The 57,671-nt window shown below is 55.6% G+C and carries 51 protein-coding genes (2 of these 51 cut by a window edge); 26 read left to right on the forward strand and 25 right to left on the reverse strand.

Going from position 1 to position 57,671, the window contains the following annotated elements; genetic code table 11:
- The 3 genes in view from HCH_RS30040 to HCH_RS30050 are tightly spaced (at most 24 nt apart) and all read left to right on the forward strand, a layout consistent with a single transcriptional unit that may run on beyond the window.
- Positions 1 to 330 carry the 3' portion of a HAMP domain-containing sensor histidine kinase gene (locus HCH_RS30040; RefSeq protein WP_011400344.1) on the forward strand. 1,110 nt of this gene lie to the left of the window's left edge, so 330 of the gene's 1,440 nt are visible here — the last part of the coding sequence; its start codon lies beyond the left edge, outside the window; the stop codon is at positions 328 to 330.
- Positions 331 to 345: 15 nt separating this feature from the next.
- Complete coding sequence (locus HCH_RS30045) at positions 346 to 963, forward strand: hypothetical protein (protein ID WP_011400345.1); 618 nt, start codon at positions 346 to 348, stop codon at positions 961 to 963.
- Between the two features lie 24 nt (positions 964 to 987).
- Positions 988 to 2,328, forward strand: coding sequence for a sigma 54-interacting transcriptional regulator (locus HCH_RS30050; protein ID WP_011400346.1), 1,341 nt, complete (start codon positions 988 to 990; stop codon positions 2,326 to 2,328).
- 134 nt (positions 2,329 to 2,462) lie between these two features.
- Here HCH_RS30050 and HCH_RS30055 read toward each other — a convergent pair whose 3' ends face one another.
- The 3 genes from HCH_RS30055 to HCH_RS30065 all read right to left on the reverse strand — a co-directional run bounded on the left by HCH_RS30055 (position 2,463) and on the right by HCH_RS30065 (position 4,872).
- A complete protein-coding gene (locus HCH_RS30055) occupies positions 2,463 to 2,729 on the reverse strand; it encodes a hypothetical protein (RefSeq protein WP_011400347.1) in 267 nt (88 codons plus the stop codon).
- A gap of 364 nt (positions 2,730 to 3,093) precedes the next feature.
- Positions 3,094 to 4,203, reverse strand: a complete 1,110-nt coding sequence (locus HCH_RS30060; protein WP_041600083.1) for a PQQ-dependent sugar dehydrogenase — start codon at positions 4,201 to 4,203, stop codon at positions 3,094 to 3,096.
- A 123-nt stretch (positions 4,204 to 4,326) separates the two neighbouring features.
- Entirely contained in the window at positions 4,327 to 4,872 is a 546-nt protein-coding gene (locus tag HCH_RS30065; RefSeq protein ID WP_011400349.1) for a hypothetical protein, read from the reverse strand.
- A 149-nt stretch (positions 4,873 to 5,021) separates the two neighbouring features.
- On the opposite strand from HCH_RS30065, the gene HCH_RS30070 reads away from it, so the two are divergent.
- On the forward strand, positions 5,022 to 5,609 hold the full coding sequence (locus HCH_RS30070) for a GNAT family N-acetyltransferase (protein WP_011400350.1): 588 nt from the start codon (positions 5,022 to 5,024) through the stop codon (positions 5,607 to 5,609).
- Positions 5,610 to 5,616: 7 nt separating this feature from the next.
- On the opposite strand, the gene HCH_RS30075 is transcribed toward HCH_RS30070, so the two are convergent.
- Positions 5,617 to 6,483 (reverse strand): DMT family transporter, encoded by an 867-nt coding sequence (locus tag HCH_RS30075; RefSeq protein WP_011400351.1) that lies wholly within the window; start codon positions 6,481 to 6,483, stop codon positions 5,617 to 5,619.
- Between the two features lie 98 nt (positions 6,484 to 6,581).
- On the opposite strand from HCH_RS30075, the gene HCH_RS30080 reads away from it, so the two are divergent.
- Together HCH_RS30080 and HCH_RS30085 are read left to right on the forward strand one after the other, a co-directional pair.
- Entirely contained in the window at positions 6,582 to 7,100 is a 519-nt protein-coding gene (locus HCH_RS30080; protein WP_011400352.1) for a MarR family winged helix-turn-helix transcriptional regulator, read from the forward strand.
- A 351-nt stretch (positions 7,101 to 7,451) separates the two neighbouring features.
- The gene (locus tag HCH_RS30085) at positions 7,452 to 8,327 is read left to right on the forward strand and encodes a substrate-binding periplasmic protein (protein WP_011400353.1); all 876 of its coding nucleotides are present in this window, start codon (positions 7,452 to 7,454) and stop codon (positions 8,325 to 8,327) included.
- Between the two features lie 30 nt (positions 8,328 to 8,357).
- On the opposite strand, the gene HCH_RS30090 is transcribed toward HCH_RS30085, so the two are convergent.
- The 4 genes from HCH_RS30090 to HCH_RS32830 all read right to left on the reverse strand — a co-directional run bounded on the left by HCH_RS30090 (position 8,358) and on the right by HCH_RS32830 (position 11,902).
- Positions 8,358 to 9,110: a helix-turn-helix transcriptional regulator gene (locus HCH_RS30090; RefSeq protein WP_011400354.1), complete on the reverse strand. Its 753-nt coding sequence runs from the start codon at positions 9,108 to 9,110 to the stop codon at positions 8,358 to 8,360.
- A 147-nt stretch (positions 9,111 to 9,257) separates the two neighbouring features.
- Complete coding sequence (locus HCH_RS30095; protein WP_011400355.1) at positions 9,258 to 10,118, reverse strand: hypothetical protein; 861 nt, start codon at positions 10,116 to 10,118, stop codon at positions 9,258 to 9,260.
- A 156-nt stretch (positions 10,119 to 10,274) separates the two neighbouring features.
- Positions 10,275 to 11,315: a metalloprotease gene (locus HCH_RS34520; RefSeq protein WP_011400356.1), complete on the reverse strand. Its 1,041-nt coding sequence runs from the start codon at positions 11,313 to 11,315 to the stop codon at positions 10,275 to 10,277.
- Positions 11,316 to 11,641: 326 nt separating this feature from the next.
- Positions 11,642 to 11,902: a hypothetical protein gene (locus HCH_RS32830; protein ID WP_158305003.1), complete on the reverse strand. Its 261-nt coding sequence runs from the start codon at positions 11,900 to 11,902 to the stop codon at positions 11,642 to 11,644.
- 104 nt (positions 11,903 to 12,006) lie between these two features.
- On the opposite strand from HCH_RS32830, the gene HCH_RS30115 reads away from it, so the two are divergent.
- The 4 genes from HCH_RS30115 to HCH_RS32835 all read left to right on the forward strand — a co-directional run bounded on the left by HCH_RS30115 (position 12,007) and on the right by HCH_RS32835 (position 14,947).
- Positions 12,007 to 12,996, forward strand: coding sequence for a hypothetical protein (locus tag HCH_RS30115; protein ID WP_011400358.1), 990 nt, complete (start codon positions 12,007 to 12,009; stop codon positions 12,994 to 12,996).
- A 19-nt stretch (positions 12,997 to 13,015) separates the two neighbouring features.
- The gene (locus HCH_RS30120) at positions 13,016 to 13,840 is read left to right on the forward strand and encodes a formylglycine-generating enzyme family protein (protein ID WP_011400359.1); all 825 of its coding nucleotides are present in this window, start codon (positions 13,016 to 13,018) and stop codon (positions 13,838 to 13,840) included.
- A 33-nt stretch (positions 13,841 to 13,873) separates the two neighbouring features.
- A complete protein-coding gene (locus tag HCH_RS30125) occupies positions 13,874 to 14,185 on the forward strand; it encodes a hypothetical protein (RefSeq protein ID WP_011400360.1) in 312 nt (103 codons plus the stop codon).
- A gap of 138 nt (positions 14,186 to 14,323) precedes the next feature.
- Entirely contained in the window at positions 14,324 to 14,947 is a 624-nt protein-coding gene (locus tag HCH_RS32835) for a DUF2799 domain-containing protein (protein ID WP_011400361.1), read from the forward strand.
- A 103-nt stretch (positions 14,948 to 15,050) separates the two neighbouring features.
- On the opposite strand, the gene HCH_RS32840 is transcribed toward HCH_RS32835, so the two are convergent.
- From HCH_RS32840 to HCH_RS30150, 4 genes are all read right to left on the reverse strand, one after another.
- Complete coding sequence (locus HCH_RS32840; RefSeq protein WP_011400362.1) at positions 15,051 to 16,232, reverse strand: HupE/UreJ family protein; 1,182 nt, start codon at positions 16,230 to 16,232, stop codon at positions 15,051 to 15,053.
- Positions 16,233 to 16,312: 80 nt separating this feature from the next.
- Positions 16,313 to 16,876, reverse strand: coding sequence for a cohesin domain-containing protein (locus tag HCH_RS30140; protein WP_011400363.1), 564 nt, complete (start codon positions 16,874 to 16,876; stop codon positions 16,313 to 16,315).
- A 56-nt stretch (positions 16,877 to 16,932) separates the two neighbouring features.
- On the reverse strand, positions 16,933 to 19,590 hold the full coding sequence (locus HCH_RS30145; RefSeq protein WP_011400364.1) for a fibronectin type III domain-containing protein: 2,658 nt from the start codon (positions 19,588 to 19,590) through the stop codon (positions 16,933 to 16,935).
- 193 nt (positions 19,591 to 19,783) lie between these two features.
- Positions 19,784 to 21,904: a winged helix-turn-helix domain-containing protein gene (locus tag HCH_RS30150; protein ID WP_011400365.1), complete on the reverse strand. Its 2,121-nt coding sequence runs from the start codon at positions 21,902 to 21,904 to the stop codon at positions 19,784 to 19,786.
- Positions 21,905 to 22,260: 356 nt separating this feature from the next.
- Between HCH_RS30150 and HCH_RS30155 the strand changes: the two genes are divergently transcribed.
- Positions 22,261 to 23,067, forward strand: coding sequence for a hypothetical protein (locus tag HCH_RS30155; RefSeq protein ID WP_011400367.1), 807 nt, complete (start codon positions 22,261 to 22,263; stop codon positions 23,065 to 23,067).
- A gap of 92 nt (positions 23,068 to 23,159) precedes the next feature.
- Positions 23,160 to 24,785: a PKD domain-containing protein gene (locus tag HCH_RS30160; protein ID WP_011400368.1), complete on the forward strand. Its 1,626-nt coding sequence runs from the start codon at positions 23,160 to 23,162 to the stop codon at positions 24,783 to 24,785.
- Between the two features lie 676 nt (positions 24,786 to 25,461).
- On the opposite strand, the gene HCH_RS30165 is transcribed toward HCH_RS30160, so the two are convergent.
- On the reverse strand, positions 25,462 to 25,749 hold the full coding sequence (locus HCH_RS30165; RefSeq protein WP_011400369.1) for a GIY-YIG nuclease family protein: 288 nt from the start codon (positions 25,747 to 25,749) through the stop codon (positions 25,462 to 25,464).
- A 424-nt stretch (positions 25,750 to 26,173) separates the two neighbouring features.
- Here HCH_RS30165 and HCH_RS30170 point away from each other — a divergent pair, with 424 nt between their 5' ends.
- From HCH_RS30170 to HCH_RS30180, 3 genes are all read left to right on the forward strand, one after another.
- Entirely contained in the window at positions 26,174 to 27,244 is a 1,071-nt protein-coding gene (locus HCH_RS30170) for a polyamine ABC transporter substrate-binding protein (RefSeq protein WP_011400370.1), read from the forward strand.
- 3 nt (positions 27,245 to 27,247) lie between these two features.
- Positions 27,248 to 29,746, forward strand: a complete 2,499-nt coding sequence (locus tag HCH_RS32845; RefSeq protein WP_011400371.1) for a bifunctional diguanylate cyclase/phosphodiesterase — start codon at positions 27,248 to 27,250, stop codon at positions 29,744 to 29,746.
- A 73-nt stretch (positions 29,747 to 29,819) separates the two neighbouring features.
- Complete coding sequence (locus tag HCH_RS30180; RefSeq protein ID WP_011400372.1) at positions 29,820 to 30,803, forward strand: calcium/sodium antiporter; 984 nt, start codon at positions 29,820 to 29,822, stop codon at positions 30,801 to 30,803.
- On the opposite strand, the gene HCH_RS30185 is transcribed toward HCH_RS30180, so the two are convergent.
- Positions 30,752 to 31,654, reverse strand: coding sequence for a metallophosphoesterase family protein (locus tag HCH_RS30185; protein ID WP_011400373.1), 903 nt, complete (start codon positions 31,652 to 31,654; stop codon positions 30,752 to 30,754). The two genes, HCH_RS30180 and HCH_RS30185, sit on opposite strands and share 52 nt — an antisense overlap.
- 11 nt (positions 31,655 to 31,665) lie before the next feature.
- The gene (locus HCH_RS30190; RefSeq protein ID WP_011400374.1) at positions 31,666 to 33,069 is read right to left on the reverse strand and encodes a sodium:solute symporter family transporter; all 1,404 of its coding nucleotides are present in this window, start codon (positions 33,067 to 33,069) and stop codon (positions 31,666 to 31,668) included.
- Between the two features lie 494 nt (positions 33,070 to 33,563).
- Here HCH_RS30190 and HCH_RS30195 point away from each other — a divergent pair, with 494 nt between their 5' ends.
- Complete coding sequence (locus HCH_RS30195) at positions 33,564 to 34,166, forward strand: hypothetical protein (RefSeq protein WP_011400375.1); 603 nt, start codon at positions 33,564 to 33,566, stop codon at positions 34,164 to 34,166.
- Positions 34,167 to 34,401: 235 nt separating this feature from the next.
- On the opposite strand, the gene HCH_RS30200 is transcribed toward HCH_RS30195, so the two are convergent.
- From HCH_RS30200 to HCH_RS30210, 3 genes are read right to left on the reverse strand one after another with little or no spacing between them, the layout of a single operon-like run.
- Complete coding sequence (locus HCH_RS30200; protein WP_011400376.1) at positions 34,402 to 35,298, reverse strand: mechanosensitive ion channel family protein; 897 nt, start codon at positions 35,296 to 35,298, stop codon at positions 34,402 to 34,404.
- Entirely contained in the window at positions 35,291 to 38,239 is a 2,949-nt protein-coding gene (locus HCH_RS30205) for a hypothetical protein (RefSeq protein ID WP_041599028.1), read from the reverse strand. Before HCH_RS30205 ends, HCH_RS30200 begins: the two co-directional genes overlap by 8 nt.
- 42 nt (positions 38,240 to 38,281) lie before the next feature.
- Complete coding sequence (locus HCH_RS30210) at positions 38,282 to 38,935, reverse strand: glutathione S-transferase family protein (RefSeq protein ID WP_011400378.1); 654 nt, start codon at positions 38,933 to 38,935, stop codon at positions 38,282 to 38,284.
- A 367-nt stretch (positions 38,936 to 39,302) separates the two neighbouring features.
- On the opposite strand from HCH_RS30210, the gene HCH_RS30215 reads away from it, so the two are divergent.
- From HCH_RS30215 to HCH_RS30225, 3 genes are all read left to right on the forward strand, one after another.
- A complete protein-coding gene (locus HCH_RS30215; RefSeq protein ID WP_011400379.1) occupies positions 39,303 to 39,809 on the forward strand; it encodes a hypothetical protein in 507 nt (168 codons plus the stop codon).
- 34 nt (positions 39,810 to 39,843) lie between these two features.
- The gene (locus tag HCH_RS30220) at positions 39,844 to 41,643 is read left to right on the forward strand and encodes an ATP-binding response regulator (protein WP_011400380.1); all 1,800 of its coding nucleotides are present in this window, start codon (positions 39,844 to 39,846) and stop codon (positions 41,641 to 41,643) included.
- Positions 41,644 to 41,925: 282 nt separating this feature from the next.
- Positions 41,926 to 42,726, forward strand: a complete 801-nt coding sequence (locus HCH_RS30225; RefSeq protein ID WP_148212693.1) for a class I SAM-dependent methyltransferase — start codon at positions 41,926 to 41,928, stop codon at positions 42,724 to 42,726.
- A gap of 41 nt (positions 42,727 to 42,767) precedes the next feature.
- Here HCH_RS30225 and HCH_RS30230 read toward each other — a convergent pair whose 3' ends face one another.
- Positions 42,768 to 43,820, reverse strand: a complete 1,053-nt coding sequence (locus HCH_RS30230) for a PLP-dependent cysteine synthase family protein (RefSeq protein WP_011400382.1) — start codon at positions 43,818 to 43,820, stop codon at positions 42,768 to 42,770.
- Between the two features lie 520 nt (positions 43,821 to 44,340).
- Here HCH_RS30230 and HCH_RS30235 point away from each other — a divergent pair.
- On the forward strand, positions 44,341 to 45,402 hold the full coding sequence (locus tag HCH_RS30235) for a hypothetical protein (RefSeq protein ID WP_011400383.1): 1,062 nt from the start codon (positions 44,341 to 44,343) through the stop codon (positions 45,400 to 45,402).
- A gap of 108 nt (positions 45,403 to 45,510) precedes the next feature.
- Here the strand turns inward: HCH_RS30235 and oadA are convergent, their stop codons facing one another.
- From oadA to HCH_RS30260, 5 genes are all read right to left on the reverse strand, one after another.
- The gene (gene oadA / locus HCH_RS30240) at positions 45,511 to 47,307 is read right to left on the reverse strand and encodes a sodium-extruding oxaloacetate decarboxylase subunit alpha (RefSeq protein ID WP_011400384.1); all 1,797 of its coding nucleotides are present in this window, start codon (positions 47,305 to 47,307) and stop codon (positions 45,511 to 45,513) included.
- Positions 47,308 to 47,322: 15 nt separating this feature from the next.
- Positions 47,323 to 48,738, reverse strand: a complete 1,416-nt coding sequence (locus HCH_RS30245) for an acetyl-CoA carboxylase biotin carboxylase subunit (protein WP_420794883.1) — start codon at positions 48,736 to 48,738, stop codon at positions 47,323 to 47,325.
- A gap of 202 nt (positions 48,739 to 48,940) precedes the next feature.
- Entirely contained in the window at positions 48,941 to 49,822 is an 882-nt protein-coding gene (locus HCH_RS30250; protein WP_011400386.1) for an ABC transporter ATP-binding protein, read from the reverse strand.
- Between the two features lie 40 nt (positions 49,823 to 49,862).
- Positions 49,863 to 50,879, reverse strand: coding sequence for an ABC transporter permease (locus HCH_RS30255; RefSeq protein WP_011400387.1), 1,017 nt, complete (start codon positions 50,877 to 50,879; stop codon positions 49,863 to 49,865).
- Between the two features lie 48 nt (positions 50,880 to 50,927).
- On the reverse strand, positions 50,928 to 52,289 hold the full coding sequence (locus HCH_RS30260; RefSeq protein ID WP_011400388.1) for a CmpA/NrtA family ABC transporter substrate-binding protein: 1,362 nt from the start codon (positions 52,287 to 52,289) through the stop codon (positions 50,928 to 50,930).
- A 327-nt stretch (positions 52,290 to 52,616) separates the two neighbouring features.
- On the opposite strand from HCH_RS30260, the gene HCH_RS30265 reads away from it, so the two are divergent.
- A complete protein-coding gene (locus HCH_RS30265) occupies positions 52,617 to 53,729 on the forward strand; it encodes an ABC transporter substrate-binding protein (protein ID WP_011400389.1) in 1,113 nt (370 codons plus the stop codon).
- 12 nt (positions 53,730 to 53,741) lie between these two features.
- On the opposite strand, the gene HCH_RS30270 is transcribed toward HCH_RS30265, so the two are convergent.
- On the reverse strand, positions 53,742 to 54,923 hold the full coding sequence (locus tag HCH_RS30270) for a hypothetical protein (RefSeq protein ID WP_011400390.1): 1,182 nt from the start codon (positions 54,921 to 54,923) through the stop codon (positions 53,742 to 53,744).
- A 273-nt stretch (positions 54,924 to 55,196) separates the two neighbouring features.
- Here HCH_RS30270 and HCH_RS30275 point away from each other — a divergent pair, with 273 nt between their 5' ends.
- The 5 genes from HCH_RS30275 to HCH_RS30295 all read left to right on the forward strand — a co-directional run.
- Positions 55,197 to 55,580 carry an isoaspartyl peptidase/L-asparaginase gene (locus tag HCH_RS30275; RefSeq protein WP_011400392.1) on the forward strand — a complete coding sequence of 128 codons (384 nt, stop codon included), beginning with the start codon at positions 55,197 to 55,199 and terminating at the stop codon, positions 55,578 to 55,580.
- Between the two features lie 283 nt (positions 55,581 to 55,863).
- The gene (locus HCH_RS35315) at positions 55,864 to 56,145 is read left to right on the forward strand and encodes an addiction module antidote protein (RefSeq protein ID WP_049781164.1); all 282 of its coding nucleotides are present in this window, start codon (positions 55,864 to 55,866) and stop codon (positions 56,143 to 56,145) included.
- Positions 56,142 to 57,101, forward strand: coding sequence for an ABC-three component system protein (locus HCH_RS30285; RefSeq protein WP_011400393.1), 960 nt, complete (start codon positions 56,142 to 56,144; stop codon positions 57,099 to 57,101). The genes HCH_RS35315 and HCH_RS30285 overlap by 4 nt, the downstream gene beginning before the upstream one ends.
- Before the next feature lie 37 nt (positions 57,102 to 57,138).
- Positions 57,139 to 57,333 (forward strand): ABC-three component system middle component 8, encoded by a 195-nt coding sequence (locus HCH_RS35125; protein ID WP_337998596.1) that lies wholly within the window; start codon positions 57,139 to 57,141, stop codon positions 57,331 to 57,333.
- A protein-coding gene (locus tag HCH_RS30295; protein ID WP_011400395.1) for a DUF2326 domain-containing protein crosses the window boundary here: on the forward strand, positions 57,320 to 57,671 show its 5' portion. The gene runs 1,445 nt beyond the window's last position; the window shows 352 of its 1,797 coding nt (coding positions 1-352); it begins with the start codon at positions 57,320 to 57,322; its stop codon lies off the right edge, out of view. Before HCH_RS35125 ends, HCH_RS30295 begins: the two co-directional genes overlap by 14 nt.

The raw sequence follows: 57,671 nt of genomic DNA on the forward strand, positions 1-57,671 counted from the left end.
GCATTGGACAACCTGATTTCCAACGCCATCGCCTATGGCGCCAGTGAGGGCCGCATCTGGCTGGAGTGGAATATAGAAGACGATCACTTTATATTGCGCGTCACCAACACGGGCGCGCCGATCCCGGAAGCAGAACGCAGCCGCATTTTCGAACCTTTTTACCAGGGTTCGGTCAAACGCAGCGGCGCAGTAAAAGGATCGGGCATCGGTTTGTCTGTGGCGCGCGAATGCGTACAGACTCAGGGAGGCGAGCTCAAGCTGCTGACCACGACTGGACAGTTGGTCAGTTTCGCCATTTATCTGCCGCGGACAGTCGTCAGCGCAATATAGGAATATTCACTACTTATGAAACGCTACTTTTACCTCTTACCATTGAGCTTATCGCTGTCGGCCTGTGTCCAGTGGCCGATGGGCTGGGAGCGTGGGGTCAACGATGATAATCGCCCCGCCAGCCAACCCGGAATCCAGCAGTCAGAGATTGCCGATGCGCCGGTTCAAGAGACGCATGCGTTAGTAGCGGAGCCGCAGGCAGCAAGCCCCGAGTATAACTGGCTGGATTACTATCTCACCGGAGAGCGTTTAAGCCAGGAAGAGCGTTCAGCCAGACTGTTGGCCCTGGAGAGCCTGCTGGCGATTCCTCAGGACAGCATTCCCGTCTGGAAAGTACACCTGCAACGCGCCACCTTGCTCGCCGCCTTGCCTAGCGGCCCCGATAATTGGCGTAAAGCCATGTTGCTTATCGACACCATTCCGGAGTCGGAAGACGGTGTTCCCGGCGACTACGTGCGTTGGCTGAAGTCCGAGTTGAAGTTCCGTCTCGACGGCATTTCTTCCAGCAGTCAGTTAAGAAGGGAAAACGCACGTCTCGAACGTCAGGTCGATCAACTGCGCAAGAAGATTGAGGCGCTGACCAACATCGAGCAGAATCTCACGGAGAAGAAAGAGACGCAGGACCAATATTAACTCAGACAAGAATCAGTCGAGCCTATGAAAAATCCCGCCAAACCAAGAATCCTGTTAGTTGACGACGATAGCAGTCTGCTGCGTTTGCTATCGATCCGACTGGAGTCTGCGGGCTATGACGTGTATGCGGTTGAATCCGCCACGGAAGCGCTGAAGCAACTGCAGCAAAATAAATTCAATCTACTGATCACAGATCTGCGCATGGATGAAATCGACGGCATCGGCCTGTTCGAACGCGTGCAGGCCATCAACGCCAGCCTGCCAGTGATAATCATCACCGCGCACGGCACCATCCCCGAGGCGGTCTCCGCCACGCAAAAAGGGGTGTTCGGTTTTCTGCCCAAACCGATAGAAAAGGAACAGCTGCTCAACACCATTGAAGCGGCGCTGTCGCAAACGCAGCATCACATGTCCGAATCCTGGTGCGAAGAAATCATCAGCACCAGCAGCCGCATGCAGCAGTTGCTTGGCCAAGCCAAAATGGCGGCGCAAACCAACGTCAACATCCTCATTACCGGTCCCAGCGGCACTGGTAAAGAGTTGCTGGCCAGAGCGGTTCACAAGGCCAGCCCCCGCGCCAACAAACCCTTTGTCACCATCAACTGCGGCGCCTTGCCGGAACAGTTATTGGAATCAGAATTATTCGGCCACACCAAGGGCGCTTTCACTGGCGCTGTCAAAGATTATCCCGGGCTATTCCGGTCCGCCTCAGGAGGTACGCTGTTTCTGGATGAGATCGGCGACATGCCGCTGTCTCTTCAAGTGAAACTGTTGCGCGCCATTCAGGAAAAACAGATTCGCTCTCTGGGTTCCGTGGAAAACGAGGCGGTGGATGTGCGCATCTTATCGGCGACGCATCGTGACCTGGAAAAAGCCATGGAGGAGAACGAGTTCCGCGAGGACCTGTACTATCGTCTGAATGTGGTCAATTTCGCGCTCCCTCCCCTGGAAGAGCGTGCGGAAGATATTCCCGCCCTGGTGAAGCACATCCTGTCCACACGCAAAGATCAACGTAACGGATTCGTGAAAGGCATTGCCCCGGAAGCCATGGCGTTGCTTTGCGAAGCGAAATGGCCCGGTAACATACGCCAGTTGGTGAATGTTGTGGAACAGACGATTGCGCTGACCACCAATCCCATCATCAGCGCAGCGATGGTTAAACAGGCGCTGGCCAATCGTGCGCCGGAACTGCCTTCTTTCAACGAAGCGCGGGCGACCTTCGAGCGTGGTTATCTCACCAAAGTGCTGTCAATTACGGAAGGAAGCGTCAGTCAGGCGGCCAGGCTGGCCCAGAGGAACAGAACGGATTTCTACAAACTATTGGCTAAGTATGAAATAGACCCGGCCGCCTTCAAGAACAGCTAATTCCGCCGAACTGGAATGCTGCGAAGGGGCCGGCAACTCATCTAGAGTTCAAAACGACATCAACAGGGCTAGGAAGACAGTTCTTTAGGTAATAAAGAACATGTCGCCGGCGCGTAAAGCGCCGGCTGGGTCAATTACTGACCAGCTGCAGTAGCTTCGCCAGTGTACAGGACGAACTCGTCCTTGCTTACAGCGCCGTCTTGGTCAGCGTCTGCTTTAGCGAAGCTTTGCGCCAGACCAGCGTCTGCTGCAGCTTCTTCTTGGGAGATTGAACCATTTTTGTCAGCATCTAATGCGACAAACTCGGCTTCAGATTCCATCATGTCTGTAGTCTGGGTATCTTCAGCCAGAACAGGGCCAGCCAGAACAGATGCTAATGCAAAGGCAACAATCTTCTTCATAGTAAACTTTCCTCTTTCACTTTATGTGGTATATCACGCTCTCTCTCCGGAGTGCGCTTTTCATTGGCGGTGAATTGAAGCCTTCGGCCTGTTTGCCGCGATAATTCGCATCCAGCGATCCGACGTCGGCCACTTCAGCTTCCCCTCGAAGAGGTAAGTAACAATATCGGCGCCAACTCATAAAAATTCTTTATTTTCAATAAGATATAATGGCAGGCTCGCCTAAGGCGGGATTTTGGGTGCGCAGAAGAAGGGGTTTCCGTCTCCGATCGGCGACAGTGTGATTTGCAAGTAAAAATAACTATTTAAATATCAAATAGTTACATGTCTGCTATCAGCGACAAAGCCTGCTTGCAGAAGCGGTCTAATCAGCCGGTGACAGCCTTAGCAACTCCGCGTTGCTCCCGTCAGTCAACACATATACGGCGCCATCAGGCCCAACTCTGACGTCCCGGATACGCGACTTACGCTCCTGCAGAAAGCGTTCTTCCTTTTGCGCCCGCGCTTCGTTCATCTCCACCCTGGCCAGCAGCTGAAACTTGAGCGCGCCGACCAGCAGATCCCCACGCCATTGAGGAAACATATCTCCCCGATAAACCGCCATGCCTGACGGCGCTATAGACGGGTCCCAATACCAGACAGGCTTTTCCACACCGGGCGCTTCCGTTTGTTCAGAAATGGTTCCTCCCCAGTATTCCTTACCGTAGGTGACCAATGGCCAACCGTAATTTTTACCGGCTTGTACCAGATTGACTTCATCTCCGCCTTTAGGGCCATGCTCATGCAGCCATAAACGTTGACTGACCGAGTCGTATGTCAGGCCCTGGGGATTACGGTGGCCATAGGAGAATATTTCCGGCAATGCGTCAGCACGATTCAAAAAGGGATTTCCCGGCGCCGCAGCGCCATCCTCGGTCAAGCACAGAACTTTGCCGGCATGGGACTGTAAATTTTGCGCATTGCGACGATCTCCCCGGTCGCCGATCGTCATATAAAGAAGTCCCTGGTCATCAAACGCCATCCGCGATCCAAAATGCTGGCCTTCGCCGCTCACGGCGCGAGCGCTGAGCAAAATCTTGGTTCCCGCCAAGGTATCGCCCTCCAATCGCCCACGAGCCAGAGCAGTGGTATAGCCATTCTGTTTTTTCTGGGTGAAGGTCAAATATATCCAATGGTTACTTTCGAAGTCAGGGTGCAACATCACGTCCAACAAGCCGCCCTGCCCGTGAACAACGGATTCCGGCGCTCCCTTCACCACCGTGAACCTTTGCTTTTCTAGGTTTATACGTAACAGATCACCGGTTTTCTGGGTGACAAGCAAACCGCCATCGGGGAGAAACGCCATACTCCATGGCTGATCCAGATACTGCAACACCGTCTCGACCTTGAACTTATCGCCGCCTTCAGCGCTTTGCGTCGTCAATAAAGCAACTAACATCAGGCCGCGAAGGGCTCTGGAAACAATTTCTTTCATTCCATCCTCAATGTCTGAACCGGGCTCAATAAAATCGGGCTCAATAAAATAAAGGCGGGAAACCCTGCTTCCCGCCTGTGTATGATGGCGGCGCAACATCCGCCGCCACGCCAATGAAGGGCGTCAAACGATATGGACTTTGCCGTCTTCCGACGTAAACGGATTGATGATGGTTGAATCTTCGCCTTGCTCGACAGCATCTGGATGTTGCTGAGCCAACAGTGTTTTTACGACTGTCTCGTCTTCTTTCGGCACGTCAATCATCAACAGATGCATGCCATTCTCGATGGCGTCATGGAAACGACGGATTTTGTAATTCTCCATGTTGACGCCCGCCATACCGCCAATCCAAGTGCCGGCCAGCACGCAGAACACCAACAGCGCGATCCACACCGCAGGAGGAGCCAAGTTGCCCAATTCACTGAAAATCATAGCAGTAATGACAAAACTGCCGCCCAACAGGCCGCCGCACAGCAAACCTCTTTCCATAGAGTGAATGAGATCAAGCTTATGCAGCACATTGGCGGAATGAAGACGCCTGCGGGTCAAACCCGCCTCATCCTTGCTGAGGATGTGGAAATGCCAGTCGGTTACACCATGCTCATGCAGACTGTCAGACACTCTTTCTGCGCTTTGTAAAGTTGGCGTCAGGTAATAAAGCCTTTTCATCGAAGACCTCCTTCGCTGAAAAAATTTATACTCAGTATTAGTGTACGCCGTTTAACCAGCCTAGGATTAGATTAACTGGGAATATACTTGCGGCGCTTGCAACCAATTAGAATAAAAGCAGGCGTCCAACCATCATAAGAGGCATAGCTATGGCAAAAATTACCCGTGTCGCCGGAGCCGCTATTCACCCCTGGCTGGACGAACTCGCCAAACTGCGCATCAAGATATTTCGGGAATTCCCCTATCTTTACGATGGCGATATGGAATACGAGAGAAATTACTTGGCCAACTATGCCGAGTCCGCCAACAGCTTGTTTGTGCTGGCGCAGGAGGGAAACAAGGTAATCGGCGTATCGACCGGGCTGCCGTTGAGCGATGCCGATGAAGAATTCCAGCAACCTTTTCGAGACCGCCGAATCTCGCCAGGGAACGTGTTTTATTTCGGAGAATCCGTGCTGGAGAAAGCGTTTCGCGGACAGGGACTGGGGCATTGTTTTTTCGATGAGCGAGAATCTTTCGCCAAAGAGCTTGGCTACAGCATCACCGCGTTTTGCACTGTGGTCCGCCCACTCGATCACCCTCTGCGCCCACCGGGCTACCGCCCGATGGATCTGTTCTGGGTAAAACGGGGCTATATCAAATATCCCAATATGGTCACCCAATACTCCTGGAAGGACATCGGGGACAGCGCAGCCACCTCTAAATCCATGATCTTCTGGCTGCGCCCGGGAGCCTGACGCCGGCTCAAGAAGCCTGTTGCGCCATCTTCGGCTGAGTTTTGGCCCTGGCGAATTGCGCCAGCGTTACACTGAGCAGCACCATGGCGATACCTGCATATTGCGCGGGCGTAAACCATTCTTCCAGCACCAGACGCCCGCTGATCACTGCGCTGACCGGACTTAGCAGCGCCAGGAAGCTCAAGGCGCTTACAGGCAAGCGACGCATGGCGATAAACCAGGCGAGATAGCCCAGAGCGGTATTCACCAGATCCACCCACAACAAGCCCAGCATCGCTTCGCGGTTCAACGCTGGCATGGGGCCTTCCAATAGAAACGCCAGAGGCAGCAGCAGCATGCCGCCCAGAAACAACTGTAATCCGGTAAACGCCAGGATGCCTTTGGGCGGGGACCATTTTTTCGCCAGAAACGTGCCCACAGTCAGGCTGACCACGGCGCCAAACGAAGCTGCGACGCCAACGGGATCAATTTGGGAAGAAGGCTGAAATATCACCACTCCCACGCCAATCAAGCCGCCGAAAGCACACAGCAATTGAATGGGGTTCGGCGCCTGTCGCTGCCACCACCATAAAAACAGAAGCGTAGTCAGCGGCGTCAGCGCCATCAAAGTTCCCGCTACGCCGCTTGGCAGCCGAAGCGCCGCAGTGAACAGGAAAAAGAAAAATACGCTGATGTTCAGCGCGCCTAAAATGACGCTGCGACGCATGTCCATATGACGCAGGGATTTAAGATCCAGGCACATCAATAACAATCCGGCGGGCAAGGCCCTCAATACAGAGACCCATAAGGGGCCGAGATCTTGCAACCAGGCCTGAGTGACGACATATGTGGTGCCCCATACGGCCGGGGCGAGCACGCCAAGCAACCAATACACAACAATTCCTTCAAGTTTTCTGTTTACGCTCGTTTTTAACGTGATATCTTTATGTGGAGATATTCCTCTTTAACTAGCTTAACGTCAAGTATCTTTATATGAAGAAAAATAATCAGAACGATCAAAAAGACCATGTTGACGCTATTCTGCGGCAGTGGAAAACCGAAAAACCGGACCTGCAGGCCCAACCTATGGGCATATTCGGGCGCTTGCACCGGATACACGCATTCACCCACCAGACGATCAAGGAAACCCTCGCGGGCTACGGGCTCTCGATTGACGAGTTCGATGTGCTCGCCACATTACGTCGCTCCGGCGCGCCCTATCGCCTCACGCCCACACAACTCTATACAGCGGCGATGCTTTCCTCCGGCGCCATGACCAATCGTCTGGACAAGCTGGAACGTAAACAACTGATACAACGCCAGCCCGATGAAAATGACCGCCGCAGCGTCATCGTCGCGCTCACGGATGAGGGAATGGAGCTCATCGACAAGGCCGTGGAAAGTCATGTGGAAACAGAATGGGAGCTTCTCAAGCAGCTGGAAGGGGAAGATCAAGAGCAGTTGGCCGACCTGCTGCGCAAATGGCTGGTCACCATCGAAAACAAACAATAGCCCTGTCCCGCAAGGCGCAGCTCACTCGGGTTGCGTCGCATTTATTAATCAGGCAGTCAAATAGCTTCCTTCTATTTGTCTGCAACGACAAGGCCTGCACATGTCAGGCCCTGTCTCCCGCGGCTAGCCGCCGCGCAGGCGCATCCATGCGCCTGGCTATTAACATGCCAATATCATTGCCATATTAATAATTTCAACGTTCTCAATGTCGCCACAAAATAAAACAAATTTTCCCTTTTGTTTGACTTTAGAAATATTTATTCTAAATTAATGGTCAAATAATAATCTGATCTGCAAGATACTACTCACTTCCTTACCCAATAAAATAAAAAGTCCATTGGGAGCGCTATTATGCACAAGCTCGCTTACGCCCTGTCTGTGACGATGTTAACCATCGCCTCAGCCCTATCGTCTCCACACGCCGTCGCCACGGATGTGTACGTTCACCCTAAAATAGATTTACGGTTCCACGATGTGCTGGAACTGCTGAAGTCCGCCCTGGAGGCCACCACGGAAGAATATGGTCCTTATGAATTGCACGCCACCAAGGCGGATCTGATCGAATCCAGAACCCTGTCGGAAACGGAGAAAAACCGGCTGGTCAACATTGCCTGGAGCTCCACCAGTATTGAAAAGGAAGCACGCCTGCGTCCCATACGCATTCCGTTACGCAAAGGCATACTTGGTTATCGCATCAGTCTGGTGACGGACAAAGGCCAGAAGAAACTGCGTGACGTAGAAACACTGGATGCGCTAAGGGCTCTGAAAGTCGGCCAGGGCGAAGACTGGGGAGACGTCGCCGTTTACAAACACAACAGGGTAAAAGTGCTTGGCGTGTTTCAATACAATGATTTATTTACCAAATTGGCGCGCAACCGTTACGACCTGTTTCCCAGGGGCATCAACGAAGCCTTTGACGAACTGGCGGCCCATCAGAAAGATTATCCAAACCTGAAAATAGAAGAAGACATTCTGCTGTACTACCCCTGGCCCTATTACTTCTTTATGTCAAAGGACAACGAGCGTCTGGCGCAAAGAGTGGAGGATGGCCTCAACAAATTAATCGCCGACGGCAGTTTCGACAAAATATTCCAGCGTCGCTTTGGCGACGACATCGCCCGCGCCCATATCAAGCAACGCCGCATCATCTATCTCGATAATCCCATGTTGCCTGCCGACACGCCGCTGCAAAGAAAAGAACTTTGGTTCAAACCGGAAGACGCATGACCCAGGGCGACAGGGATGTCCTTGTTATTCCTACCGATTCAGGAAACGCCGTTTATAATCCCCAGGCGACATACCGAACACCTGCTTAAACACAGCGCAGAAGGTGCTGACGCTTTGATACCCCACCCCAAAAGCCGCACTGCTGACGGACTCATTCGCCGCCAACAACTCCAGCGCGCGCAAAAGCTTGGCGTGTTGCGTCCATTGACTGAGCGACGCGCCGGTTTCCTGCATGAACTTACGGGTCAGCGTCCGCCGACTAAAACCATATTCCAACGCCAGCGCATCCAGACCAGGATTGCTTTCAGGGGCGCGCCACAGTGAATTCGCCATACGCAGCAGACGCGGGTCATGAGGCATCGGCAGTCGTTGCCGTAAAGGCGTCGCCTCCCTCGCCTCCCATAAAAACACCTGTAGCAGGTGCTCATGCCGCTCCAGCCAGTCTGATTCAGGACAAAGTTCAATCAACCTGAGCAGGGTCGCCTCCAACAAACGATGAGGCTCCAGGGCCACAGGCTCTTTTGGCAATACGAAGGTCAGGTCCTCCCGGAGATGAAGCAACACCCCTCTAACCGTTGATAATGGTCGGGCGTCATGCTGGCATCCTGGGGGAATCCAGGTCAGCTGTCGTGGCGCGGTCAGCCAGTGAAAACGATCGCTGCGACAGAAAATCGCGCCCTGCTCCAGCCAATACAACTGCCCTTCGGAACGGGCATGTAGATCGCGGGATTGATCCGCCCCGATATCCAAACGCAACACTTTCAACGGCGAAGATACAGTCATAATGGTTGAGCCGCGACCTGTTCTGATTCATACATAAAAAACACCTACCTCTTTAACAAGCCAACGACCTACTCCAGCGACTCAGCCCTGCAACGCATGAACAGACGGGCGGTTCTTTCCCTATGCCTCAGAACCAGCCTTAAACTGTCATCCCGCCGCAGTCCCTTCGCCGAAAAGAGACTCGCCGCCCAGTTCCTGATTACGATCCTTAAGCTGTTTCTCGTACAGCTTGGCCATCAAATCCGCCTGTGCTTTTTGAGCATCCGATAACGTCTGGTATTTGTCTGTGCTGCGGAACCAGTCGACGCTCAGCTGATCTCCCAGCTTTTCCGCCACCAGATTCCAAGCGTAGGCTTCAACCATTCGGTCCTCTGAAAAGTAAGCTTCCGACAGAATCGCCGCAGCGTGCTTGTGCCCTCTTTTCAGGGCTTCGCCAAAATAGCTTTTCGCCAGCGCGGGGTAATTTACATTTTTACGGAAATCAGGGTGTCTGGGATTGTCTTTAATGAAGTACAGATAACGCTCTCCCAAGTGCACCATGGCGTTGGTGTCGCCCTGCGTCGCCAGGGATTCCAGGGTAGTAAGATTATAACTGTGCAGCTCTGGAGGAATGAGATATCCCATGTCTTCAAGCCATTGCTTGGGATAGCGTTCCTCCAGGCTCATTTCCGCCGCCGCGTTTTCCGCATCGGCCTTATCGTCCCCTTTATCCGCTTTTTTCGCGTTGTTATCCGCGCCGGACTGCGCTGTCGTCGCGCCATTCGCCACTGACGGGCTAAATGCGGTTGCATCCATCGCCACATCAGTGAGTGTGTCTTGGTCCATCGTCGCCGCTGTATCTGCGGCCGCGGATTGTCCCGCCGCGTTTTTGTCAACCTCAGATCGGGCCACAGCTCCAGTCTCCGCCGTCAGCCAGCCCTGGGTTAAAGCGCTGTCGGTGGCGAGCACCGCTGCGCCGACGGCCAGCATGCCGCCGCTCAGGGCGAATAAGGCTTTCTTCCTAATCATTGCTCCTCTCCATCACCTGTTGTCAGGTTGCGATTGGTTAGGTTCACGCATGGTCCCGGGCCATCAGTCCGGCGGCCCCAAGCCCAGGGCCGTCGGACTGGCGTCCGGGTAAACTTTGCGTCTCAGCATGCCCGGCTCAAGGCCGGGCTGATTCCCTCAGTGATCGAAGCGTCCACAGATCCAGGGCGGGCAGCCGGGAATACCCCCGGTGTTTCCACCACCGCACAGCCAGGGCGGACAAGGAAGCGTGCCGCCGTCTCCGCCGCACAACCATTCTGGACAGGGAACGCCGGGATCATCACCACCATCGCCGCACAACCAGGGTGGACAGTCGCCGCCATCATCTCCACCGTCGTCACCGCCATCGCAGATCCAGGGTGGGCAGTCTCCGTCATCGCCGCCGTCGTCACCACCATCATCGCCACCATCGTCACCGCCATCGCAGATCCAGGGTGGGCAGTCTCCGTCATCGCCGCCGTCGTCACCACCGTCATCGCCACCATCGTCACCGCCATCGCAGATCCAGGGTGGGCAGTCTCCGTCATCGCCGCCGTCGTCACCACCGTCATCGCCATCATCGTCACCGCCGTCGCAGATCCAGGGTGGGCAATCACCATCATCGCCACCGTCGTCTCCGCCAGGATCGCCGCTTATCGCAAAGCAGCCTTCCTCACGCTTCTGATAGCCTTCACGGGTATAACTTTCACGCTGTTGCGGAGTACCGTGCTCGCCATAATCAGCCGCATCGCGTGCAGAACGCACCGCGTTTTCAATGAAAGAGGCGTAACCTAAATCCGTCTCGGCGTACTTATCAAAGTTACCGGCGAAACAATCCGCCTGTAGTTCCATGTAAGGGGCCTGTAAGCGAATATTCTTGGTGAACTGAATGGTGTGTCCCCATTCATGCGCGAGGATAGACTTAGCCACATACTGCCCGAACTGACTCTCCTGGCCGCTCATGAAACGAGTGCCCACGCTGATGCGATTGGGAGAGCAGGCTACTGCGCTGGGGCTGGGTTCGCCGCACGCCTGTTGGTCGACGTAAATTTGGGACTGAACATGACGGCCGTATAAGCCTCTGATCTCTTCACCGCTATCCCGCAGATATTGTTCGTCCACATCCGCCATGACGCCGGCTGCCGGAGACAGCAGCAACAAGGCGGCGCAAAACTTAAGGAAACGATTTCTCCTTATCATTTAAAACCTCGACGTTAATTTAACCTGAGATACCGAGCGTTCCACTTCCCATGGCGGCGCATCAGGCTTGGCCGGTCCCACTGACTTCCCGGGAACGGCGATGCAGCTCACAGAGGACAACTAAAACACGGATCAATCCGCGCCTACACACATTCAACTGTTGGATTCGGGAAGATGTTTACAGCTTGGTTTAAGACTGCCGTTAAGCTGCAAGGTAATCGTAGAAAGGGCGCAACCCCATGTAAATCATGACATTTTCATAATCCAGGGATAGACCGGAGAGTGGAATTGGTGGAAAATTGGCCTACGTCCACAGGCTTCGCCGGTTATATTTTTCGTTTATAAAACCTTTTGTCCACCGCCATAACGGGAAAGCTTTGCGGAAGATCTGCGGGGGAAATTTCAGTAAATCTGTCTTTCTCGTAGAAGCGGTGAGCAGCGAGAAATTGCAGCGTAGTCCCCAGAAAAATTTCTTGGACTTTTTTCTCTTCGCACCATTGCAGCAGCAGCGCCGGATATTTCAGGCAACATTCGCCATGATGTCCCGAAACCTTAATAAAAACAGACCAATATTGACGGGTTTTCACACCTCTTAACGCTTTCAGTTTGTTTGTCATTAAACCCGATATACATCGCAGGCTCCCCCTAACGTCTGCGGCTTTAGTTCATGCAAGAACGCAAGGAGTTTTTTATGGGCGCTGCAAACCTGACGACTTCTATTTTCGTTGACTCCACCGAAAGTAAGGTCAGACGCTATTTTCCAGACTCTAAACTCGCTCAACTCTATCTGGCGCTAGACGCTTCGGAAGAGTTCTACGGCGCCGGCGTCACCTTCATCGCACTGCGTCCCGTTACCTTTGTCGCCGGTAGCGATCCATTGAATCCGCCTCCCCTGTTTGACGTCAGAGTACTGCGCCAAAGCTGTCGCGCTGACGGCAAAACCGTCTACATCCGGGAAGTTCAGATTCCACCCAAAGCCAGTAAGGAAGAGGTCGTGGCGACGGCCAAGTCCAGCCTCGGCAAAGAGCTCACCAACGCAGGTCTGAGCTGCACCGGCGCAGCCATCGGCTGGATACTGGTGGTTGGAGAAGCCGGCGGCGGCACAGTGTCCGCAGGCGCAGCCTGGGCGGCCATGCCACTGACCATGGCCGCCACCAGCGCCGCCACTTTCCAGTGCGGAGTCGCCATCGGGCGCACAACCAACGTGGTGCGCGGCAACGCTCACTACAATGAGTGGCTGGATGAATCCCCGGAGTTCGGCGCTCTCATGATCGCACTGGACGTCATTCAGATCGCCGACGTCGTCAAAACCTTGGGTAATCAGGCCATCCTCTATCGCTTCCTGTCCAACAAGGGCATTGGCAGCGGCAACCTCTTAAAGATGTATCAACAACTGCCTCGCGCCAGCAGAAAACGTCTGGCGGAAGAACTGCTGAAGTTTGACCATCCCGAGTTGATGAAGAGCCGCAAGCTGCTCAAGGAAATTCTCAGCGGAGCCAGAATGCTCGACGATGGCAGTAAGGCAGTGAAAGTGTACACACAGACCCAGGTGCAGATCCTCATGCGCACCAAGTTCCTGGAACTGCTGGGCTCCGGCATCACGATAAACGGAAGCAGCGCCGGCGCGATGACCGCAGCGCAAGGCGGCATCGGCTTCATTATTGGTTTCGGCCAGAAATAATCAGACAGGAAGGCAAACGATGCGCGCAATCACTTTGACCGGTTGCGCCCTGCTTGCGTTAACGGCGGGGTGCTCCCAGATGACCGCGAAAAACGCACCATCCAGGCTGCAGGATTCTCTGAGGGACGGCGGCGCAGCCCCGCGTATGGTCATCGTACCAGCGGGCGTCGGCGTAGTCGGCGACCAACCCCATGGCGTCTCCACCGACGAGGGACCGCGTCATGAAGTCGTGGCGCAACGCCCCTACGCTATCAGCGCCACCGAGGTCAGATTCGCGGACTACGACCGCTTCGCCCAGGCCACTCAGCGTAACTTACCCTCGGATGAAGGCTGGGGCCGCGGCGATCAGCCCGTCATCAACGTCAGCTGGGATGACGCCGTCGCCTATACGCGCTGGTTGAGCGAACAAAGCGGACACAGCTACCGCCTGCCCAGCGAGGCGGAGTGGGAATACGCCGCTCGCGGCGGAACGCAAACCCATTACTGGTGGGGCGACGATTACGTCCAGGGCGTAGACCATTGCGACAAAGACCTGGGCGACTGTCCTGCGGGAACCGCCCTGTTCCATCCGGGACCCGTCGGACGCTTCAGCGCCAATCCCTATGGCTTGTTCGATGTCTCCAGCAATGTGGCGGAATGGACACTGGACTGTTATCACGAGAGTCACGCAGGCGCGGGAGATAGTTTGGCGCCGAGAATGGACGGCGACTGTAGCGCCAAGGTGGTGAAAGGCGGAACCTGGATGAACGCCAGCCCTTATGTGCAACCCTCCATCAGAGCCGGCGTCGGGCCGGAAGAGCGAGTCAGAACTATCGGTTTCCGGGTCTTACGAGAAATCCCCTGACCGGAGCGATAACCTCTAAACAGGAGCGCAATCATGAAAACCACCTGCCCCCACTGCAAAAGAGCGTTTTCAGCCAGACAGTTTATTCAGACACACCGCAGCGGAGTGAATGTGGAGCGTAAGTGTCCGAATTGCGGCTGCTGGTTCCGCCTGACCTCGCAAATGGCATGGCTGCATATCGCCGGTTTACTGGGCCTGCTGATTCCCAGTCTGGCGAACCTCGCGCTTGGTCCCGGGCCTCACCAGATTCCCTTGGCGTTGGCCTCCTTTCTGGGCGGATGCGTGGCGCTCGGCGCTATGCTGTATGGAAAAATGGTGGTGGTCAGACGCCGCGACAACCATTGACGTCGCCGACTGCTCACAGTTCGTTACAGTCATTGACAGCAACACTGCCGATTATCAACTAAAATTATCTCTAACCTCAGGGTTGCATGACTTGCTGTCAGCGACCGCCTTGTTTTTCAGAAGTTTGGGATCCAACAAATGGTCAGACGCATTATTGTCGTAGCTGCGCTGCTGAATCTTTCCGCATGCGCCACCATGAACGAAAACGAATGCCGCAACGCAGACTGGCGCGTCATCGGCTATGAAGACGGCGTAGCCGGCCGCTCAGCCACTTACCTCTCGCAGCATAGAGAGGCCTGCTCGGATCATAATGTCTCGCCTGATCTGGACGCTTATCGCGCCGGTTTTGACGACGGCGCCCGCAATTACTGCAAGCCACAGAATGGTTTTGACCTGGGCCGCGGCGGCGACGCCTACAAAGGCCAATGCCCGCCTGATCTGGAGCCGGTATTTATGCGCGCCGTTGAAAGCGGACAATTCGTCCGTTATATGGAGAAAGAAATTAAAGACGCAGAAGGCAAACGCAACACCGCCGAGAAAGATCTGGATAAGAACCGCGATAAAATTGACGCCATTGAGGACGAATTGGTCAATGGTTCCGGCGACGCACAGAAACGCCGAGACTTACTGAAGCAAATGCGCGAGCTGGAAAACCGCAGAGACGACCTCAATTACGAGCTGCGTCACCTGGATGCGAAGATACGGGAATACCGAAGCGTGATCGACAGTATTATTGTCGAACAACCCTGGATGAAGCCCTAAACCATTAACGGAGGGTTATCAACAGGTTCAAGCGAGGAAGGGCGTCACTGCGACGCCCTTTTTTACTACCGCGCCCCGTCTAACACAGGGGCAGTCAACCGATCTAAATCCGCTGCGCCAGCCAGATCAATCCCACCAGGCTGGTCAACAACGAGGAGACGCCGCCGAGCTTCAGACCATGACGCCACTTAAACATAACGTAGGCGGGTATCAGCAGTAATGCGATGATCGCCACCTGACCGATCTCCACTCCCAGATTGAACATCAGTAACCGGCCCCAGACGCCTTCTCCAGAGCTCAGTTCCCGCAATAGATAGCTGAAGCCGACGCCGTGGATCAGCCCGAAACAGAAAATCACCCACCAGCGATTGCGGTATACCCTGTTCAAATCCACATCCGCGCGATTTTGCCGCACCAGGTAATACAGATTCTCCAGCCCCAGGAAAACAATGGTAAGGGCTATCAGAGGTTCCGTCACGGTGGGTGGTATGGAGATAACGTCAAACGCGGAAAGCGCCAGGGTAATTGAATGCGCCAAGGTGAAAGACGTCGCCCACAGCAGTATGCGTCCCAGCGATGCGGGCACCAGTAGCAGGCATATCAGGAACAGAATATGATCCGCGCCCTGCCAGATATGCTCCATGCCCACCCATAGAAACGCAGGATCGATGACGCCGCTTTGCGCCGCGCTGGACGTATCCAAACCCCCTGGCTCATCCGCCAGCGGGTTCTCCCAACCCTCCACCGCCAAGCGGCTATGAGGGTCCAGGGCTAGAAATTCGGCTGTCAGTCGAGAGCTCCATTCCTGCAGCAGCTTCGCCACTGGGAGATCCAGCGTTTGGCGATCAAAGGTAAACCGCATGCGCATGCGGTTGTCCGCCATGAACACCCGCACATAGTTCTGATGGCCGCGCCATTGCTCGTTGAACAGCTGATATCGGATGCTGACGGCGTCCATTCCCTGCGGGCACTGATAGGTCAGCGTGTATTGATAGGACTCAATGTCCGGCAGCGCTGTCGCCTGACGCTCTTCCAGAAAACAGGCCCGTTTATCTGCAGAGACGGACCACCCGGCGGCGACTTGCGCCAGATAAGCCTCCGGAGCCTCTACCCGCATGTCCACATTAGGCTCAAGCTCCAGCAGATTATCGCTGGGCAGCGTGTAGATAAGCTTGACCCCGGGCTCGGCGATCTGAATGGAGGTATCGGTGAACCCACTTAAATGAGCGAACGCCATCATGGATGACGCCCACAGACTGACTGAGATTATTATTTTCCTTAGCATAGTTAACGCCTACGGCTGGTTTCCTTCAGTATTCAGGCTCCGCCGCCGCGACTACGGCGACAGAGGCCATGATTTCCCTGTTAGCGGACGCCGGCGGCTTTCCTTCTCACCAGCAGTCCCAAACCTCCCAACGCCAACATCCACATTGAAGCAGGCTGCGGCACGGAGTAGATGCGCATATCCTTACGCGCATCGATCACATCGCTTCCCGACACATACAACAGCCCCAGATCTGGATTCGCAGCGCTGTCGCCAAACAGACTCAGTTGAGACAGTCCTGCTGCGACGGCGCTGAAGCTCAAGCGCGCCAGTAGCAGGCCGGCGCCGCTGTCGTCCGTCACACCGGGAAATGCGGACCCCGCCACATCGATCCCGGGAAACAGCGCGGAATCATCATCCCAAGGGGCTCCCATTGTACTGTCGATTAGCTGAAGCACACCGGCGTCATAGCCAAGATTAAAGCCAAACGCCAATAGCTCATCGCCTTCGAACAGGCCGTCAAACGGCTTCTCCAGGATCACGTCCACATAGAACGCATCACCCACCACAATATGGTCCGTCGACGCCTGAAATGAAATGTATGAGGCCCGCGCGGAAGCCGACAGAGCAAGCAGAATCACAGCGAAAAAATGCAACAACTTCATGGAATACTCCTGACTACTGAATAGTAATAGCTATCGAAACCAGAGGAACGGGGAGTTCAGCCCCCGCTCTTATACATCGCGTACCACAACCGATAGTCCTGACGACCGATGCAGCCATCGCCGTCATAATCCGCATCCGCCTGATACCCAGCGTCGCCATTGCATTTTCCGAACATGCTCCGCAGCAGATCCCGGTCGGCGCCATCCGCCACGCCATCGCCGTTCAGATCTCCCGCCACCGCCGCTTCGCCGACACTGAACGTCACCCGATTGGAGACTTCGGTGTAGGAGTCGTTGGTGTACATGGCCATAAAATACGCGCCGTCAGGTAAATTTTCGGTAAAGGTGACGCTGCCGGTGGCGGCCCCGTCAAAATACAGATAGGCCACTAGCTCACTGCCTGTCTGGCCCGGCGCCGCGCCCTTCTCGAAAATGCCGAGGTAATCCTTGGCGATTCCCGGTCCGCCGCTGAAATTGGCGACAATGTCCTCACCGGACTCAAAGTGGGTTTTCAACAGGCTCAGTTCAGCGATGCGATCGCCGACCGAGAAGTGAACTCGATTGGATATTTCGGTATAACCGTCGTTGATGAAAAATGCGGCGAAGTAATAGCCCTTGGCCAGACCGGAAAAGTCCAGGGTTCCTGCGGTCTCCGGCGCATATTTCCATACGCTGGAGGACTGCTGGCCGGGAACTTCGCCCACGCGATATACGCCAATCCAGTCCTTGGCGCCAGCGCTGGAGCCGGTCCAACTGACTGTCGCGATCTCTCCTTCGTCGTATTCCGTGTCCGCCATGGACAGCTCCGCCACCGGACCGATGTAGAAATAGGCGCGCTCCGCTATTTCCGAATAGCCGTCATTTTCGAAGAAGCCTACAAAGTATTCGCCATCAGCGAGGCCGCTGAAGGTCAGGCTGCCGGTCGGGCCGTCCACGTAGTACCACTTGGTGGCGCGAACAGCGCCGGGTATCTGGCCTTTCTTATACACGCCCACCCAGTCTTTGGCGTTGCCGTAACCGTTCTGATGATGCGCCACCACATCTTCGCCGCTGCGATATTTATCCTTGCTGACGCTAAGGCCCGGTTCGCCGTCGGTGCTACCGGAAATGGTGAAGGCTTTGGCTTCGGACCAGTCCGACCAGAGGATATTTTTATCGCGATGACGCACGCGGATGTAGTAATCGCCATTGGGCAGGCCATTGGCGGGAATTTCCCAGGCCAGAATATCCACCCCGGCGTGAATATCCACCGGCTCATATTCCGGCGCGCCGGTATCCCCGAAGATGTTCTCAAAATCACGGATTTTGTCGACTTTCAGGTCGTTGAACCCTGCGTCGGCGGCAATCTGAAACTGAGTGCTGTTCATCTCTTCCGGCTCACCGCTGCTGAAGGAGGAACTGTGAAACACGAACGGAAGACTGACGGGCCCTTTCACTTCGGTGTCAATGCTCGGCTGATACGGCTTCTGCAAATCCAGTTTGCGGTGGAAGGAATCGATAAGCCGGCTGTTGTAGTGGAAACCTTTGGTTTTATATAGCAACGGATGCGCTTCCGCATAGGTTTCCACGGTCATTTCCCGCGCCGGCAGATCGAGGTCGATGATTTGCCAGGCCCAGTTGGCGATGGTTTTCTGCACGTCGTCGAAGTCTTTCTCCGTGGACTGTCCCCAGTACTGATCCCAGGCAGTGCCCCCGGAAATCATGTGGTAGGACGGCCAATCCCGGGTCTGTCCGCGGGCGTACAGGTGATGGTGGCCGCCAATGTTGAGCACATGCTTTTGCGAGCTGGACAGAATCGCCATCCAGGCGTCGCGCAAGGGATGAGAAATGTCGCCGATATACTGCTCCGCCTGATAGGGGTGGTGAATGATGCTGATGATCCAGTCCACACTGGCGTCCGCGTCCGCCGCGGCGACAACCTGAGTCAACCAGTTCTGCTGCACCGCGTCGGTTTTCATGCTGTTCATGTGAATCACCACCAGCCGGCCCACCTGATAGGCGTAGTAGCTTTCGTTGGCGGCGCCGGAAATGCCCTGATAGCTCAGGCCGTCATAGAAAAAATGAGCCTGGTAGTTGTTGAGGTCGCCGTCATAGTAGTACTCATGGTTACCCACGGTGGTCATGATAGGCACGTTCGGGGAAATCGCCGCCGATTGGGCGAAATGCAGATTGGCGTAGTGGTCCAGCGTACCGACATCCACCTGGTCGCCATCATTGAGAATCAGGTTAACGGCCTCTTCAATCGGCTCAGCGTATTTGTTTTCCAGTTTGGCTTTCGCCGCCTTCACCAGTTGTTCATAGCGGTTTTCATTGCGAATCTGGTGATCGCCCATGACCAGAATGCGGTAGTGGCCGGAGCCGTCCCCGCGCGCAGGCTGGGTTTTAAAGCGATACACCGCCGATGTTTCCGCGCCGGTTTTCACCCGATAGTAATACAGCGTATCCGCTTGCAGCCCCTGTAATTGCACGCCGTGGTATTGATAGTCCGAACTTAGCGACTGCACGCCGCCGCTGACGCTTTGATCCAGACGATCCGCCGCCACGCCGTATTCGACCCGGGATTCAGAGCCGGACGTCGTTTTCCAGGAAACCCAGATCGATGACTCCGTCGGACTTTGCAAATAAGGTTTGATTTCCGCAGACGCCGCTGCGGCGAGCAGCGACAATAGAAACGCCAGGCATGCCGCAGCAAACCTGTGATAACTGGGTTGCATGTTTCCCTCCCCCTCGTTGCCAGGATTTTCAGGCGACTTCCGCTTCACCTCCGGGACAGTGTAGTCGCTGGAAGGGAATCAGCCTGTATTTTCGGAATTTGGTATTTTGAAATGAAAAATCCCGGCTATTAGAGAGGGAGCGCGTTTCAACTTAAGGTCAGTTAAGTGACGCTTGTGCGACAGTTTTATGAATTCAAAACGGCTCGACCACGCTGGTTCTGACCAGCTCTCCAGAATCGGATTGGGCGATGACCTGTTCCGGCAGGTCGAGACTGCGACGCTGCAACGCTTCCATCAGGCTGCCGCACAGGGCTTCGCTTTTGCGACGGCACAAGCGCATACTGCGGGACGCAACAAACTGTAGATCCGGCTGCACGAAATAACGATTCAAACGCAGATAGTCGTCCAAAAACAGATTGAAGGTGTCTATGTAACGGGTCTCATCCAGCCAACCGGGTTCCTTGCGTAACAGCAGGGTCTGGTACTCATGCTCCACCACCGCCGTAGCAAAGGTGTTTTTTGCTTTCAGTCCCAACATGCGATTGAGTTTAATGTCCGCCATCAGTTCATCCAGGCTGCTTTCTCGCGCCAGCGTTTCCGATTTAACCCGCATCTCCACCGCTTTCATTTCCTGCAGCAGATAATAGGGCGGGGTGATCTGGTGGGAGGCGATAATCTCCATCGCCTGCGCGATAGCGCTCTCCGCCAGGGACCATTTTTCCCTGTACAGATTGGCTTTCGCCAGCCACATTAACGCCTCCAGGTTCTCCGGATCGCCGGCGCCTTTCACTGCGCCAATCACGGTAGAGGCTTTGACGAAATAACCCGCCGCCAACTCCGGTTGATTCATGAACATGTACTGCTCGCCCAGATAGCGATAGGTTTGACCCACTTGGTAGTGATTCTCGGGGTACAGCTTCTGACGGATCGCGAGGGCTTTCAGCATATAGCGCTCCCCGGACTCCAGATCGCCGCCCCAGGTGGCGAGGGTGCGGCTGAGTTCCGCGTAGGCTGCTGCGGTTTTCTCATCCAGCTCCCCCAGATTGGCCTGATAGATATCCAGCGCGCGACGACTGATCTCAACCTTGCGCGCACTGTCGGTAACGAACCAGTTCAGCAGCCAGAGCGCATCGCCGGTCTCGGTGGCGTCCGCACCCAGACTCTCGGAAAACAGAGCCATCGCCGCCTCTGCGTTTTGTTTCCCCGACGCCAAGGCTTTGGGGCGGTCGCAGTATGGATAGATACATTCCAGTTGCGCCATCGCCATCCAGTAATAGCCGTGCGCCAGCAACTCTTTATCCGCTTCGCGCGCCGTACGGATGAGGTCCAGGGTATAGCGCGCCGTATCATACGCCGCCTGCCTTTCATTCATCGCCACCAGGGTTTCCACCAGAGCGAACTTTATGCGAATGACCTCTTCCGCATCCTGGCCGTGAATCTCTTCGCCCATTCTGACGCTCTGATCCAGCACCATACGCGCGTCGGCGTAATGCCCGCCAGCCAGATAACAGGCGGCGAGAAAACGCAACTGACGCAGGCGTTCCGCCGGAGACAGCTTACGTTGGTCGATACGTGGGCGTTCTTCGTCGAGCATCGCTTTCAGCGCGCTTTCATGGCGACTGCCCGTGGTCTTGTAGCGCGCCAGCATATCCAACATGAAGCGGTTCATTTGCGCGGAGTCGTTCTGGAGTTGCAGATTATCCTCTTGCGCCTGCCGCAACGCCTGTTTTTGCGTCATCCCCCAGATCAGCAGAAATAGAAAGAATCCGCCGACGGCCAGACGCTTAAGATCCAATCGGGAATACCATGACGCTGTCGGAATCGTTGCGACTGGCGCAGGCGAAACCGTAACGTCAGACGGCGCTTGCTCCGCCTCCGCGCTGGCGGGCGGGGTCATCGTCTCTGGCTCAGGCGGATCGGGGCGCACCAGCGCCACTGCGGCTTTCAGTCGGTAACCGCGCTTGGGCGCAGTGGCGATATAGTCGCGGGATTTATCTTCAAAGATATGGCGAAGCTCGAAAATGCTCCGCTTCAGGACATTCTCACCAACAAAGCGCCCTTCCCAGACCTGGTCGAAAAACTCTTCCGTCGTCACTACCCGATCATGGTGACGAATCAACAGGGCGAGTACATCGCAGGTTTTGGCGCGCACCTGATGAACCAGACCGTCGGCCCGGGCGATAGTCTGATTGCGAGGGTTGAATAACCAGACGCCGGCGATGTTGTATTCTTCCATGGCGTCGTCAAAGTCAGCTTTACCGCGGTTATTCAGAACAGGAGAAGCGACTTCCGAGTCTATCCCTTTGCCGTCCATTATCCGTTTCCTTGTTATTCCTTTTCTTAGCTGAGGTCGACTGGTTAATTATCTGCGGACAGCCGTCGTCATGATTTGGCGTCAGTCATTGTTTGGAGTAGTAGAGCCTCTTTCCAACGCCGTGGTTGGAACGCGCCATTCTATCAGTATTTTTTGCGCTACCGCTTACATCTTTTAGCTATCGCTGACGCTCCCCTCCCTGCGGCGCGCCGTAAATTCAATAAAAATTTCAGGTTTTTTCCTTGCCTTTACAAAACTTTTTCAGGTTTTCACAACGCCGAATCATTAGTTTGAGCAGGCCTCTCAAGGCGCAGATACAACAACTATTTTTACGGCATATAGGAAAAGGAAACTTCATGAAAAAGTTAACTTTAGGCGTCCTCTGCGGCGCCGCGCTACTGGGCTCCATGGCGGGAACTGCAGCAGCGGATACTCGCGGCGTGCTCTTATTCGACAAAACCGGTTCCATGTCTTCTCCACGCTGGGACGGCGCCAGCCGCTGTGAGTTCGGCAAGACATTGATGGTCTCCAAGGCCGCGTCTTTCGTCAGCAGATTTAATGGCGATTACCTGGATATCCGCGTGTTCGACGGCCGCGGTTCGCTGCGCTCCATCAGCGGCGGCTATCAGCATGTGGCGTCGGTGCTTCCGGTTGGCAGCACGCAATGGAACACCTTCCTCAATAAACTTCGCTCCGACCTGAGCGGCGTATCCTGCTCCGGCAACACCGCCCTGGGGGACGCGCTTTGTGAAAGCGCCGACTCTCTGCGCAGCCTCTACGCTGACGGCGACAAGCTGATGATGACCATCGTCACCGACGCAGGCGAGAACGCGTCCGGCGCATGCGGCGGCGCCAATTATGTGGACAACAAGGTGAAGCCGAAAATCCTGGCCAACCCGGTCATCCAGTTCGACGTGGATATTCTTGTCAGCGGCAACGTGGGACTGCGTGCGGCGAGAGCCGACAAAGACCTGGTAGAACTGGGCGACCTGGAAGAGATGCTGACGGTGTCGGATTTGGAGCGCAGCTCCCTGGCGCGCACCATGCCTTCTGACGAAATCAGTCAGTTGAAGGCGCTGGCGGTGCAGAGCGGCGGTACGGCGAAAACTATCGCCGACAAGGACACTTGCAACGGTGAATGCGATCCAGACGGTCCCTGGTGAGCAACGGCGCTAGCGCCAGTCACCTAGACATTTAGTCATCATCCCGCATGGGCGCGGCCTTGTCGCGCCCGTACTTCCCAAAGGAATTCAATATGTCCGCATACCGATCTCTGGCCGGCTTATGCAAAAAGCTTGCGGTCGCCGGCTTTGCATTGTGTTTCCTGATCTCCGGCGCGGCGAACGCTGAGACGAGCATCAACGAAACCGTTTTGATATCCGGCGACGGATTCGAACTCAAACAGATCACCACTACCGACGATCAGGGCCTGTCCCGCAACGTCGAACTCTACTACATCCACAGCCGCGTCGGCGTTGAAAACGCATACCTGTACGGCGGCTTACCACTGGCGGAGAAAGAAGAACTGGAGCAGGAAATCCGCGAAGATAACGGTAACTGGCTTACCGCCAACCGCACCGGAGAAGACCGCCCTTTCGCGGACACCTTCGACGCCTGGATCATCGACCGCCGCGGCGCCAACCTGACCTCCCAGGCGGAAGCGCAGCTCTATATGGATGAGTTCGGCCTGCAGCCGGACACAGACGACAGCCCTCTGGGCGCGCGCTCCTCACGTCTGCTGGGGTGCGGCGGCTGGAAGGATAAGAGCAAGTCCTTCGATAAGAGCATCGACAAGACGTTCAGCCATAACAAACGTTTTGGTCAGGACAACGCCTACATTGATTTCGCCGGCAATATGAATGTGGACGCCGATGTGCGCCTGGAGCTGCACTACAAGTACAAACGCAAGTTCTGCATCCCCTATAAGTTCAAAGTGCGCCATGTCGTGGCCAAGTCCAACTATGACGTCTCCGGCGAGTTCAGCCTGACCGGCGTGGCCAAGCATGACTTCGGCAACCTAAACTGGGAGATCGCCGAGCCCAAGCTGATGGAAACCGTGTTTTTCGTCGGCCCGGTTCCCGTCCTGGTAAAGCTGAAGCTGCCTATCGAAGTGGGCACTGGCAATATTCAGGTGCAAGCCACCGGCAAGATCGCCGCCGTCAAACCCATCCGCTACAAGGGTGATTTTGACTACACCTGCACTACCCATGCCTGCACCAAGAACAGCGCGCACCACCAGAATCTGAGCGGCGACCTGCGCAACAGTCTGGGTGCGGAAATCAGCGCCAAGGTCAACCTGGAGCCCTACTTGCAGGTAGCGGCGAAGGGCATCGTTTATGGCGAATGGTTCCTGTACGCGCAGATCGGCGCCAAGCCGTCCTTCCCCATTGAGCTGTTTGGCTACTATGGCAACCTCTGTGGCGATGGCGACAACAACGGTGTTCGTGAGACGGTCAACGCCGCCCTGGGCACAGTGGATTTTCGCTTCGGCCTGACCGGAGAAGCCAAGGTATTCGGCATCTACATTCTCCGGCCGCAATACTGGCAGATCTGGCGCACCGGGCTGGTTTTCTTCGACTTCCTGAAACCCTATAGCACCGCCCTATCCCCGGAACTGCGTCCCGCCTATGACGCCGCCGTTCCGACCAAGGTGAATCTACCGGTCTCCATCCGTAGCTGCGTGGGAGACATCGTCTCCAGACATCCCCGCGACTACACCGTAGACTGGGGCGACGGAACCCGCGTAGCGCTCAATAACCTGGGCTCACAGCAAACCGTATCCCACAACTACAGCGTCAACGGCTACTACGTCATCCGCGTCACCCAGAAAGGCGGCGCTTATACGGAAGTACCTGTGATTATTGACGATGATGAATGGTGAGACGGGCGCTGAATAACTCGTCCCTCTCGTAAAAAACTCCGCCAGACTCTCCAACACAGCGCTGGCGGAGTTCTTTTAATGAAACGCTCTGGGAAGTCCTTCGACGAGCTCAGGACGAACGGTGGATACTGTATCGCATGGCTCAGTGAGGTCCTTCGACAAGCTCAGGACGAGCGGGGATGCTGGAGTGAACAGAGTAATATTGGGTAAAGTCTGGAGGTGCGGAGTAAACTCCAAATATCCTGACGCGCTCCTTTTGAAGACCCCAATCCCTTTCGTCATAGCAATACACTGTGGAGCTCTAATGATGCACCGCTCGTCCTGAGCCTGTCGAAGGACCTTCCAGAGCGTCACACAAACAAACCACCTCCCAAACTCCCCGACACACCCCGCTCGTCCTGAGCTCGTCGAAGGACCTTCCAGAGCGTCGCACAAACAAACCATCGCCTCCCAAACTCCCAGTCACACCCCGTTCGTCCTGAGCCTGTCGAAGGACCTCCCAGAGCGTCGCACAAACAAACCACCTCCCAAACTCCCCGACACACCCCGCTCGTCCTGAGCTCGTCGAAGGACCTTCTAGAGCGTCGCACAAACAAACCATCGCCTCCCAAACTCCCAGTCACACCCCGTTCGTCCTGAGCTCGTCGAAGGACCTCCCAGAGCGTCTCCACCAACACTACCTACCCCTGGACTTGGACAAACGCACCACTGCCTCCCAATCACCGTTAATCAACGCTTCCTTCTTCGCCCGACTCCATCCCTTGATCTGTCTTTCCGAGGCCAAGGCTTCTTCACGCGTCGCAAACATTTGAGAATAAACCAGCGTCAAAGGTCTACGGTTAAACGTATAGCAATCAGGAAACACGCCCTCATTATGTTGATAAATACGCCCTTCAAGATTATCTGTGTGTCCGGTGTAGTAACTGTTATCCGCACACTTCAGGATGTAGGTGAAAAAACTCAACCTCAAACTCCTTTTTGATATTTATCGCTCTAGGAAGTCCTTCGACAGGCTCAGGACGAACGGTGGATCATTAGGGCGCCAGCAAGTATTACTAATAGAATGGGAGGAGTTCTAGGGGGAAGCGCTGCACGAAAAGGAGCTCAGCCTGATATTCAATAATCGCCCAAACCGCCATATTTTTTATTCAAGTAATCAAAGTAGAAGTCCATCATGAGCCTTTAGACTCAATACGCCCCCCAAAACAGCCTATCTTACTGATTTGTCGATACCTGTCAGCCTTGACTCTCAGTAGTTCGCATGAAAATACCTCGCCCGCCAACGCCATCTTCACGGACTCATCTATACTCACTATAACCAAGAAAAACACCAGCGCCCGCCATTCCCGGGTTTACGGCGGAGCTGACGGGGACTTTCAGGAATCAGCATGCGTCTTTTCACGCCCTTGTTAAGAGGCGGCCTCGCGCTCACTTTATGCCTCGTGTTATCAGGCATTGCGGCCAGTGCGACGGCTGTTGCGGAGGATACTTTGGTGATTCTCACCTGGGAAGATTATATGGACCCCAAGGTGATTGAAGTTTTTGAGGCCAAATACAACACCAAAGTGCGGCAGGTCTATTATGAAGACGATGACGAACGCGACCTGATTATGGCTAACACCGGGGGCGCCGGGTTCGACCTGCTGATCTTCGATGAACTAATGCGCGAGCCTTACCACGCCCGGGGCTGGCTGGAAACTTTTCGCAAGTCCGATCTGCCCAATCTGAAACACGTGCGCTATCCCCTGAAGAAGAAAGATCTACCCGAAGAGCTGCAAACCGCTCCTTACGCCTGGGGCAGCATCGGCATTATTTACCGCAAGGATCTGGCGCCGCGGCCGCCGACCTCATGGATGGACCTGTTTCGCCCGGTGGAGGCGCTAAAGGGAAAAATACTGGTGATCAACACCGCCTCGACAGCGTTCAGTATGGCGTTGAAGTCATTAGGGTATTCGGTCAATTCCATCGACGAGGCCGAGCTGGACGCCGCCGCGGATCTGCTGCGCAAACAGCGGCCCTACGTGCGCGCCTATCGCAACCCGCTTGCAGGTGAAGGCATGGACTTGTTCAGCGGCGAAGTATGGCTGGCGATGGCGTATAACGGCGACGCCTTGAACCTGATGCAGCGCAACGCCAATATCGACTTCGTATACCCCATGGAGGGCAGCGGCTTATGGCTGGACTCCATCGCTGTGCTGACCAAATCGAACAGTAAGGATCTCGCGTTGCAGTTCATCAATTTTATTCACGATCCGGCCATCAACGCCCGCAACACTCAAAGCATCTTTTTCGCCACCGCCAACATTACGGCGGAGCAGCAACTGCCCAAAAGCTTTTTGAATAATCCCGTGATTTATCCCTCCGCCAAGAGCCTGACGCGCTTTGAGCAATTAGAGCGAATCCCCGCCTCGAGCATGCGGAGAGTGATCTCAGATTTCGTCACCATCACGTCTCAATAACGCATGCTCAGACTCAAAACCCGAATTACATTGATGCTGCTGCCATTGATCATGTTGCCATTGATCGTCGCAGGATTGTTGCTGTATCACCGCCAGTCAGAAAACTTTCTGGAGCAGGTTAATGATCAACTGGTGGGCCAGCTGAATGTGGCCCAGGCGAACCTGCAGCGCCGAATCGACGTCGCGCAGGGCAATCTGCGCCTGATATCTAAATCAAACTTGATTCGTCAGTACTTCATGACTGATGACGAGGAGCAACGGTTCTTCCTGTTTTATCGCCCGGTGCTGGAGCTGTTTCGCTCTTACCAGGAGATTTTTCCCGAATACATCGACATGCGGGTTCTGGACGCTAACGGCAAACCACAAACCAGCCTCCCTCAGCCAGCCTACAAAGACAACGCCGACGCGATAACCCAAGCCTGGATCAACACAGACAAAGGACAGCCTGAAAAAGAAAAGACCTGCGTTATCCGCGCCGTCTCAGGCGCGCCTCTGCTTCTGGTGGGCGCCTCCATTTCCCTTTCTACCTTCACGGACTGGAGAACCATCGATGAGAGCGATCGGGCCGGCAGTCTGGTGATCGCCAGCCGCCTTGACGATATCGCCAAAAGCATTTACGCCGCCCATATTGGCAAACACGGCCATGTGATGCTGGTTGACGCCGCCGGAAACCCTTACTTTCACGAAAGTGAGGAGCACTCCTCAAGCCATCGCGAAGTGTTCGAGCATCTTCCTCCTCCCTCCGAAAATCGCGAAGCCATCGTGATCGGCGAACCCGGCAATTACTATTTGACCCTGCAACGGGAAGTTCTACCCGACCTGCGCATCGTGGGCGTCTGGCCTATGAGCGAATTGAAAGAAAACGCGTTTTATCTGGCCAATCAGGCCGCCTGGCTGACCCTGGTGTTGATCCTCGTCACCAGCGCGCTGATATTCAGCGTGGTGCACGGCCAATTGATCAAACCGATTTCGCGGGTCACTCAGTTAGCCCACCTGCTGGGAGAAAGCCATGCGGAAACGCCGCCGGAAGCCGCCCGGGACTTTCAATCCACATTGCGACGACGGGATGAAATCGGCGAGTTGGCCAGAGCCTTTAAAAGCATGGACGGCAATCTGCGCGCCACCGCATCAAAATTGACGTTTATCGCATACCACGACAGTCTGACCGGACTCGCCAATCGACATACTTTCGGCGCTTTCCTGCATCGCGCCATCGCGGAAGCGGCGCGCCATCACTTTCGGCTCGGCCTGCTGTACATAGACATCGACGGCTTCAAGGACGTCAATGACTCCCTCGGCCACGAAGCCGGCGATCTGGTGCTGAAGGAAATATCCCAACGCCTGCATAACGTATTGCGCGCCGAAGATATGGTGGCGGATATGTCGGCGCAGTATGAAGCCATGGAGGCGACCAAAATGTCGCGCATCGGCGGCGACGAGTTCGCCATCGTGGTCAACCATCTGCACTCCCCCATGGATATCTCACACATCGTGAAAAGACTGCTGGACGCCATGCAGGCGCCATTTCAGATCGAGTCTCACAGCTTTTTGCTGGGCGCTTCCGTGGGCATCGCCGTGTACCCGGAAGATGGCAAAGACGCCCATGAATTATTGAAGTGCGCCGACATCGCCATGTATCACTCCAAACGTCAGGGCCGCAATGGTTTCGAGTATTTCGACACGAAAATGAATCATATGGCGGTGGAGCGCCATCAGATTATCAGCGATATTCGCAGCGCCCTGCAGAAAGGTCAGTTCGAGCTTTATTACCAGCCGCAGGTTTCCGCGCTGGCCGGTAATGTGATGGGCTGCGAAGCGCTGCTGCGCTGGCGTCATCCCGAGCGCGGCTTTGTGTCGCCAGTGGAATTTATCCCCATTGCGGAGGAAACCGGCCAGATCATTGAGATTGGCCGCTGGGTGCTGGAAGAGGCCTGTCGTCAGTGCAGAGAGTGGCAGGCCCAAGGTCTGGATGAGATCCGTATGTCGGTCAACATCTCCGCGGTGCAGTTCAGCAGCTCCACCGATATCGTCGCTGTCACCCGGGAGGCGTTGGCCCATAGCGGCCTGCCTCCGGACTGTCTGGATCTGGAGATCACCGAGACCGCCATGATGCAGTCCGACAAGGTCGGCGTGGATAAGTTGAACGCCTTGAAAAATTTGGGCGTAAGTATTTCCATGGATGACTTCGGCACCGGCTACTCCTCTCTCGCGTCTCTGCGCGACCTGCCGATCGACCAGCTCAAAATCGATAAATCCTTCGTCGATAAAATCAATCACGACAGCCAGGGGCGGGCGATCATCAAAGCGATTCTGGCGCTGGCCAAAGAGCTCAGCATTGAGGTGGTGGCCGAAGGCGTGGAGGAGCGCACGCAGCTGGATTTTCTCAGTCTGCATCGTTGCGATCTGATCCAGGGCTACTATGTCGCCAAGCCTCTGCCGGCGGACGGCATGCGTGATTTTCTGCGACAACACACCCAGGTAGAGTCGAGCTGGCGCCCCTGACCCCTCCCCTTGGGCTGACGCTAAGTATCTGATAGATTACGGCCCTCAACGTTAACGCCGCATTGAGGAGCCTATGCTGATCGCCGCAGCCGCTATTTTCGTCGGGTTAATCGTCCTGCTCTGGAGCGCCGACCGTTTCGTGGACGGGGCCGCAGCCACCGCCAAGCACGCCGGCATGCCCGCCTTGCTGATCGGCATGGTGATCGTCGGTTTCGGCACTTCCGCGCCGGAAATGGTGGTGTCCGCGCTTGCCGCACTGGACGGCAGCCCCGGGCTGGCGCTTGGCAACGCCATCGGCTCCAACATCACCAATATCGCTCTGATACTCGGCGTCACCGCCCTGTTGAGTCCTATCGCCGTTAAATCCGGCATCGTGCGCCGGGAGCTTCCCATCCTGATCGGCGTCAGCGCCGTCGCCATCTTACTGTTGCTGGATAAGCACCTGAGCAGAGTGGACGCTTTCATCCTGCTAGGCATTTTCGTGATAGTGATGGGCTGGTCGATCATGACCGGGCTAAAGGGAGACGGCGACGCCCTGGTGGGCGAACTGGAATTGGAATACGAACAGGATCATATGAGTCTGAAGATGGCGCTGTTCTGGCTCGTCATCGGCATGGTGCTGCTCACAGCCAGTTCCCGCATGTTAGTGTGGGGAGCGGTGGAGACGGCCTCGTACTTCGGCGTCAGCGACCTGATTATCGGCCTGACCATCGTCGCCATCGGCACCTCACTGCCGGAACTGGCCGCCGCCATCGCCGCCACCCGTAAGGGGGAACACGATATCGCGCTGGGTAATGTCATTGGCTCCAACCTGTTCAACACCCTGACGGTGATCGGCATCGCCGGCGCCATCCACCCCTTGAGCACGGACTCGGACATTCTCTATCGCGACTTTCCCGTCATGGGTTTCCTCACCCTCACCCTGTTCGCGTTTTGCTACAGCCGCGCCAGCCACGGAGTGATCAACCGTAACAAAGGCGGCCTGCTGATCGCCTGTTACGCCGCCTATACGATCTGGCTGGTGCAGTCAGCGCTGTCGCAGGCGTCTCTCGCCTGAAACACCCACTCCGCCGGGAATGACAGAGGCGCGCCTTGTTGCGCGCGCTCCGTCGGCGGCAGTACATCCATACTGGGCCACAGGCCGCAGGAGAGCGCTCTGGCGTAGCCGTTGTGGAGCCCATTGCGGCGCATGCTTTCCTGGGCGGCGAGGTGGTCATAACGCAAGCGCTGATGCTCGATGCGCAAACGACCTTCGCTATCCACCTGCAACAGTCCCCACCAGACTTCGCTGGAGCCGTCGTTGGCGGGCATGCCGATGACGCCCGGGTTATGCCAGACCGCTCCGTCCACAAACTGGGTGAATGGAATGCCGCAATGCCCGGCGATCACCAGATCCGCATCGCAATGCGCCACTTCCTCCCGCTTAGTCTCAATCGGAGTGGAGGCGAAGATGAATCGATTCAGAATCTCAGCGCCGCCATGGATTACAGCAGCGCGCCAGGGCCCTAATTGCAGATGGATGCGGCGCGGCAAGACGCCCATCCAGGCCCGGGCTTCCGTGGATAACGCTTTCCGGCAGTATCCGTACCAGTCTTCCGATAATATGGCGCACTGGCTGCCGACGGCGAAGCCGCAGCCACAGTCATCGGCGTCGTCAGCCAGGGACTCTTCACAATTGCCCATCAGCACATGCACGCCCCACTCGCGCAATGTATCCACCACCGCCTGCGGTTCCGCGCAATAGGCGGCGACGTCGCCGGTACAGATAATCCGCTCCGGCGGAACGCCCAGTTCCTCCGCGCGTTTGCGCAGCGCCTGGGTCGCCTGCAGGTTGCCATAGGGACCGCCGAAAACCATCACTGCGCCATTGATCGCACCGAGGTCATATCTGTCCTGCATCGTTGTCATGAATGCCTCCCTCACTCTAACACCGGCTGCGGCGTTCGGGACGAGCGAAATGGAAAGCGCGCGCCCATCCAAAAGGCGGCGCAGCCCACCGTCATCACGATCAGGGAAATCAGCAACAGCTTGCTGTACTTGTGGCTAACGCCGACCAACGGCTCAATTAGATTGCTGTAACCGGACGACTCCGTGAAATACAGCGCCGCGCCGCCCACCGCCACACAGAAACTCGTCAGATAGCTCCAGAGCGGCACGTCGCGCCAGTCACGCCACAAAGAGAAAAACACCACCGGCGTCAGATACATAGAGGCGGTCCCGCTCACCGCCACCGCAGCGAATAGATCTTTGCTACCGAAAAATACACACAGCAACCCGGCCAGCATGAATACCGCCATGGCGATACGGCCGTTGGCCAGTGTCGGACGCAACAGTCGCATATCCACCGCCGCCAACTTGGCGGAACTGGCCAGCGTGGAATCCAAAGTGGACATGGCGGACACCACCAAGGCAGCGCTGAAGATCAGCATCGGCGTTTCTCCCAGCAACCGGGTCAGCGCCGCGTTCATGTCTTCGCCCTGCAACGCCTGCGCGCCGGCGAACACGCCTAAACACCCAAACAGCGTAATACACAGGCTGCTGATCCAGGCGGCGTGGATAAAGCTTCTCCGCGTGGTTTTTCTGTCCGCCAGGAAGCCGCGATCCATCATGACCGGGTCGTGCATCGGGTAGCTCCACACCTGCAACAGCGCCACCGCCAACAAGATGGGGCCGGGATCGTCAATGACGAAGGGTTTGAACAACAGGGTCGCGAAACTAAAGTCGTCCGCAGTGAGGGCTATCGCTATCAGCACAGCAAGTACAACCAAAAAGACACCCATCTGAAAGACATCCGTGCGCAAAGAAGCGTGCAGACCGCCCAGGGTCGAATACAAAAGCGTGATTGCGGAAAATCCAAGAATGGCGATGACATAGGCATGACTGCCGTCGGCGCCGAATAGAATGCCGATCACTAATAAATTGGCGAAAACTTCGCTGACCAGACGAATCGCAATCACGAGGTTATAACAGGAGGCGCCTGCGCCACCGAAGCGCAACCGTAAAAATTCCTGAACGCTATCGCAACCATGTCGAAATCGCAAACTGTCGATAATGGCCGCGCCGGTCAGAAAAGAAAGGTAATAGGCCGCGTAGGCGAGCGCGCCCCACAGGCCGTAGTAATATCCCAGGATCGCCGCGTTCATCAGGGATCTGGCGAAAATCCAGGTAGTCACCTGTGAAAATATCAGCGTTATTAAACCGGGTTGGCGGCCATCCGGTGAGAGGCCTTTGAAGAAAGCGCCGTCACTTTTAGCGCGCGGAGAGAGAAAAATGCTGAAAATGGCGATGATCGCCACGAAAGCCGGCAAAAACGTCGCAGCCATGAAACACCCCTACAGGCCTGTAATTACATGCGAATATAGGACCAATTATTTGCATTAAAGTTTCCTTAACTTTCTAAAATTAGCTTGATTTCGAACGAATAGACATTATTTACATATGTACTCATGAAGCCTATTTGAAAAATCACGGAGTGTGGTTATATTGATAGGTGTGACGTTATTGTAGTCGTCTCTTATAGTGGGTCAGGCGCATTCCGCGCCGCCGATCACCAGCAGTAATCGTGCGTTATGAATGAAGATCCGAACAAGGACTTATCGGAGCGGTATCATTTGTGGCGCCCCTCGGTTTGGTATCAACATCTTTAGGGAGATTGTATGGACTGGGAAGCGTTATCTGATAGATAGTTGCCAAGGTTGATCCAATACCACCGCTTTAGCGTATTGATATTCAATTCTTCGAAAACTATCCAATTCTGAATTCGTTATACGAAATCAGCTTGATAAAGCTCCTCATTCCTCAAGCAAAGTGAATTGATATGGGCATTACCGTTTTCAAAGACAGCAGCGACAGCACTCGTACCTACCTGCGAATTACCCGCGCCATCAACGGGCGCGAGCAACAACGCTACGTGCGGGTTGAAGGGGCCTCGAAATCAGCCATGAAAAGGGCGATGAAAGAGGCGAAGGAAATCGATCAGCGGTTGGAACAATGGCAGTCCGCCGTTCGTCAGCTCATGATGTTGAAAGGCGATACATTGATCCACGAGGATGGCACCATCCTCGGGTTGCAATTGCAAACCCGGCATCGGGAGGGCCGCAAGCCCGCCACGGAATTTAAACTACGGGTGAAGCTTCCAGGGCGGAAGCCGTTGTTTAAATCGGTATCGGTGGACAAGCATGGCTTTGAGAAAGCGTTCGAGCTATCCGTGAAACGCATCTGCGAATTACGGGGCATAACCGAGGATTCGGAGGCTTATGGCAAGATGCTGATGTGCATCGACGCCTACAAGGAGAAATATGACCTTCCCCCGGGTCTGTCGGAAGCGACCGCCATGCATTTGGACCGAGAAGATTCGCCTGAGAAAGCCGCCAACGAAAAAGGTTGGCTGGATCAGATCTCAGGCTGGTTCAAACGCTGATCCCAGTTTTCCGTAACTGATGTGGCGCGCCGCAACTGCATTGCGGCGTTTCCCGCATATACCGCCAGGCACAGGCGGGGCAGCCGTCCAGGAGGACCTTTGCGCCCGACACGCAGCCAAGCCTGACCGGCGGTTGGAAATACGCCGGGCTACGCTCTGCTCCAACAACTTTATCACCGCCAGTGACAAAGCATTACGCGGCCGTTTTACTGCGGACGTCAATCATCGTCTGCGTTTAGTCTTCGGACGCAGCGCTTGGCGGCGGAAGCGTTTCCTGTAATGGAGCGGAAGCGACGGCGTTACGCCCGGCTTCGCTTTCAGGCACGCCGTCCCGCTGCGGACGGGCGATATGATGAGCGCGAAATTGACGCTCTACCCGCATCACCACGTCGCTTTGAAACGCTTTTTCAAACCTCACGTCCAGCACATAGGCTTTGGCCGTTAAACGCACCGCCAGGCGATCCGCCAGCGCCACTTCCGTCATGACGCAACTGATCGGTTTCTTCAGGAATATAAAACGACTGGTGGCCAACACTTCGTACACGAGGTTTTGCGCCAGTTCCAGGTCCGCATCCAGAGACAGATAAAACTCGGTCACCACCATCATGTCCAACGCGCCGGTGTTGCCACTGGATACGGTTTCCGTGATAAAGCGGGAGTTGGGAATGGTCACCATATTGTCGTCCAGCGTACGCAACCGCACCGAGCGCAAGCCAATACTGACGATCTCTCCGTAGTCGTCGCCGAATGCGACCCGGTCCCCCACCTGAAACGGCCGATCAAACAACAGCATGATGCCGGCGATCATGGACGCGGCGATATCCTTCAGCGCAAAACCGATGGCCACCACGGCGCTGCCGCCAATGGCGAGCAGGAATTCCTTCGGCGGCTCAATCACCGTCACCAGCAACCAGTGGGTCCCGCCGATATACCAGATAAAGCTGAATAAGGTGACGATTTGCAAGGTCAGAAAGCGTTGACTGGGGAACTTGTCCATCAGGCTGTCGGACAGGCGGCGGGCCGCCCGGTTAACGCCCCAGAGGATAAAAATTCCCAAGGCCAGCAGCGCTATTTTGCCGGGCTCAAACAGCCCGCCCAGTTGCAATAGGTTTTCGACCGATTGGTTATCCATGCAGAATATTCTTCCTGCCCAGGTAAGTGGTTAAAGCCGGATACCAAAGCGCATGTACGCGATATCTGTCTCTTTCATCTCCCCATAAAATACCCGCCGCACAGCCTGATTTCAGCGTCTGCCGCACCATCGCCAACGGCAGCGTGGTGGCGACGGCGATCTCCTGCGGCGTCAGATTCTCATGCTGAATCACCGCCGCCAGCATAAAACACTCATCGTCCTGCAGCGCGTTCAGCACAGAGGTCGCCACACGCTGAGGAATGCCTATTTCCACCGTGCGATGATCGAAACGGGCGGATTCCAGCCACAGATGCAGCGCCGTCAATGGATTACCGGCGCTCAATTCCCACATCAGGTTGAAGACGCGCGTGTCGGCGGCTTTGAATGACGCGGACTCAGTACCCGCCAGCGCCGATAGCAACAAGTCATCGTAACGCAGGCGCCGGTGAGAGGCATGATGTCGGGAAAGCAGCAGCTTGCGAATGTCCGTCGGGCTCCATTTCGGCATGGCGATAATGTGGGAAAACTGGTGATGCTTCTGAAAAACGCGACTCAGATAGCGCCAGGTCGGGGCATGCATGACCACAATCCAGAACGTATCCGGCGAGGCGTCATTCAAATGCTGCAGGAAGGCCTTCACGCCATCCAGCGCTCCGACCTGCGCCAGCAGAAAGTTTTCCGCCTGATCCACGATCACCACTTTCTTCTGCGCCGACGGCGCGGCGGCTTTGTCAGCCATGCTGTCGCCGTCGCTCAGCGCAGTGGAATCCGTAAGAAACGCCTTTACCGCCTCCGCTGAAGTCAGTTTCGGCGGCGCGCTGAGAAAGCGCACCGGGGTCTTGTCCCAATGTTTCTCAAACTGGCTGACCAGGGAGGTCTTGCCGCCGCCATGCTCCCCCACCAGCAACAGCATGTTGTCTTCCCGCTGTTTCTCCGCCCAGTCCGTCACTGGTTTAGTCAAGGTCGCCAGCAGCGCCTCCTGAGCGATAACCGCCTGCTCCTCCCTGGGCCGGTCCAACATCCAGTAGCGATAGGAGCGGGCCTGATATTCATCAGCCTCCGCATCCTCGCCCTCCGTCTCCGCGCCGGTAGCCGTCTCCAGATGCAGTCGCAGAATGCGTACGCTGAGCGAGCGGTACGCGTCGAACTGTCCCAGCAGCAGATGCAACCGCAGCAATAGATCCCAGACTTGGGCGGCGATGAACAACAGCGGCCACCAGGGGAAAATCCAGGGACGATCGAGCAGAAGAGAACAAGACTCGCGTGAATTCACCGTACTCAAACGGCAGATAAATTTCCGACAGACATCGCCATGACGACGCAGGGACAGAGTCGCCAGACACCATAGATATAGAATCACAGCGCTCTGGACGATGAAGTAAACGTAGCCGCCTCCCGTGGCCAGCGCCATTTCCCGCAGCGCCCAACACACTACGACGCTAACCGCCAGCCGCCCCGCCTCCGTGCGTAATTGATCTCCGGTTTGTTGCGTAACGAAGAAGCCGCTCTGCCCGTACATGCGGGAGAACAGCCACTCGCTCATGACCCGGATGCCGCGAAACAGGGCATAGGCGACGCCAAGAGGGCGCAGCAGATGGAACAGATACCAATGAGAAGGAGACAGGTTGCTGAGGGTGACGGACAGCCACCAGATCATCAGCCAGGGCGCGTTGGGTTTCAGCACCCAGAACAAGCCGTTGACCAGCCGCATGGCGGCGGTCTGTCCAAGCAGCCGCAACAGCCGTCGCTGCAACTGCGACAACGCCTGCATCGACCAGGCGGCCGCGCGCGCCACTAACCAGGCCGCCAACGCCAGCAGAATCACCTGCAATGACCACAGCGACAATAGCGTGACCAGTTTCTGGCGCTCACGCGCCAGCTGATACTCTTCCACTACCGGGCCGACCAATGCATTCAAGGTCATTTCCGGCAGCATGACCAACTCCTGCCGCAGGCCTGTCCATTCCCTTTGCGGTTCACGCCAGGTGCGCATAGCCGCTCTCATCCCATCCGCCGCAATACGATGGTTGCGCAAGTAAGTGGCTTGCACCCGCAGGACTTCAATAGCCTCCGCCAAAGTCTGAGGTCGTGTTTGCAGATCTGGAAGCTGCGCCGCCAACTCCCGCACAGGATTCCCGCTCAGCGTCAAAATCTGCGGCCACAAGGTTTCCAATGTCCCGAAAGAAGCGTCCGCATATAAATGTGCGGACAGTTCCGCTAACAACGCCTGCGCGCGCTGGCTCATCTCCGTCAGACGCTCCACTGCGGCGGCGCGGCGCACTGCTTCCGCCTGGGCCTCGGCTTCCGTGGCGGTTTTGCCGGTCTCCGGCGAGGCAGGCGTCTGCGCCGCGCCCGGCGCGTCGGGTCCGACGTTTTGGGCGCCTGCCTGACGCTGCGTCAGTTCTGCGGTCAGCGGTTGCAGGCGCTCCAGCTTCAGTAACAGCCGCTGCAACGCCCATCTGATATCCGCGGATTGAGTGAACAACGTCAGCCGCGCATCCCGCAGTTGCGTTAATTGGGCCGTCAGCTCCGCTCGCAGCGTTTGCATCGACTTGGCCAGACGCGCGCATTGATCCAGTCCGGGCGGCGACATTGGCAGATAGCCGTCGGAACGCAGAACCTGTATGTAGTCTTCTACGGCGGAGTCATCATCCAGCGCCACCGGCGTCAGATGAGACAGTTGAAATCCTGGCTCCACTTCTCCGCGCCGCAGCGCGGTGAACGACGCCAAATCCCGTTGCGACTCAGCAAGGCGCACGCGCCATTGTTGTTCCAGCAGGGAAATTGCGTCACAGGGATCGCGGGCGAAGGCGGGTTGATGCGCCGTCAATAACGCGAAAAGCGCAATCAGGGCCCAGCGCCATCGCGACAAAAACACGACATGAAAGGCAGTGACGCAGCGGCGGCTGGCGCCGCACGCTACGGATGAGAAGGTTCGCATCGAAGGCATCAAATTTCGATTACGTCCGCAGGCGCGAGGGGGTTATCCCACCTCTCCTTTTTCGATGACCTGCGTTTCCTGCTGCGCATGGGACAACCACTCCTGCATTAACGGATCGCTCCAGGTTGTCTCAATATAGCCGGCGCAAGCCGCGTTGACGTCCACGCCATAGGTGCGGAAGCGGGAGGCCACTGGCGCGTAGAAGGCGTCTGCGATACTCCATTCTCCAAACAGCCAGGGACCGCGGTCCGCGAAGGTTTCCCGACACTGGGTCCAGATTTCGCAGATACGCGCGACTTCGTCCCGAGTCGCGTCATCCAATTCCACTCGGCGACCACTCGCGCGACAGTTCATCGGCATGGCGCCGCGCACACCAGAAAAACCAGAGTGCATTTCCGCAGTCACAGAGCGCGCCCAGGCCCTTTCGAAGGCGTCGCGGGGCCAGAATTCGGGTTTCTGTTCCGCCACCCATTCGGCGATGGCCAACGAGTCCCATACCGGACGGCCGTCAATCAACAGCGCCGGCACTTTTCCAGCCGGAGAGTACTCCAACAGTTTATCTTTGTAACCCGGCGTCATCAGGGGGACAAACACCTCTGAAAACGCCAGCCCGCTGCGCTTCAACGGCAGCCACGCGCGCAAAGACCACGACGAGTAATTCTTATTGCCAATAACGAGAGTAAGTTCAGTTTGCATAAGTCCTCCTTTGACTGGACAACTTTAGATCAATTTGCCGGGCAATCCTAGATAGCGAGAGAAAGAAGTATTATTTTCATAGAGTTGCGTGCGTTTAGCCGGAAAAATCTTTTTACGCAGGCGAACTATGAAAACGGCCGCTTTTCTGTCAATTTATGGGGCCGGATAAGAAACTGACTCAGCATTTAATGCGAATCCGTCTATTATTATTTAATTACAACTGTTCCTTGAACGGCTGCAGCATGCTTCCGAGGCGTTTCCGCAGGGAGAATTCGAGGTCCAAAGCCCGAAAAAATTTGCCTGTCCGTCATTCAAAGCTCATGCTTGTCGGTTATTTTTATGAAGGAAATGGTCATTTGAGGGCGTCATGAAAGCACTGCGTCTTATTTTGGTAGTATTCGGGCTGGGATTGATTTGCGCCCCCGCCCTCGCAGAGGGACTCAATGCGCCACAGGGAAGGGCCGTGCTTACCGTCAGCGGTAAAATCGCCAACACTAACGGTAAGAACGTAGCGAAATTCGATCTGGCGATGCTCGATCAACTGCCCCAGCACAGCATCAAAACCAGTACGCCCTGGTTTGATGCGCCGAAGACATTTTCCGGCCCGCTGGCGCGTGATCTGATGAAACTGGTGGGCGCCCAGGGCGGTAAAGTCAAAGCCATCGCTCTGAACGACTACGCCACCAATATTCCGATTCAGGATTTTCAAACCTATGATGTCGTGCTGGCCACGCGTATAGATGGAGAAACGTTAAACATCAGGGAAAAAGGTCCGGTTTTCGTCATATATCCCTTCGACCTTGTCCCCGAAACCAAAAATGAAATTTTCTTTCAACGTTGTATATGGCAACTTGTTCAGATAAAAGTCGAGTAACCCGCGTAACGCGTCATTTTCAGAGTAGATATTTTTGGTCAAGCGAATTCGGTCGATTCTCGGTGTTGTATTAGCCGCCGCCACAGTCATACTCGCCATCGCCGTTACCGCCACCATAGTCACGTTACGCGAAGGGGCGTTGGAGGTGCGGGTCGCGAAGGACGATTTGTATTGGTCTATTCATCAGATCGAAGTGGAAGTGATGAATATGCTGATCATCGCCCATGCGCTGCAGCATGGCGACCATCTGCCGGAAGACCTGGATATCCGTTACTCAGTGCTGCTCAGCCGCACCGACCTGTTCAAGAAAGGCGAATTTCGCGAGGCCATCAGCGTTCTGCCGAAAACTCAGGCATTAATGACCTCCGTCACCTATCAGATCGAAGCCCTGTCGCCCCTGTTCGATAACGCCGTCAACGACCCTGACCCAATACTCCCCGAACTGATCGACAAGCTCGACGAAACCCGCCGCATCGCGCACGAACTCACGCTGATCGCCCATCAGGAACAGGTCACCTTACGAGTGGCGAAGCGGGACGAACTGGCCAATATCTTCTTCTATGCGGAAGTGCTGCTGTCGGTGCTGGCGGTGACCGTACTGATCGGCTTTATTTCTCTGTACTGGTTAATGTATCTGGCCAAACAGGCCAAAGTCGAAGCGGATTTCCACCGCCGTCGGGCGGAAGCCAACAGCGACGCCAAGAGCCGCTTCCTCTCCAACATGAGCCACGAATTGCGCACGCCGTTGAATGCGGTCATGGGCTTCGCCCAGCTCATGCAAATGGAAAGCCGCAATCTGTCCCGGGAACAGATGCAGAATATCGACGAAATCTATAAAGCCAGCGAACACCTGCTATCGCTCATCAACGACATCATGGACCTGTCCAAGATCGAGAGCGGTCAGCTAAGCATCAGTATCGAACCCTGCTCTGTGCAGTCTCTGGTCAATGAGTCCGTGTCCATGATTCGCTCCATGGCGATGATGAACAACATCAGCGTGTATGAACCGGAAGTGCGTCTGGATTATCTGATCAAGGTAGACCGCACCCGCATGGTGCAGGTGTTGACCAACTTCCTCACCAACGCCATCAAGTACAACCGCAAAGGCGGCTGGGTCAAGGTCGAACTGGAGCACGAAAGCCGCAGCGGCATGCTATGCCTGAGCGTCGCGGATAACGGCATCGGCATTCACAAGAAAGACCACCACAAAGTATTCAAACCCTTTGAGCGCCTGGCCCAGGACATGGCCATCGAAGGCACCGGCATCGGGCTCGCCCTCAGCCAGCAGCTGGTGCTGTTGATGAACGGCCAGATCGGTTTCAAATCGAAAGAAGGCCAGGGGAGTCTGTTCTGGGTGAAATTCCCGATTCTCGACGTGGTCAAAGCCCAGGACCGTAGCGCGATCAAAGCCGTGTCGCCGCGTCCGCCGGATTTGGAAGTTCTAGCGGCGCCCAAGGCCACCGTGCTCTATATCGAAGACAATTACTCCAATATCCGTCTGATGGAGAGTCTGTTCGCCAGCATGCGTAATATCCAGTTGTTGACCACCAATAATGGCGAGCAGGGCATCGCCATGGCCCGCACTTATCGTCCGCAACTGGTTTTGCTGGATCTTAACCTGCCCACCACTTCCGGGCTGGATGTCTGCTCTCGCTTTCAGGAAGACCCGGAACTCGCCGACATCCCCATCGTCGCCGTCACCGCCAATGTGAACGGCAGCCAGGAAGCGAGCCGACTCGGCCTCAAATTCCAGGAGTTCATCCTCAAACCCATTGACGTGGAAGTGATGAAGTCCACCATTTTCAAATACCTCGGTCGACCACAGCCGCACTAAACGCGCTTGGCCCATCCGCCACATTTATATCCCGCCTTTCCTCATCTTGCCGCCCTGTTTCCAACGAAACTTGGATATTTCACGGCTTTTCGTTTTATATTAACGGCATAGGTCTATACACGCTGGCGCAGCCCCTCCGGCCTGAGACGCGGGCTGGCGTACGCGCATTGATTCTTGCTGCGCTGGCAGACCATCAAAAAAGAAAAAGGGTTCAGGACGGCGTCGGTCGGATGCGCTCCGGCAGCGCCGACGATACTAATAAGCATAGAAATGGATGCGATTATGGACAAAGCAGTACACGCCTGCAGAATCTGCCAGGGCGATGTGAAATATATGGGAGCCACGGACTTCAACAAATCCGGCAGCGATCACTTTGAAGGCCGCCGGGTGTTCCCCCCGTCCCTCATTCAAGTCGACTATTACCGCTGTCAGCAGTGCGGATTCATGTTCACACCTTATTTCGACGATTGGAGCGATAAGGATTTCGAACGTCAGGTTTACAACAACGAATACCTGAAAGCCGATCCGCCTTTCGCGGGCGAACGCGCCGCCCGTCTGGCGCAATTTCTGACGCGCGCCCTGGGCGATGATCTAAGAGATGAGTCTCTGCTCGATTTCGGCGGCGGCGAAGGTCATCTGGAACGTCTGTTGCGCAGGCAGGGTTTCAGTGATTGCGCCACCTACGACCCCCACCATCACGCCAACTGTAAAAAACCTTCCCGGATTTACAGCCTGGTCACCACCTTCGAAGTGGTGGAGCATGTCAGCGACCAACACAACCTGTTCAAAGAGCTGTGCTCGTTAGTCGCGCCCAACGGTTCATTGCTGCTGAGCACGCTATTGCAACCCAGAGATATTGAAATGCAAGGGGTGGACTGGTGGTACGCCTGTCCGCGCAATGCGCACATGGCGTTTCATACCCGCCGCAGCCTGCAGCATGTGCTGCAGGCTCACGGATTCTATCTGGAGTCGCTCAGCGATGAATTGCACATCGCATTCCGCAGACCAAACGCCGTCAGCAACAGGTTTCTCAGCCTGGGAGCAGCCTCCGTGCAGGTTAACGACACGATCTGCGCGGACTAAGCGAAGACGAGATCCGCCGACTCACCCCCGGCGGACGTGGCTTAGTCCAACTTGCCGCTGCACTCAAAGCGCTTGAGCTGTTCTTCATAGGGTGCAGTGTCAAAGCCTTTGTCCTGCAGCCATTGTGGATTGTAGTAAGTATCCAGGTAACGCTCGCCGCCGTCGCAGATCATACTGACGACTGAACCGGATTCGCCTCGCGCGCGCATCTCCGACAGCAATTGCACCGTCGCATACAGATTAGTGCCCGTGGAGCCGCCGCAGCGACGGTTTAAAAGGTGTTGCAGCCAACGCAGTGACGCCATGGACGCTGCATCCGGCACTTTGATCATGCGGTCCACAATACCGGCGATAAAGGACGGCTCCACCCGCGGACGTCCAATACCTTCAATACAGGATGGCTGCGTCAGGGTCAGAGAGGCGTTGCGGGTCTGATAGTAATCGTAGAACACGGAGTTTTCCGGGTCCGCCACGCACAACCGCGTGGCGTGCTGCTGATAACGCAGATAGCGGCCGATGGTGGCGGAGGTGCCGCCGGTGCCGGCGCTCATCACAATCCAGGAGGGAATGGGATAAGGCTCTGCGCGCATCTGTTGAAAAATGGATTCGGCGATATTGTTGTTGCCGCGCCAGTCCGTCGCCCGTTCCGCGTAAGTAAACTGGTCCATGTAATGGCCATCAACTTCCCGCGCCAGTCGCTCGGCTTCGTCATAAATACTGCCAGTGCTGACTTTATGACAGGCGCCGCCATAGAAGGTGATCTGATCCAGCTTCTGTTGCGAGGTGGACGCCGGCACCACCGCGATGAAAGGCAGCCCCAGCAAACGGGCGAAATAAGCTTCGGACACCGCGGTACTGCCGGAAGACGCCTCGATCACCGTCGTCCCCTGACGAATCCAGCCATTACACAGCCCGTATAAAAACAGCGAACGCGCCAGGCGGTGTTTCAGGCTGCCGGTGGGATGGGTGGATTCGTCTTTCAAATAGAGATGAATATCCGGAATGCAGGGCAGATCGACCTTGATCAAATGCGTGTCCGCCGAACGCTGGAAATCCGCCTCAATCTTCTGAATCGCCTCACTGACCCAACTCATACCCGATTACCTCTTAGTTCTATGGTTAGTTTTCAGGGTTATAAGTATATAGCCTCTGGCTATTAAACCCACTACTCAATTTGTCGAGTCTTTTCTCCGAACCTTCTTAAACATATACCAGAGCAGGTGAGACGTTCCGCTATCTTACATTCCGTTACAAATGCTGACATTTAAACCGCTGCAGCGAATGGGATTTCCTTGTAAATGCCAGGGGCTTTCTGTAGCATTCGCGCCCTCCAAAATCCTGCAGCAATTTTCCGGCCAGTTCCCGTTGTGCGCCTACGTGCGCGGCGATTGACAGCGCGCGCGTTATCCCCAGATGTCGTCGGGAACCGGAAAGTCGTGTGCTCAGGCGTTGTGGAGCGAAAAGTATTTCGTCGCCAGGGACGGCATCGGCTTAACCGCCAACCCGGGAGCCGGTCGCAACGCCGGCCTCCCACCCTTTTCCTGTTATCTTCACGCTTGTCGCTCCCCCTTCGCTTTGGCATGATGCCCCACTGACGTTTTACGGGAGCCCGCTATGTCATCCGCCCTCACCCTGATCGCTGGCCCAAAGGCCTTGCAGCACATCCGCAGTCGCGGTCTGAAAGCGAATGACTTCAGTCTGATGGCGGGCGCTTCCGGCGGTCCCAAGTGGTTCATTCTGTTCGGACTGGACAAGTATCTGTCCGGGGAGTTTTTCAAAGACCGCCGCACGCCGTTGCACACCATTGGCTCCTCCGCCGGCGCCTGGCGCATGGCCTGCTTCGCCCAGAACGATCCGGTGGCGGCGATCACCCGGCTGGCGGAGCATTATTCCCAGGAGCGCTATTCCGAGAAGCCCGACGTGGCGGAGATCACCGCCAAAGCCAGACTGATGGTGCAAACCACGCTGGGCTCCAATGGCGCAGCGGAAGTGATCGCACACTCCACTATTCGCACGCATATTCTGGCGGACCGCTGCCGGGGACCCGCCGCTTCGGAACAGGCCTGGCTGCAGTTATTCGGCCTGGCCCTGGCCGCCGGCGCCAACGCACTGAGTCGACGAGCGCTGGGATTGTTTTTCGAACGCGTCCTGTTTCACACCGGGCCGGAGCCGGCCCTGCAATTAAAAGATCTTCCCACTCGCACCGCGCCTCTGCATACGCAGAATCTGGAGCAAGCGTTAATGGCGTCGGGCGCCATTCCTATGGTGCTGTCCGGCGTCTCCAACATTGCGGACGCCCCCAAAGGCGTTTACCGGGACGGCGGCATCGTGGATTATCACTTCGACCTGCCGTTCAATGAAAGCAAGGGATTGGTTCTTTACCCCCACTTCAGTCAGCAGGTAACGCCAGGATGGCTGGATAAGAAGCTACCGTACAGAAAGGTCGATCCCCGCCATTACGACAATGTGCTGATGCTGACGCCCTCCCGGGAAATGGTGGCCAAACTTCCCTACGGCAAGATCTCCGATCGTAACGACTTCAAGCATCTGGATGCGGACAGCCGCCTCAAATACTGGCGCACAGTACTGCTGGAAAGCGAGCGCATGGCGGAGGATCTGCATGAAATGGTCACTACCGGCAAAGGTCTGGAAAATATTCAGCCTTTCCAGCCCTGACAACAGGGGCTTATTTGCAAGGAAACAAACAGGGACAGGATAAGCTAAGCGAGGATAAACCACCGCCGCCCCTCAGGGACGGCGATGGCGAATACCTAACAGGCGGGATCAGGCGGTCTCGATATCCACCAGGATTTCTCCCGGCGTGACGCGGTCGCCTTTCTTGGCGAAAACGCCTTTCACCACGCCTGCAACGCCGACTTTGATCTCGGTTTCCATTTTCATGGCTTCAATAATCAACACCGCGTCGCCAACGGCCACGGTCTGACCTTCCTTGACCAGCACATCGACGATATTGCCCGGCATGGCGGTTGTAATGTGACCGGGCGCGGAGGCGCGCTGACGCTTGCCGCCGCCTTCAGCCGGCGTGTAGGCGCCGGTGGACTCGATCATGATCTCTTCCGGTTCGCCGTCCACCGTCATGTAGAAGCGACGCTCGCTCTCGCCGCTGGGGCTGACGCCTGTGACGTGAATGTCGTAGGTTTCGCCATGTACGGTGATCTTGAACTCAGTCGCCACGCCCGCCGCCTTGGCGTCCGCCTTCGGCTGCAGCGGCTCCGGCTTGAGCGTGCCCGCTTTGCGCCCTTGCAGGAAGGGCTTGGCCACTTCCGGGAACATCGCGTAAGTCAGCATATCTTCATCCGACTCCGCCAGATCGCCCACTTCTTCTTTCAGCTTGTGCAATTCCGGCTGCAACAGGTCGGCGGGACGACAGTCAATCACGTCTTCCTTGCCAATCGCCTTCTTCTGCAACTCCAGATTCACCGGCGCCGGCGCCTGACCGTACCAGCCCTGCAGATAGCGCTTCACTTCGTTGGTGATGGTTTCGTAGCGTTTGCCGGTAATCACATTAAGCACCGCCTGAGTTCCCACGATCTGTGAGGTCGGCGTCACCAGCGGCGGATAGCCGAGGTCTTCGCGCACACGGGGAATTTCGGTGAATACGTCGCGAATGCGATCCAGGGCGCCCTGCTCTTTCAACTGGTTGGCCAGGTTGGACATCATGCCGCCCGGCACCTGATTGATCAGCACACTGGTGTCGACGCCGTTGTACTCGCTTTCAAACTGGTGGTACTTCTTGCGCACTTCGCGGAAATGCGCCGCCACCTCGCCCAGAATTTTCATATCCAGGCCGGTTTCGTAGCCCGCCGCTTGCAGGGCCGCCGCAATGGTTTCTGTGGGCGGATGACTGGTGCCGCCGGCGAAGGAGGAAATACAGGTGTCGAGGTGATCCACGCCCGCTTCCACCGCCTTCAGCTGGCACATGGACGCCATGCCGGAGGTATAGTGGGAATGCAGGAAGATCGGCAACGTCAGGGATTGCTTGAGCGCGCTGACCAGATCAAAAGTCACTTGCGGAGTCAGCAGACCCGCCATGTCTTTGATGGCGATGCTGTCCGCCCCCATATCCGCCATGCGCCTGGCCTGGTCCACGAACGCCTCGACTGTGTGCACCGGACTGGTGGTGTAGCAGATAGTACCTTGAGCGTGCTTGCCAGTTTTCTTCACCGCCGCGATGGCGGTCTCCAGGTTACGCACGTCATTGAGGGCGTCGAAGACCCTGAACACGTCGATGCCGTTGCTGGCGGCCTTTTCCACAAACGCCGTCACCACGTCATCAGAATAATGTCTGTAGCCCAGCAGGTTCTGACCGCGCAGCAGCATTTGCAGGCGTGTATTGGGAATGGCTTGTCGCAGTTGACGCAGTCTCTCCCAGGGATCTTCCTTCAGGAAGCGTACGCAGGCGTCAAAGGTGGCGCCGCCCCATACTTCCAGAGACCAGTAACCGGCTTTATCGAGTTTTTCCGCCACCGGCAGCATATCTTCCGTGCGCATGCGGGTGGCGATCAGCGACTGGTGGCCGTCGCGCAGGATGACGTCAGTGATGTTTATTTTCTTACTCATGCTAAATTCGCTCCCTTACATGCCCGCCTGCGCGGCGACCGCCGCTGCGAGCGCCGCGGCCAGCGATTCCGGCCGACGTTTGATGGAATAGTTGATCAGTTCAGGATGGGCTTCGACGAAACCGGTATTGAAGTCTCCCGCGCGGAACTGGGGATGCCGGAGAATCTCGCGGTAATAGGGAATCGTCGTGCGAATCCCGTATATCTGCATGTCCTCCAACGCCCGCTCGGCGCGCTCCAGCAAATCCTCCCAGGTCAGATTCCAGACGATGAGCTTGGCGCACATGGAATCGTAGTACGGGGGAATGGTGTAGCCGGTATAAATCGCCGCATCGGTGCGCACGCCTGGGCCGCCGGGAGAATAATAGCGGCTGATGCGTCCGAAGCTGGGCAGAAAGCCGTTTTTCGGGTCTTCCGCGTTGATGCGGAACTGGGCGGCGAAGCCGCGATAGCTGATGTCCGCCTGCAGGAACGGCAGGGGTTCGCCGGCGGCGATGCGGATCTGGGTTTTGACGATGTCGATGCCGGTGATTTGCTCGGTGATGGTGTGCTCCACCTGCACCCGGGTGTTCATCTCCATGAAGTAGAAGCTGCCGTCATGATCGAGTAGAAACTCCACCGTGCCGGCGTTTTCGTAGCCCACTTCCCTGGCCACTTTCACCGCCAGTTCGCCCACATAGTGGCGCTGTTCGTTGGTCAGTTGCGGCGACGGCGCCAGCTCGATCAGTTTCTGATTACGGCGCTGAATGGAACAATCCCGCTCGTACAGATGCACGACGCCGCCATGGGCGTCCGCCAATACCTGCACCTCAATATGACGCGGGTCGACAATGCATTTCTCCAGGAATACTTCCGCGCGTCCAAAGGCCTTGGTGGCTTCTGAAATAACGCGCTGGTAGTTGCTGCGCAGGTCTTTCTCGTCGTTACAGCGGCGAATGCCGCGTCCGCCGCCGCCAGAGGTGGCTTTCAGCATGACCGGGTAACCGATGCCCGCAGCGACTTCCACCGCGTGCTCCAGATCCCTCAGGTTGCCTTCGCTGCCGGGCGTCACGGGCACGCTGGCGCGCTTGGCGCTGTTGCGAGCCTCGGTTTTATCACCCATTTGTCGAATGACGTCGGCGCTCGGTCCGATAAATTTCACCCCCCGCTGGGCGCAGATTTCCGCCAGCTCAGCGTTTTCGGAGAGGAATCCATAGCCCGGATGCAGCGCGTCACAGCCTGTCTCCACCGCCAGATTCACTATCTGATGCGGGCTGAGATAACCCTGCAACGGATCGGACCCCAGGCAATGGGACTCGTCCGCTTTCTTCACGTGCAGAGCGTAGCGGTCGGCTTCGGAGTAAATTGCAACAGACCGGACGCCCAGTTCGCGACAGGCGCGGGCGACCCGCACCGCGATCTCGCCGCGGTTGGCTATCAATACTTTTTTGATCGACAGCTTGGGTTTCGATGATGATTGTGGTTGTGATGATGTAGAAGTTACAGGCACTGGAATTATCCCTCTTCTTTTCTTTAGCGGCTGAATGAGAGTCATTTAGCCGCCGATAAGTCTAGCGGGAAATACGTATGTCTGTGAAGAAAAGTAACGCCATTGCGTCGATAAAGTTTATTAATCACTCTATTGAGCGGCCCAATCAGGCCGCTTCTTTCGCGTTCCGCCGCGGTTTAGAAACGCTTGCAGCGTTGCTCCCCGCCGCCGTATCCGGCTCCATTGTCGCAGTCGGCTCCACTTTTTCGCCGCGCCGCTCATGCAGAAAACGCAGCACTTCCGCCCTCAGGTGGTTGTAGCGGCTGTCATCCGCCAGCGCCAGGCGGTCACGCGGGCGCGGCAGATCCACCGTCAGCACCTCGCCGATAGTCGCCGCCGGTCCATTGGTCATCATCACGATACGGTCCGACAGCAACACCGCCTCATCGACGTCATGGGTGATCATGACCACGGTGTTGTTGAGTTCATTCTGAATCTCCATCAATGAATCCTGTAAGTGCGCCCGAGTCAGTGCATCCAGGGCGCCGAAAGGCTCATCCATCAGCAGCACCGAAGGCTTCATCGCCAGGGCGCGGGCGATGCCGACCCGCTGTTTCATGCCGCCGGAAATTTCCGACGGCTTCTTGTGCATGGCGTGATCCATATGCGCCAGACGCAGGTTGTGCTCAATCCATTCTTGCATTTCCCGCTTGCTCTTTTTGCCGCGGAACACCTGACGCACCGCCAACTCCACGTTTTCATATGCGGTCAGCCAGGGCAACAGGGAATGATTCTGAAACACCACCGCCCGCTCCGGCCCCGGTTCGTTGACTTCCTTGCCGTCCAAGACGATGCCTCCTTCGGTGGCCTGCAACAGGCCCGCGATAATATTGAGCACCGTGGACTTACCGCATCCCGAGTGCCCGATCAGGGACACGAATTCCCCTTTTGCGATGCGTAAGTTAACCCGATCCAACGCTTTGAATTTCCCTTTTGGCGTATCAAATTCTATGCTGACATGGTCGATCAACAAATGTTCAGCGGACATAGGCGACTCCCCGTAGTTAATGCGTGTATGTTTGATGCGTTCAGCGTATGTCCGCTGTTTTATCCCAGGCGATGCGCCGCTGTATGGCCAGCATGACGCGGTCCAGCGCAAAGCCGATGAAACCAATGGTGAACACCGCCACCATGATGCGGCCCAGGGAATTGGAGCTGCCGTTTTGAAACTCATCCCAGACGAATTTGCCCAGCCCCGGGTTCTGCGCCAACATTTCGGCGGCGATCAGCACCATCCAGCCCACGCCCAGAGACAGACGCATGCCAGTGAAGATCATCGGCACGGCGAAGGGCAGCACCACTTTGCGCACCTTGGTGGTCCAGGACAGGCGCAACACCAGACTGACGTTGTTCAGATCCTTATCCAGTCCGGACACGCCGACGACTGTGTTGACCAGCGTCGGCCACATGCAGCACAGGGTGACGGTAATGGCCGAGTTGACGAAGGACTTCTCAAACAGCGGGTCGTCGGTGACGTACACCGCGCTCACCACCATGGTCACCAAAGGCAGCCAGGCCAGCGGCGACACCGGTTTGAATATCTGAATCAGCGGATTCACCGCCGCGTACATGGTTTTACTCAGCCCGCATACGACGCCAACCGGCACGGCGATCAGCACCGCCAGACTGAACCCCACGAACACGGTGTACAGGCTGGTGACGATCTGATCCAGATAGGTCGGGCGCCCGTTATAAGTGCGCCATTTCACTTGCGCCGCCGGGTCCTGCGCCAGCTTGCTCGCATTACGCTCTTCCTGGCGTTGATAAAACGCTTCGGCCTTTTGTCGCTCCTGCTGGTGCTCCAGCCAAAGTCCCTGCGCCTGCTCCCAGACTTGCGCCGGCCCCGGCACAGCGCCCAGAGAGGTCTGGATACGCGAGGCCGCCGCATCCCAGACGCCCAGAAACAACAGAAAAGCCAGCAACGGCACGCCAACGCCCCGCACAATCGCAGAGATCTGCTCACGGGGATCTTCCCCCTTCAGCAGTCGCACCCAGGGGGCCAGCCAGGACGCGCTTTCCAGTCGTTGAGAAATTTGAGCCATCATTCATTCGTCCTCACACCAAAGGCGTCGGGCGCGCCCGACGCAGAGCCGTTATTCCACTGTCTCGTCGCCTTTCAGGCCGATGCTGAAGCGGGCGAGATAGGCATTAGGTTGGCGACCGTCGTAGGTGACGCCATCAATAAACTCGGACTGCGGCGGACGGAATCCGTCTTCACTCGCGAAGTCGGGAAAGTCGGCCTTCGCCATTTTGCCTTCCGCAATCAATTCTTCCGCCGCTTTGCGATAGATATCCGGCCGATAGACTTTTTTAGCGGTCTCCATGTACCAGCTATCCGGTCTGGCGTCGGCAATCTGGCCCCAGCGGCGCATCTGGGTGAGATACCAGATGGCGTCGGAGTAGTAGGGATAGGTGGCGTTGTAGCGGAAGAACACATTGAAGTCCGGCAGAGCGCGTTTATCGCCTTTCTCATATTCAAATTCGCCGGTCATGGAGTTGGCGATTACCTCGTAATCCGCGCCGACATAATTAGATTGAGACAGGATTTTCACCGCTTCCGGGCGGTTGGCGTTGTTGTTCTCATCAAGCCACTTGGCGGCGCGAATCATCGCTTTCACAACGGCGATATGGGTATTGGGATATTTGTCCGCCCAGGCTTTGGAGACGCCGAACACCTTCTCTGGATTATTTTTCCACAGCTCGTAATCTGTGATGACGGGTACGCCGATGCCTTTGAAGACCGCCTGCTGATTCCAGGGTTCGCCCACGCAATAGCCGAATATCGTGCCCGCCTCCAAAGTGGACGGCATCTGCGGCGGCGGCGTCACTGAAAGAAAAGCGTCAGCCTTGATCTGACCGGTGATGTCGCCTTTATGCGGCGCGTAGTAACCGGGATGAATTCCGCCCGCCGCCAGCCAGTATCGCAGTTCATAGTTATGGGTAGAGACGGGAAACACCATGCCCATCTTGAAGGGTTTGCCTTCGTTCCGGTACTTCTCCAGTACCGGCTTGAGATAGTCCGCCTTGATCGGATGCACCGGCTTGCCGTTTTCCATGGGGATATGTTTTTTCATCTCCCGCCAGACTTCATTGGATACAGTAATGCCGTTGCCGTTCAGGTCCATGCTGAACGCGGTGATAATGTGCGCCTGGGTGCCGAACCCGATAGTGGCTCCCAGCGGCTGTCCCGCCAGCATGTGAGCGCCATCCAGTTCACCGGTGATCACCCGGTCCAAAAGCACTTTCCAATTGGCCTGGGCCTCCAGCTCGACGAACAGGCCTTCATCTTCGAAAAAGCCTTTTTCCCGCGCAATCGCCAGTGGCGCCATATCGGTCAATTTTATGAAACCGAACTTGAGATCCTCCTTCTCCGGTTCCGCTGCGAATGCGCCGCTTACGCAACAGGACAGGACAATACCCTTCACCAGATTCTTTAGCGTTATCGTGACTTTCATGGTCCGCTCCGAGGTTAAGAACTGACCACTACAATCCAACATTCATACCATTGATCATTTTTTGTCTTTTAAATCATTTAGTTGACACTCCATCAGTTTAACGTCGCACTTTTTTGGCGCTCACAAAAATCATATTGCGCACCAAGTTCATCCAATGTCGTGCACTATGCCTGGCGTGACTCGCACCATTCGAGTGAAGAATGACGCCCCTCTTCGCACGCATGACTTTGGCTTTTCTCCAGGGGGTAGACGATACTTTGTCATATTCCTGTCTTGAACGGCTTAAACGGCAAGAACTGCATGAATTGCATAAATGGAGAGGCATCTGTGGTCAGAGGCGCGTCGTTACTGGTGGCTCTGCTGTTTTATTGTTGTGCGGCAAGCGCTGCGCAATATCGTTTCGCCCTTCTGATTCCCAACGACACGCCTTTCTGGAATCGAGTGGCCCTGTTCGCGCAAAGCGCCGCTGAAGACCTGAATGTGGAGCTGCATGTGCTGGACGGCGACGCCGACCGCCATCTGATGCTGCGACAGTTTGAGCGGCTGCTCAAGGAGCGGCGCAAGTTCGACGCCATCATTTTTCCCAATTTTCTGCAGACGGCGGAAACCTTCATTCCACAATGCGAAGGCCATCCGGTGATTTGCGTGCTGTATAACAGCGGATTGGAAGGCGCAGCCGCAGAAGAGCTCGGGCGGCCCAAACAGCGTTTCGAACACTGGATCGCCCAGTTGCTGCCGGATGACGTGGGCTCCGCCACCGCCGTCACAGTCGCGCTGATCCGCGATGTCCGAACCAGTGGCGGCAGCGGCGGTCGGGTCAACATGATCGCTATCAACGGATTCGCCGCCGACGGACCCGCCATTGCACGGGAGAAGGGGCTGCGCGCGGCGGTAGGGCTCTTCAACGATGTCACGCTGCATCAGGTGGTGTATACAGACTGGAGCGCAGAAGACGCGGAAAGCCGCACCGAGGGGCTGCTGGAGCGGTTTCCCAACGTCAACGCCATCTGGTCAGCGAACTATCGCACTACAGTAGGCGTTCTGGCGGCGTTAAAGAAGCGCCAGCGCACGCCAGGGCGGGATGTCTGGGTCAATTCCTATGACATCAACCCAACTTCGCTGCGTCAGGTGAGCGAAGGCGCGCTCAGCATTACCGCCGGCGGCCATTATGTGGAAGGCGCCTGGTCGGTCATTCTGGCCTTCGATCATTTGCAGGGTAAGCAACGTCCCGTCGCCACCAGCGTCTTTCATACCCCTATGCTATTGGCCAACCATCGCAATGCAGGCAAAATCGTCAACGTGCTGAAGCGTCTTGAGGACTATCCCCAGACCCTGCGCAAAGTCGATTTTTCCCGCTATTCCCTGGCCTTGAATCCCGCCCTCTCCGCCTACAACTTTTCCCTTGAGTCCGTCATTGAGCAAATGGCGCTAACGCAATAACGCTCACAGAGATCAATCGTCCTGTTTGATAAAGGTGACGCCAGCGATCCCCACGACGGTGGACGATTTCTCACCCTTGCTATCGAAATGGTAAAAGCTGACGCGCTCGGCGCGCCCATCATTGAATTGCAGGGTGATAGCGTATCCGCTCAGGCGATATTTTCCGGCGGCGCCTGCGTTGGCGTAGCTGGAAACGCCAGCGCCTCCCGACGTCACGGAGCCGCCGGAAGACCGGTTCAGTTCGAAACGGCCGTCACGGGTGAAGGTGATGGTCTGCGCCGAGGCGATGACGTCCATCATGCCCAGATCGGCGCTGGGCATGACCATAGTTGAGCCGGCCTTCCAGGTTCCATCCAGTTTCGCGTCCTTGTCCGCCGGCCATACCGGATAAACACGGGAAATCTTACGAGGATCGTCTCCGGGAATACTGAACACATATCCATCGCCTTGTTCTTTCCAGGTTCCCCAGGCTCTGGGCCGGACGCGCCGGGAAGCTTCCATATTCAAGTCTTCCAACGCCAGGTCGAAATCACGATACAGATCGCCGTTACTGAACAGAAGCTGTGGTTTAAATATCGGGCTGAAGCCGTTTGACGAGGAGATCAGCACCACCTTCTCCACCTCATCCCAATCCGGGCCTGCGCCGGATTTCCCGTATTTCGCCATATCCGCGGAAATCAAAGACACGTGAGCGCCGCCGTTACCCCGCTTGTTCTCCGCAGACGTTGGCGTCGCTTTGGCTTGTTGCGGAGAGTTCTCCAGGCTACGGTAGAAATCCGGATATTTGAGGGGCAGGTTGAACTCCTCGCTACGTAGGGCGCCCGCCAAAGACAAGCAAAGTTTTGGCAGCTTTCCTTCCAAAGAGCGGCGCAGTTTATTTCTTGCCGACGCAAGTAAGTCAGCGACTTTTTGGCTGTTCGCCGCACCCTGACTTACGATAGCGTCAATCTGCGCCACCTTGTTACGCGTCTCCCATTGTTGAAAGGCCGACTCGTTCACAGTGGTTATATCCGCCTCTTTGCAGAGCTCATGCGTCACTCGCAGCATCTCTATGCGTTCGTAGATGTCAGCTAAACCTCCTTCCGCATAGGCGGGCGCAGGCGCAAAAATCGACGCAAGGCAGGCGCTCAGAATGAGTGACTGCACAGGACGGTAATAAGATCGCAGAGCGCCCCGTTTGGAGATGTTTAACATGATGATTGATCCCCTGACTGGAAAATTGGAATATTAATCTGCTGTTAAAACGCTCCAGTTAAACAAGCCCCGCCTGGGGTGATAACTAGGGAAAACCCCAGGCGCCAGCAATAATTATTAATATGGCAATGATATTGGCATGTTGATAATCAGGCGCAGGGATGCGCCAGCCGCGGGAGACAGGGCCTGACATGCGCAGGCGCTGTCGTTGCAGACAAATAGAAGGAAGCTATTTGTCTGCCTGATTAATACCTAGAAAACCAGGAAACTTTTATGACGCAGCCGAATCGATACGCGATCGCCATTCATGGAGGAGCGGGGACCCTGTCCAAGGGGATGCTCACAGAGGACCAGGAGAACGAAGTACACGCCGCCCTGCGGCAGGCGGTCATGGCGGGCAAACAGATACTAGCCCAGGGAGGAACCAGCCTGGACGCCGTCGAGGCGGCGGTGCGCGAGCTGGAGAACAGCGAATGGTTCAACGCCGGCAAAGGCTCCGTCTACAACTATGACGGCGATCACGAACTGGACGCCTCCATCATGGACGGCGCCACGTTGAAGGCCGGCGCCGTGGCGGGCGTCCGCAACAGTCCCAACCCTGTGTCAGTCGCTCGCGCAGTCATGAACAAGTCCGAGCATGTGCTGCTGGCGGGCTAGGCAGTTATAAGGTCAAACGACTGATGACCCACTCAACCGGACGGTATGACGTGACAGCCGGGTATATCATTCTAACGGCAGAGACTCTGCAGCAGCCTGTCGAGAAGATCCAGAGTCGCTTTGTACAAGCGTTGACCAGTTCGAATGCTGTTGATTTGCACCGAGCCAATTCTCCATGAATTAGGAACAGAGTTTTTATGTTCATTTTGTAACTTTTAAGCTACACTTGTGGCGCCAACTTCGGCTGGATACTCTAAACGTAAGTACTGACGGTACCCAATCAATGCCAAGAGCTGCTGCAACGACAAAGTATGTGGGTTTGACCACCACTAAGCCTGATGAGATTGGCTCGTTGCTAGAATTAGTTCGTAAGACTGCGGAAGACAATGGGGGCATGTCGGCTATCGCCAAAAAAGCGGGATTATCTCGAGAGGCGTTATATAGGGCATTGTCTTCAAATGGTAACCCGACAATAAAAACGCTAACGTCTGTGTTGAGTGCTATTGGAATGAGTCTCACCATCGCTCCGATTAGACAAGAATCAGTGGATGACGAAACAACATGAAATATGCCTATGAAGATTTGAGCGACGATCAATTTGAGCGATTGGTCGTTTTTTTATGTCAGGAGCTGCTTGGGATTTCTACACAGGGCTTTGCAAAAGGCCCCGATGGCGGTAGAGATGCTAAGTTCGTGGGCACTGCTGATTTATATCCCAGTAAATCCAGTCCATGGATTGGTACCACGATAATCCAGGCGAAACACACGAATGGCTATAACAAGCACTTTTCAGAAGCCGATTTTTACAGTGTAGATGGCGATTCCAGTGTGATGAGCAAGGAAATATTAAGAATTAAGAAGCTGCGCGCAGCGGAGCAACTTGATCACTACATGTTGTTTGCGAATAGGCGCCTGGCTGCAAATGCAGAAAGTGAAATTCGCTCTTACATATCCACACAATGCAATGTGCCTGAGTCATCTATATGCCTTTGTGGGGTTGAGCAATTAGAGATGTGGTTAAAGACCTTCCCTAAAGTTGCGGAAAGGGCAAATCTAGATATGGTTGATTCACCTCTGGTTGTTAGCCCAGATGATTTGTCAGAAGTGGTTTACGCCTTGGCAGATCATAGGAAAACAGGGTTAATAACTGAGGATGATCCGCCAGCACCTCGGATTCCATATGCAGATAAAAACGAAATAAACAACATGTCGGCAGAGTACGCAGATACTCTTCGCAAAAGATATTTGAAAGAAACGGCACAAGTTCAATACTTTTTATCTGCACCTGAAAACTACGAGCTAATGCAGCTCTACGAAAACATAGTTGATGAGTTTCAGCTAAAAATCATAGCAAAAAGAAAAGACCACCAGAACTTTGACAGCGTTATGAATCATTTGGTGGATCTGCTATTTGCGCGTGACCCAGTTCTCAGGAAGCACAAAAGATTAACTAGGGTAATGCTGTTTTACATGTATTGGAACTGTGATATTGGGAGCGAAGAATATGCTTCGTCCAACTAAGCATTCACATCCTGATCGTACGGTAATAAATGTTGCTATGGTTGTTTTGGTTAGACTGAAAGATCTAAGGATTGCTAACTATAGCGATCTCCTATCCTATGCAAAGAAAAGTGTGATTGGAGGAGATGTGCTTTTTCTTCCTGCATTGAATTTTTTATTTCTTATGGGGTTGATAGAGTATCGACAAAAAACGGACTCAATAGAATATACAAAGAACAATGAGACTATCTAAGCTTTATACAAATAGGTCTGATTTATTTGAGCCGGTTTTTTTTAAAGCGGGGCTCAATGTCATATATGGTGAGATCCGTCTTCCTGAAAACAAAAGCAGAGATACCCATAATTTAGGGAAAAGTACTCTTGGAAGGGTTATTGATTTCACTCTTCTTTCAAAGCGCGACCCAAGATTTTTCCTATTTAAGCATGAGGATGTTTTTAGTCCTTTTGTCTTCTTCGTCGAAGTAAAGTTAAACGATAATAGCTATTTGACAATTCGGCGCGGTGTTTCACAGGCTTCGAAAATCAGCTTCAAAAAACACAATGAAAAACATCAAGATTACGTTTCTCTTG

Origin of the sequence: Hahella chejuensis KCTC 2396 (assembly GCF_000012985.1) — a bacterium.
Lineage (GTDB): Bacteria > Pseudomonadota > Gammaproteobacteria > Pseudomonadales > Oleiphilaceae > Hahella > Hahella chejuensis.

Bases quoted from the DNA above. Each gene is read 5' to 3' on its own strand.
- HCH_RS30060 (WP_041600083.1), bottom strand. From the start codon at position 4,203: ATGAAAGAAATTGTTTCCAGAGCCCTTCGCGGCCTGATGTTAGTTGCT.
- HCH_RS32835 (WP_011400361.1), top strand. From the start codon at position 14,324: ATGGTCAGACGCATTATTGTCGTAGCTGCGCTGCTGAATCTTTCCGCA.
- HCH_RS30195 (WP_011400375.1), top strand. From the start codon at position 33,564: ATGGGCATTACCGTTTTCAAAGACAGCAGCGACAGCACTCGTACCTAC.
- oadA (WP_011400384.1), bottom strand. From the start codon at position 47,307: ATGAGTAAGAAAATAAACATCACTGACGTCATCCTGCGCGACGGCCAC.
- HCH_RS30250 (WP_011400386.1), bottom strand. From the start codon at position 49,822: ATGTCCGCTGAACATTTGTTGATCGACCATGTCAGCATAGAATTTGAT.
- HCH_RS30205 (WP_041599028.1), bottom strand. From the start codon at position 38,239: ATGCGAACCTTCTCATCCGTAGCGTGCGGCGCCAGCCGCCGCTGCGTC.
- HCH_RS30160 (WP_011400368.1), top strand. From the start codon at position 23,160: ATGTCCGCATACCGATCTCTGGCCGGCTTATGCAAAAAGCTTGCGGTC.
- HCH_RS30185 (WP_011400373.1), bottom strand. From the start codon at position 31,654: ATGACAACGATGCAGGACAGATATGACCTCGGTGCGATCAATGGCGCA.
- HCH_RS30045 (WP_011400345.1), top strand. From the start codon at position 346: ATGAAACGCTACTTTTACCTCTTACCATTGAGCTTATCGCTGTCGGCC.
- HCH_RS30225 (WP_148212693.1), top strand. From the start codon at position 41,926: ATGGACAAAGCAGTACACGCCTGCAGAATCTGCCAGGGCGATGTGAAA.
- HCH_RS35125 (WP_337998596.1), top strand. From the start codon at position 57,139: ATGGTTGTTTTGGTTAGACTGAAAGATCTAAGGATTGCTAACTATAGC.
- HCH_RS32845 (WP_011400371.1), top strand. From the start codon at position 27,248: ATGCTCAGACTCAAAACCCGAATTACATTGATGCTGCTGCCATTGATC.
- HCH_RS30150 (WP_011400365.1), bottom strand. From the start codon at position 21,904: ATGGACGGCAAAGGGATAGACTCGGAAGTCGCTTCTCCTGTTCTGAAT.
- HCH_RS30210 (WP_011400378.1), bottom strand. From the start codon at position 38,935: ATGCAAACTGAACTTACTCTCGTTATTGGCAATAAGAATTACTCGTCG.
- HCH_RS30065 (WP_011400349.1), bottom strand. From the start codon at position 4,872: ATGAAAAGGCTTTATTACCTGACGCCAACTTTACAAAGCGCAGAAAGA.
- HCH_RS30070 (WP_011400350.1), top strand. From the start codon at position 5,022: ATGGCAAAAATTACCCGTGTCGCCGGAGCCGCTATTCACCCCTGGCTG.
- HCH_RS30140 (WP_011400363.1), bottom strand. From the start codon at position 16,876: ATGAAGTTGTTGCATTTTTTCGCTGTGATTCTGCTTGCTCTGTCGGCT.
- HCH_RS30050 (WP_011400346.1), top strand. From the start codon at position 988: ATGAAAAATCCCGCCAAACCAAGAATCCTGTTAGTTGACGACGATAGC.
- HCH_RS30180 (WP_011400372.1), top strand. From the start codon at position 29,820: ATGCTGATCGCCGCAGCCGCTATTTTCGTCGGGTTAATCGTCCTGCTC.
- HCH_RS30190 (WP_011400374.1), bottom strand. From the start codon at position 33,069: ATGGCTGCGACGTTTTTGCCGGCTTTCGTGGCGATCATCGCCATTTTC.
- HCH_RS30115 (WP_011400358.1), top strand. From the start codon at position 12,007: ATGGGCGCTGCAAACCTGACGACTTCTATTTTCGTTGACTCCACCGAA.
- HCH_RS30095 (WP_011400355.1), bottom strand. From the start codon at position 10,118: ATGATTAGGAAGAAAGCCTTATTCGCCCTGAGCGGCGGCATGCTGGCC.
- HCH_RS30230 (WP_011400382.1), bottom strand. From the start codon at position 43,820: ATGAGTTGGGTCAGTGAGGCGATTCAGAAGATTGAGGCGGATTTCCAG.
- HCH_RS30120 (WP_011400359.1), top strand. From the start codon at position 13,016: ATGCGCGCAATCACTTTGACCGGTTGCGCCCTGCTTGCGTTAACGGCG.
- HCH_RS30275 (WP_011400392.1), top strand. From the start codon at position 55,197: ATGACGCAGCCGAATCGATACGCGATCGCCATTCATGGAGGAGCGGGG.
- HCH_RS30215 (WP_011400379.1), top strand. From the start codon at position 39,303: ATGAAAGCACTGCGTCTTATTTTGGTAGTATTCGGGCTGGGATTGATT.
- HCH_RS32840 (WP_011400362.1), bottom strand. From the start codon at position 16,232: ATGCTAAGGAAAATAATAATCTCAGTCAGTCTGTGGGCGTCATCCATG.
- HCH_RS30260 (WP_011400388.1), bottom strand. From the start codon at position 52,289: ATGAAAGTCACGATAACGCTAAAGAATCTGGTGAAGGGTATTGTCCTG.
- HCH_RS35315 (WP_049781164.1), top strand. From the start codon at position 55,864: ATGCCAAGAGCTGCTGCAACGACAAAGTATGTGGGTTTGACCACCACT.
- HCH_RS34520 (WP_011400356.1), bottom strand. From the start codon at position 11,315: ATGATAAGGAGAAATCGTTTCCTTAAGTTTTGCGCCGCCTTGTTGCTG.
- HCH_RS30125 (WP_011400360.1), top strand. From the start codon at position 13,874: ATGAAAACCACCTGCCCCCACTGCAAAAGAGCGTTTTCAGCCAGACAG.
- HCH_RS30170 (WP_011400370.1), top strand. From the start codon at position 26,174: ATGCGTCTTTTCACGCCCTTGTTAAGAGGCGGCCTCGCGCTCACTTTA.
- HCH_RS30080 (WP_011400352.1), top strand. From the start codon at position 6,582: ATGAAGAAAAATAATCAGAACGATCAAAAAGACCATGTTGACGCTATT.
- HCH_RS30145 (WP_011400364.1), bottom strand. From the start codon at position 19,590: ATGCAACCCAGTTATCACAGGTTTGCTGCGGCATGCCTGGCGTTTCTA.
- HCH_RS30085 (WP_011400353.1), top strand. From the start codon at position 7,452: ATGCACAAGCTCGCTTACGCCCTGTCTGTGACGATGTTAACCATCGCC.
- HCH_RS30200 (WP_011400376.1), bottom strand. From the start codon at position 35,298: ATGGATAACCAATCGGTCGAAAACCTATTGCAACTGGGCGGGCTGTTT.
- HCH_RS30090 (WP_011400354.1), bottom strand. From the start codon at position 9,110: ATGACTGTATCTTCGCCGTTGAAAGTGTTGCGTTTGGATATCGGGGCG.
- HCH_RS30285 (WP_011400393.1), top strand. From the start codon at position 56,142: ATGAAATATGCCTATGAAGATTTGAGCGACGATCAATTTGAGCGATTG.
- HCH_RS30155 (WP_011400367.1), top strand. From the start codon at position 22,261: ATGAAAAAGTTAACTTTAGGCGTCCTCTGCGGCGCCGCGCTACTGGGC.
- HCH_RS30270 (WP_011400390.1), bottom strand. From the start codon at position 54,923: ATGTTAAACATCTCCAAACGGGGCGCTCTGCGATCTTATTACCGTCCT.
- HCH_RS30055 (WP_011400347.1), bottom strand. From the start codon at position 2,729: ATGAAGAAGATTGTTGCCTTTGCATTAGCATCTGTTCTGGCTGGCCCT.
- HCH_RS30255 (WP_011400387.1), bottom strand. From the start codon at position 50,879: ATGATGGCTCAAATTTCTCAACGACTGGAAAGCGCGTCCTGGCTGGCC.
- HCH_RS30235 (WP_011400383.1), top strand. From the start codon at position 44,341: ATGTCATCCGCCCTCACCCTGATCGCTGGCCCAAAGGCCTTGCAGCAC.